This window comes from Sphingomonas rubra, from assembly GCF_900115745.1.
In the GTDB taxonomy this organism is placed as follows: domain Bacteria; phylum Pseudomonadota; class Alphaproteobacteria; order Sphingomonadales; family Sphingomonadaceae; genus Sphingomonas; species Sphingomonas rubra.
The window spans coordinates 7,501-62,772 of the sequence record NZ_FOXP01000003.1; the positions used below are offsets into that span (position 1 = coordinate 7,501).

Sequence of the window (55,272 nt, forward strand, 5' to 3'; positions counted from 1 at the left end):
CCGCGCTCCTGCCGCTCGACGCGCTGGTCGCCCTGCTGCTCGCCGGCATGGATCGGCTCGCCCTCGTCGCCGTAATCCTCGTCGCCGGCATCGTCGAAGTCCTGCTGCTGACGACGCGGCTGCTGCTCCTCGAAGCGGCCGCGCTGGTCGGCGAGCACGCGGAAATAATGATCGGCGAACTGGAGATAGTATTCGGTGTTGACGCGGTCGCCCTGGCGCTGCGCGTCGGACGCGAGATTCTTGTACTTCTCCAGCAGCTGGCTGGCGTTGCCGCGCGAGCGGCTGTCGATCCGGTTGCCGTTGTCGCCGCGTCCCTGGCCACCCTGGCGCGGCCCGTTGCCGCCGCCACCATTGTTGTTGCGACCGCGACGCCGTCCGGCCTGCCGATTGTTGATCAAGCTGTTCGTCCTTTAGCCAAACGCACATGGGCTCCCGGGTACACCCCGCGCGACGTCTCGCGCCGTTTGCCAGAACCGCCGGATCGCAGCGATGTCGTGACTGTGGGTGTGGGTGGCCGCCCGGCTGCTCGCCGGATGCCAGGCCCCGGCCATCGTCATAGCGACCGGCAAGGCAGCCCGACAAGCGAAATATGACGCGCGCGCGCCGCTCGTCAAGTCGCCAGCAGGACACGCGGCCGTCCGCCGAGGTCGCGGTGCTCGGCCACGGCGAAGCCCTGTTCGGCGAGCAAGGCGCCGACCGCCCGTCCCTGCGTCCAGCCGATCTCCAGCAGCACCGCGCCGCCGGGCGCGAGCAGGCGACGCAGGTCGGGGATCAGCCGGCGATAATCCGCCAACCCGTCGCCGCCGGCATAGAGGGCGGAGGGCGGCTCGTGCGCCGACACCTCCCGCGGCAGCGCCTCGTCGGTGGCGATGTAGGGCGGATTGGCAACGATGCAGTCGAAACGGCCGGCGAGCGCGGTAGCCCAGTTGCCCCGGACGAAGACGGCGCGAGAACCGAACGGCGCCGCGTTGGCCGTCGCCCAGCCGAGCGCCTCGGCCGATCGGTCGACACCCAGTCCTCTCGTTTCCGGCCATTCCGCGAGCAAAGCGAGCAGCAAGGTACCCGGGCCGGTGCCGAGGTCGAGCAGCGTCGCGGGGTGGCGATCGGCGAAATGGGCGAGCGCGGCCTCGACCAGCGTCTCGCTGTCCGCGCGCGGCACCAAGGCGCCGGGCCCGACCTGGAGGTCGAGCGTCCAGAACCCCCGCGTGCCGGTGATGTAGGCGACCGGTTCGTGGCGGGCACGGCGCTCGACCAGCGCGGCGAAGGTGGCAGGGATGGTCCAGCGCTCGGGATCGAGCAACAGCGCCTGCCGCTCGATCCCGAGCGCGTGGGCGAGCAAGAGTTCGGCGTCGAGCCGCGGCGTGGCGGAAAAGGCGAACCGGGCTGCGGCAACCGACAGGGCGTGGTGGACGGCGATCATCTCGTAGCCAGGGTCCGTGGCAGGCATCAGCGGCCCACCAATAGCGTCATGCCGGGCTCGTCCCGGCATCCAGAACCAAGCACCGCTGCGTTCGTGATCCTGGTTGCCGGGACGAGCCCGGCATGACGGTCGTAAAGATCGTCCGCCTCGATCAACCTTCCAGGCTCGCCAGCCGCTCCGCCTCGTCCTCGGCGATCAACGCGCCGGTCAGCTCGCCCATCTCGCCCTCCAATATTTCCGGCAGGCGGTGGAGCGTCAGGTTGATCCGGTGATCGGTTACCCGTCCCTGCGGGAAGTTGTACGTCCGGATGCGCTCGGACCGGTCGCCCGAGCCGACCATCGCCTTGCGCGTGCCCGACCGTTCGGAGGCGAGCCGCTCGCGTTCGGCCTCGTAGAGGCGGGTCCGCAGCACCTTCAGCGCCTTGGCCTTGTTCTTGTGCTGCGACTTCTCGTCCTGCTGGATGACGACCAGGCCGGTCGGCAGATGGGTGATGCGCACCGCCGAATCCGTGGTGTTGACCGACTGCCCCCCCGGCCCCGACGAGCGGTACACGTCGATCCGCAGGTCACGTGCCTCGTCGATCTTGACGTCGACCTCCTCCGCCTCGGGCAGCACCGCGACGGTGGCGGCGGAGGTGTGGATGCGGCCGCCCGCCTCGGTCGCGGGCACGCGCTGCACGCGGTGGACGCCGCTCTCGAACTTCAACTTGGCAAACACGCCCTGGCCCGTGACGGAGGCGACCACCTCCTTGAACCCGCCCGCGTCCGACGAGGAGGAGGAGATCAGCTCGACCCGCCAGCCCTGCCCTTCGGCGAACCGCTGGTACATGCGGAACAGGTCGCCCGCGAACAGCGCCGCCTCGTCACCGCCGGTGCCGGCGCGGATCTCCAGCATCGCCGCGCGCTCGTCGGCGGCGTCGCGCGGCAGCAGGGCGAGCGCCAGCCGGTGGTGCGCGGCGTCGAGCGCGGCCTTGTTGGCGTGCAGCTCCTCGGCCGCCATCGCGCGCAGTTCCTCGTCGCCGTCCTCGGCCATGAAGGCGAGGCTCTCGGCCTCCTGGCGCAAGCGGCGGACCTCACTCGCGGCGGCGGCGACGGGTTCCAGCTCGGCATATTCCTTCGACACCGCGACGAACCGGTCGCCGGGCAGGTCACCGGTCGCCATCAACGCGGACAGCTCGTCACGCCGCGCCTCGATCGCGCGGATGCGGTCGGGGGAGATGGGGGTCATGAGAAATCGAACGCCGCTAGGGCACGGCGCATCTCGTTCTCCCGCTCGGGGGGCCAATTGAGGTTGCGGAACGTCGTCGTCGGCTCCCCACCACGCCGGCTGAACGACATGATCGCGCCCGGACGCATCTTCATTGCCCGATCATACCGCTTCTTGGGATTACCGGTCACGAACGCCTCCGCCGCGATATGCGCGCGTCGAAGGGCAACAACGTGTGCCCGGACCTGGGCGTCGAACTCGGCGTCCTCGGCCACGATCGCGATGAGCGGCGTCGCCACTGGCGGCTCGGCGCTCAGCATCGCCAGCCGCTCGACCCCCGCCGCCCAGCCGACGCCCGCTGTCGCCGGCCCGCCCAGGCTCTCGATCAGCCCGTCGTACCGCCCACCGGCCAGCACGGTCCCCTGCGCGCCGAGCCGGTCGGTGACGAACTCGAACGCGGTGTGGCGGTAGTAATCCAGTCCGCGGACCAGCCGCGGGTTGCGCGTCCACGCCACGCCCGCCGCGTCGAGCCCGGCGGTTACCGCGTCGAAGAACGCCCGCGCCTCCGGCGTCAGGAACGCGTCAATATCGGGTGCCGAGTCCGCCGCCGGGCGGTCGCGCGGGTCCTTCGAATCGAGAATGCGCAGCGGGTTTTTCGCCAACCGGTTCAGGCTGTCCTCCGACAGCTCGCCGCGAAAGCCATCGAAATGGTCGACCAGCGCCTGCCGCCACGCGTCGCGCGTCGCCTGATCGCCCAGCGTGTTGAGCTGCAAGGTGACCCCCTCGATCCCCAATTCGCGCAGCAACTGGTCCGCCAGCACCAGCAGCTCGACATCAGCGGCGGGCTCGGGCGCGCCGATCACCTCGGCGTCGATCTGGTGGAACTGGCGATACCGCCCCTTCTGCGGCCGCTCGTAACGGAACACCGGGCCGGAAGTGGCGAGCTTCAGCGGCGCATATTGCTGCCACCCCTCGGTTAGGAACGCGCGCGCCAGGCCGGCGGTGAACTCCGGCCGCAGCGTCAGGCTGTCGCCGCCGCGATCGGGGAACGTGTACATCTCCTTCGACACCACGTCGGTGGTCTCACCGATCGAGCGGGCGAACACCTCGGTCGCCTCGAACACCGGGATGTCGACCCGCTGGAAGCAGTAGAGCGCCCGCACCCGCTCGAACGTGGCGAGGACGTACGCGAAGCGGCGCTGCTCGTCGCCGAAGATGTCCTGCGTGCCGCGCACGCGATGGGGGGTCTGGATACGGGCCATTTCGGGCGGACATCTAGGCGAGCCGACGCCGCCGCGCTAGCACCCCGCCACATGGACGAGCGACGCTGGTGGGGATTGGGAAGCAAGGTCGCGCCGCCGCGCTTCGTGCTGTTCGTGGCGGTGCTCGCCGCCGGCCTGCCGGTGCTGATCGCGCTGCTCGGTCGCGAACGCGGGATCATGGCGGCGTTCGACGTCGCCGCGCTCGTCTTCCTCGTGGCGGTGTCGACGCTGTTCGGCCACGGCGACGCGGCACGGATGCGCGCCGCGGCGCGCGACAACGACGCCTACCGGGCGACGCTGCTCGGCTTCACCGCGACGACGACGCTGGTCATCCTGGTCGCGGTGGCGGGCGAGCTGCAGGGGCGCCACGACGCCTGGTCGCTGGCGCTGGTGGTGGCGACGCTGGTGCTCGCCTGGCTGTTCTCCAACACCGTCTGGGCGCTCCACTACGCGCACGTCTTCTACCTGGCGGACGGCGAGGGAAAGGATGCGGGCGGGCTCGACTTTCCCGGCTGCCGCACGCCCGATTACTGGGACTTCCTGTATTTCAGCCTGACGCTCGGCATGACCTTCCAGACCTCCGACGTGACGATCACCGCGCGCGGACTCCGCCGCGTGGTACTGGGCCACAGCCTCGCGGCCTTCGTGTTCAACCTCGGCGTGCTCGCCTTCACCGTCAACGTCATCGGCGGTGGGTGAGCGGAAGGACGTGGCGCCGACCAGCCAAAGGACTGGACGGCTGTCGTTTCGTCTCGCTACACCCCGCCCTTTCCTAGCCGAAGGACGTCCATGCGCCGCCTGCTTCTCGTCAGTTCGCTCCTCGCCTCTTCCGCCGTCGTGGCGCAGGTGCCCGCCGGCAACTCCGCGCCGCAGCCGGTGCCGATCGTCGACACCATCCCCCCGGCGGTCGACCGGCCCTATCCCGGCGTCATCAAGCTCGACGTCGACGCCACGGATACCGAGCGCGGGATCTTCCTGGTCAAGGAGACGATCCCCGTCGCGAAGACCGGCGACGTGGCGCTGCTCTTCCCCAAATGGCTGCCGGGCACCCACGCGCCGCGCGGCGAGATCGAGAAGGTGGCGGGGCTCGTCGTTCGCGCGAACGGCCGCGTGCTGCCGTGGACGCGCGACACCCTGGACGTCTACGCCTTCCACGTCGACGTGCCCGCGGGCGCCAAGCAGCTGGACGTCGAGTTCCAGTTCCTGTCGGCGACCAGGCCCGATCAGGGTCGCGTGGTCGCCACGCCCCGGATGATCTCGCTCCAGCCCAACTCGGTCAGCCTGTATCCGGCGGGCTATTTCACCCGGCAGATCCCGATCCAGATGAACGTCAAGTTCCCCGCCGGCTGGACCGCGGCGGGCGCGGTGCCGGCGCGCGCGACGCAGGGGGCGGGCGGCGCGACCTACGCCTATCAGCAGACCAATTACGAGGTGCTGGTCGACTCGCCGATCCTCGCCGGCCGCTACGGCAAGACGTGGCCGCTGTCCTCGCGCGTCGACCTCGCCGTCTTCGCCGACGATCCCAAGGAATTGGCCGCGACACCGGAGCAGATCGCCGCGCACCAGCGGCTGGTCGAGCAGGCGGTGAAGACCTTCGGCGCGCAGCATTACGACCATTACGTGTTCCTGCTGTCGATCACCGACGACCTCGGCGGGATCGGGCTGGAGCATCACCGCTCGTCGGAGAACGGGGTCGATCCTGGCTATTTCATCGATTGGGAAAACTCGGTTACCCGGCGCAACCTGCTGCCGCACGAATTCAGCCACTCCTGGGACGGCAAGTTCCGCCGCGGCGCGGAGCTGTGGACGCCCGATTATCGCATGCCGATGCGCGACCACTCGCTTTGGGTGTACGAGGGGCAGACGCAGTTCTGGGGCTACGTCCTCCAGGCGCGCTCGGGACTGGTGTCGAAGCAGGACACGCTCGACGCCTATGCCGCGATCCTGGCGGTGTACGACACGTCGCAGGGGCGCCAGTGGCGGCCGCTGATCGACACCACCAACGATCCGATCATCTCCGCCCGCCGCCCCAAGGGCTGGCCGAGCTGGCAGCGGTCGGAGGACTATTACAACCAGGGCCTGATGGTGTGGATGGAGGTCGACGCGATGCTGCGCCAGAAATCGGGCGGCACCAAGTCGATCGACGATTTCGCGAAGGCGTTCTTCGGCATCCGCGACGGCGACTGGGGCGAGGTGACCTACACCTTCGCCGACGTGGCGCAGACGCTGAACGCGATCGTGCCCTACGACTGGGCTGGCTTCCTCACCCAGCGGCTGACCGAGACGGGCAAGCCGGCGCCGATCAACGGCTTCGCGATGAACGGGTATAAGCTGGTCTACACCGACACGCCGACGAGCTATTTCACCAAGGCCGAGAAGAGCCGCGGCACCGACGCGAGCTACTCGGTCGGGCTGGTCGTCAACAAGGACGGCGTGGTGACCTCGTCGATCTGGGGCAGCCCGGCGTTCGCGGCGAAGATCGACGTCGGCACGACGATCGTCGGCGTCGGCGGCGAGGCTTATTCGGGCGACCGGCTGAAGGCGGCGATCGCCGCGGCGAAGGGCACCAAGGAGCCGATCAGGCTGCTGGTGAAGAACGCCGACCGGCTGCGCGACATCGCGATCGACTATCACGACGGCCCCCGCTATCCGCGCCTCCAGAAAACGGGGCAGGGCGACACCGGGCTCGACCGGTTGCTGACCGCCCGCTGACACCAACTAGGGAAGCATCATGCGCATCGACCTGATCCCGACGGGCAAGAACCCGCCGGAAGACCTCAACGTCATCATCGAGGTGCCGACCGGCGGCGAGCCGGTGAAGTACGAGTTCGACAAGGCGTCCGGCGCGCTGTTCGTCGATCGCATCCTCCACACGCCGATGCGGTATCCGGCGAATTACGGTTTCGTGCCGCACACCTTGTCGCCCGACGGCGACCCGCTCGACGCGCTGGTGATCGCGCGTTCGCCCTTTATCCCCGGCTGCGTCGTCCGCGCCCGGCCGATCGCGGTGCTGAACCTGGAAGACGAGGCCGGCGGCGACGAGAAGCTGGTCTGCGTGCCGGTGAACGACGTGTTCCCTTACTATTCGAACGTCGGCGGCCGCGACGACGTGCCGGAGATCGTCTTCGAGCAGATCGAGCACTTCTTCACCCACTACAAGGATCTGGAGAAGAAGAAGTGGGTCCGCGTCGGCAAATGGGGCGACGCCGCCGAGGCGCGGACCATCACGCTGGAGGCGATCGAGCGCTACGAGCAGGCCAAGAAGCAGGGCGAGGAGCCGCACGAGCAGGACGACGTCGCCGGCCGCGAGTGATGCCTCGGCGGCGGCGGGGCTCCCTCGCCGCCGCATGCCGCAACCGCCTTCGCGAGCGGACGCCGGCTCATCGTCCCGCCAGCCGCGTCAGCGCGGCGCCGTCGATCCGCTGCACCGTCCAGTCTTCCATGCCGACCGCGCCCATCGCGCGGTAGAAGGCGATCGCATCGGCGTTCCAGTCGAGCACCGACCATTCGAACCGGGCACAGCCGCGCTCCACCGCGAGCGCGGCGAGATGGCGGAGCAGCGCCTTGCCGATCCCCCGCCCTCGTGCCGCCGGGGTGACGTAGAGGTCTTCCAGGTACAGCCCGCGCCGTCCCGTCCAAGTCGAGAAATTGTGAAAGAACAGCGCGAAGCCGACGGCCGCACCGTCCGCTTCCGCGATCACCGCCTCGGCGGCGGGCCGCTCGCCGAACAGCGCGGCGGCGAGCATCGGCTCCGTCGCCTTCACCGCATCGGGCTCGCGCTCGAAAGCGGCGAGTTCGCGGACGAGGGCGAGGATGACGGGAACGTCGGCGGGCGTGGCGGCGCGGATCATGGCGCCGCCTGTAGCTCGGCCGTGGCAGCGATGTCGCGCTTCCTGGCGGCGAGAAGGCACGCGACGACGATGATCGCGGCGCCGACCAGCGTCCAGATCGTCACCCGCTCACCGAAGACCAGCCAGCCGAGCACCGCCGCGTAGAGGAACGACGTATACTCCGTGGTCGCGAGGAAGCCGGTGTCGCCATGCGCGTAGGCCCAGGCGAGAAGCGCGAGCGACCCGGTGGCGAGGCACGCGGCGACGACGATCCGCGGCCACAACGCCGCCTCCGGCAGCACCGCCAGCCAGGGCGCGGCAAGCGCGAGCAGCAGCGTGACGATGCCCGACTGGAAAAAGGCGATCTCTCCCGGTCCCGCCGCCTGCGCCTGCATCCGCGCCAGCACGAGATTGACCGCGTAGAGCAGCGCCGAGGCGAGGATCGCGGCCGCGCCGTCCATCCGCGCGCCGCCGAGATCCGCGCGGTCGCCGAGCAGCACGACCAGCACGCCGCCGAGCGCCGCGAACGAGCCGAGCACGACGCGCCCGCCGACCCGCTCGCCGAGCAACACCGCGCCGAGCAGCAGCGCGATCAGCGGCGCGATGTAGGAGAGCGTGATCGCCTGCGCCATCGGCACCCGCGCCAGCCCCCAGAAGAACAGCAGCGCCATCGCCGCGGTGACGCTGCCCCGCGCGAGATGGAGTCGGAACGTCCGTCCCCGCGGCCACCCCCCGCCGCTCCGCCGCCACAGCAGCGCGCCGAGCCCGGTCGAGATCGCGGTGCGCCAGAACAGCGCGTTGTAGACGCCGATCGCCAGCACCAGCGACTTCATGAACGCGTCCATGACCGAGAACAGCCCGATGCCGATCGCGGCCACGCCGAACGCGAGCGCGGGGGTGACCGGGCGGGTCAACGGATCAGGCGGATGTCATAACCCAGCGCCTCGCCCGCCGTCGCCATCCGGCGATCGCCGGTCAGGATCGGCAACGACCGTGAGCGGCCGAGCACGAGGCAGGCGCGATCGCCAAGCGAGATGCCCGAAGATCGTGTCGGTGCGCGCAGCTCGGCCGTCGCGCGAGCCGCAGTCAGATCAAAGGAAGCGATGTCGATCTCGAAACTCGCGATCGCACCCAGAATGTTGCTGATGTCAGCGCCTTGCTCCAGCCCTCGTGAGCAGCTTTCCGAAACATTGACGGCCGACATCACGCTACGACGCAGCTGCGGGATGACGATCTCTGCTCCAGGCTCGTCCAACAGCACGGCGAGCAACGCCGCCGCATCGATGACCACTGTCACTCCGCCGGCCAGTCGATACGGCGGTCGGCCAGGAACTGATCGACGCTGTAGTCGGGGCCGACTGCTGCACGAAAGGATCGTTGCGCGTCGCGCACGACCTGCTCGAACGTCCGGATGGTGAAGCCGCCATCACCATCACGTTTGAAGACGAGCGAGTCGCCATCCTTGATGCCGAACTCACGGCGTAGGTCGGCGGGAATGACGACCTTGCCGCCCGCGATCACCTTGGCATGATAAGTCATGAACGATCCTCCAGGTACCGAAGGATAACACGGGACCTACTCTGCCGCCACAGCCTCCGGCTCCGCCTTTGCCTCGATCTCCGCCGCCTTGGCTTCGACCAGGCGGACGATGTGGTCGATCATGCCCTCGTCCTGGACGTGGTGGTCGGTGACGCCGGAGAGGTAGACCATGTGGCGGCCGTTGCCGCCGCCGGTGATGCCGATATCGGTCTCGCGCGCTTCGCCGGGGCCGTTGACGACGCAGCCGAGCACCGACAGCGACATCGGCGTGCGGATATGCTGCAACCGCTCCTCCAGCGTCTGCACCGTGCGGATCACGTCGAAGCCCTGGCGCGCGCAGCTGGGGCAGCTGACCACGCGGACGCCGCGGTTGCGGATGCCGAGCGCCTTCAGCATCTCGAAGCCGACGCGGACCTCCTCCTCGGGCTCGGCCGACAGCGACACGCGGATCGTGTCGCCGATGCCGAACCACAGCAGGCTGCCGATGCCGATCGCCGACTTGACGGTGCCGCCGACGAAGCCGCCCGCCTCGGTGATGCCGAGATGAAGCGGACAGTCGACCTGCTCGGCGAGCTGCTGGTAGGCGGCGACCGCAAGGAACAGGTCGGATGCCTTCACCGCCACCTTGTACTCGTGGAAGTCGTGGTCCTGGAGCAGCTTGATATGGTCGAGCGCCGATTCGACCAGCGCGTCGGGGCACGGCTCGCCGTACTTCTCCAGCAGGTGCCGCTCCAGGCTGCCGCCGTTGACGCCGATGCGGATCGCGCAGCCGTTCGCCTTCGCGGCGCGGACGACCTCCGCCACGCGCTCGGACGAGCCGATGTTGCCGGGGTTGATGCGCAGGCACGCCGCGCCCGCGTCCGCCGCTTCCAGCGCGCGCTTGTAGTGGAAATGGATGTCGGCGACGATCGGCACGCGGGCGGCGCGGACGATCTGCTTTAACGCGGTCGTCGACGCCACGTCGGGGCAGGAGACGCGAACGATGTCCGCCCCCGCTTCCTCGCAGCGGCGGATCTGGTCGACCGTCGCGCGCACGTCGTCGGTAGGCGTGTTGGTCATTGTCTGCACGGTGACGGGCGCATCGCCGCCGACGGGAACGGAGCCGACCATGATCTGGCGGCAGGGGCGGCGCGCGATGTCGCGCCAGGGCCGGATGGACATGGCGCCCCCATACTCCTTTGTGGTGACAACAGGAAGTCGCTGGCGGCAGCGCACGCCCGCGGCTAGGGGCGCGGACATGAGCGACAGGACATGGACGCTGACCGTCCACGGCGGATCGGGACGGTTCGAACGCGGCATCATCCCGGCCGAGGCCGATGCGGGCGCACGGGCCGGGCTCGGCCGGGCGCTCGATGCGGGCAGCGCGGTGCTCGCCGCGGGCGGCACGGCGGTGGACGCGGTGCAGGCGGCGATCGAGGTGCTGGAGGACGATCCCCACTTCAACGCCGGCCGCGGCGCCGCGCTGTCGGGCGAGGGCCGGATCGAACTCGACGCCGCGATCATGGACGGGCGCGCCCGCGAGGCCGGATCGGTGGCGCAGGTGACGACGCCCAGACACCCGATCGCGCTCGCCCGCGCGGTGATGGACGAGGGCACCCACGTGATGCTCGCCGGCCCCGGTGCCGAGGCGTTCGCGGCGGCGCGCGGGGTCGAGGCGGCGGACGCGGGCTGGTTCGAGCTGCCCGAGCGGCGCCGCCAACTGGAGGAGCTGCTCGCGCGCGGGAACGACGCGTTCGACGTCGACATGAAGTACGGCACGGTCGGTGCGGTCGCGCGCGACGCCAACGGGCACGTCGCCGCGGCGACCTCGACCGGCGGCGTGACGGGCAAGCGCTGGGGGCGGATCGGCGATTCGCCGCTGATCGGCGCGGGCACCTGGGCCGACGACGCCTGTGCCGTCTCGGCGACGGGGGCCGGCGAGTATTTCGTCCGCGTCGGCGCGGGCCGGACGATCGCGGCGCGGGTGAAGATGCTCGGCGAATCGATCGGCACGGCGACCGACGCGGTGCTCGGCGAGATCGTCGCGCTCGGCGGCACCGGCGGGCTGATCGTGGTCGCGCCATCGGGCGAGACGGCGTGGCGCTTCTCCACCCCCGGCATGTACCGCGCGACCGCGTCGGCGGAAGGCGCGCGCGTGGTGGCGATCTACGGAGACGAGGAATGACACTGATCGCCCGCATCGGCGCGCTCGCCGCCGCGGCGCTGCTCGCGCAGCCCGCCTCGGCCTATTGGGAATACGGCCACCAGACGGTGGCGGCGATCGCCCTGGCCAATGTCAGGCCCGCCACCCGCGCCGCGATCGCGCGGGTGCTGAAGGCACAGGGCCGGCTGGGCACCCCCGAGTGCCCGGCGCGGACGATCGAGGAGGCGAGCGTCTGGCCCGACTGCGTCAAGCCGCTCAAGGATGCCGACGGCAAGTCGCGCTTCGGCTACGCGTACAGCTGGCATTATCAGAACGTGAACATCTGCACCCGCTTCGACCTGGAGCCCGCGTGCAAGGACGGCAACTGCGTCTCGGCGCAGATCGACCGGCAGGAGGCGATCCTCGCCGACCGCCGCGCCTCGCCGAAGGACCGGGTGATGGCACTCGCCTTCCTGGTCCACTTCGTCGGCGACCTTCACCAGCCGCTGCACGCGGGCGACAAGGCGGACAAGGGCGGCAACGACGCGCACGCGGATTACGGCATCTACTCGACGCCGCGGCTCAACCTGCACAGCATCTGGGACGGCCTCCTCGCCGAGCGCGCGATCTCGACGCCGCCGCCGCTGGTGCGGCGCTACCCGGCGGCCGAGCGGCGACGGTTGGCGGCAGGCACCGTCACCGACTGGAGCCGGGAAAGCTGGGCCGACGCGCGCGTCGCCTACGAGGCGGCGTACGGGCGCGATCCGTGCGGCGACGTGCCCGCGCGCGGAGCCTATGACGAGGCGACGATCGCGCGGCTGGTGCCGCTGGCGCGCGACGAGGTGGTGAAGGGTGGGCTGAGGTTGGCGCGGCTGCTCGACGAGGCGCTGGGGTAAACCATTACCGTTCGTGTCGAGCGACGTCGAGCGACCTTGCCATGAGCGACGCACGGGGTGTCTCGCCTTCGCTCGACACGAACGAAGGATGGGCGGAAAGATGGACGGCTTTCCCTAACCCTGCTCGATCCGCACCAGAACCTTGCCCTCGACCACCTGCCCGCCCGCAACCGCGGCGAGGTCGGCGACGTTGCCGTCGAACGGCGCGGTCATCACGTGCTCCATCTTCATCGCCTCCAGCACCAGCAGCCGGTCGCCCTTGGTCACCGCCTGCCCCTCCGCGACCTCGACCGAGAGGACGCGGCCGGGCATCGGCGACAGGATCGCGCCGTCCGCCGCGCCGCCGCCGCCCATGCCGTCGACGCGCCACGGCGTCATCCGCCAGACCTGCCCGCCCTCGGCGACGAGGACCGCGTCCTCGACCTGCTCGACGTCACTATCGGCTTCGGACAGGTCGACCTCGACCGGCTGGCCGTCGAGGAGGAAGCGAGCGGCCGTGCGCGGGGCTGCGTTGAGGCGGAAGCCGCCGGTCGAGCCGGCGAGCGCCGCGCCTGCATCGGCGAGCGCCTCGTCGCTGGGCAGCGCGGGGGGCATCAGCGCGTCGCCCTCGCGCGCGATCAGGCCGGTGTCGACCTCGCCCGCCACGAACGCGGGGTGGTCGAGCGCCTCGACCAGGAAACCGGCGTTGGTGCGGACGGGCCAGACGATCGCCTCGTCGAGCGCGTCGGCGAGCTGCTCGCGCGCGTTCTCGCGGGTGTCGCCATGGGCGATCAGCTTGGCGATCATCGGGTCGTAGAAGGGGGTGACCTCGCCGCCCTGGAGGACGCCGGTGTCGATGCGGACGGAGGTTCCGAGGTCGAACGCCTCGAGACGACCGATCGAGGGGAGGAAGCCCTTGGTCGGGTCCTCGGCGTAGAGCCGCGCCTCGATCGCCCAGCCGTCGATCACGAGCTGGTCCTGGCGGAGCGGCAGCGGCTCGCCTGAGGCGACGCGGAGCTGCCACTCCACCAAGTCCTGGCCGGTGATCGCCTCGGTGACGGGATGCTCGACCTGAAGGCGGGTGTTCATTTCCATGAACCAGATGCGGTCGGCGCGGAGGCCCTCGCTGGCGTCGGCGATGAACTCGATCGTGCCCGCGCCGACATAGTCGACCGCCTGCGCGGCCTTCACCGCGGCGGCGCAGACCGCGGCCCGCGTGCCCTCGTCCATGCCGGGCGCGGGCGCCTCCTCGATCACCTTCTGGTGGCGGCGCTGGAGCGAGCAGTCGCGCTCGAACAGGTGGACGACCTGGCCGTGCGTGTCGCCGAACACCTGCACCTCGATGTGGCGGGGCGAGAGGATGTACTTCTCGATCAGCACGCGGTCGTCGCCGAACGACGACGCGGCCTCGCGGCGGCACGAACCGAGCGCGTCGGCGAAATCCTCCGCGCGCTCGACCCGGCGCATGCCCTTGCCGCCGCCGCCCGCGACCGCCTTGATGAGGACGGGGTAGCCGATCGCGTCGGCCTCGCGCTGGAGGCGTTCGGGCGACTGGTCGTCGCCGAGATAACCGGGGGTGACGGGGACGCCGGCGGCGATCATCCGCGCCTTGGCCGCATCCTTCAGCCCCATCGCGCGGATCGACGCGGGCGCGGGGCCGACCCAGACGAGGCCGGCGGCGATCACGGCCTCGGCGAAGTCGGCGTTCTCCGACAGAAAGCCGTAACCGGGGTGGATCGCCTCGGCGCCGGTTTCCCGTGCAATCGCGATGATCCGCTCGCCGACCAGGTAGCTCTCACGCGCCGGCGACGGGCCGATGGGGACGGCCTGGTCGGCGAGGCGGACGTGCAGCGCGCTTGCGTCGGCGTCGGAGTAGACCGCGACGGTACGGATGCTGAGGCCGCGCGCGGTGCGGATGATGCGACAGGCGATCTCGCCACGATTGGCGATGAGGAGGGACTGGATCATGAGGGTTCCTGTTCCTCCCCGGAACGGGGAGGGGGACCGTCCGGCGTAGCCGGATGGTGGAGGGGCAGTCGCGCGCGAGCCGTCGCGACGATGTGGGTGACGACGGCGTCTAGGTCGCGGAAGACATCGGCAGCGGGGAGGCGGAGCGTCTCGATGCCGTGCAAGCGCAGCAGTGCGTCGCGCTTCTCGTCATACGCGGGTTGGTCGCCGCGGTCGTGTGCCTCGCCATCGACTTCGATGCAGAGCCGCGCAGGCGCACAGTAGAAGTCGAGCACGACGAAGCTGGCGGGGTGCTGCTTGCGAAACTTGAGGTCGCCAGGGCGGTCGCGGAGGGCGAGCCAGAGGCGGAGCTCCGCGGGGGACAGCTCTTTACGAAGTCGGCGCGCGCGGTGCACGGTTGCGCTGGGCGCTCTCAACAATGGGGCTGGCGCGCGTGGCTGCCCCTCCACCACCCGGCTTTGCCGGGCGGTCCCCCTCCCCGTTCCGGGGAGGTATGGTAGTTGCTCCTGCATCACATCCGGAACACGCCGAAGCGGGGTTCGGGGATGGGCGCGTTGAGACACGCTTCCAGCGCCAGGCCGAGCACGTCGCGGGTCTGCGCCGGGTCGACGATGCCGTCGTCCCACAGGCGCGCGGTGGCGTACCAGGGATTGCCCTCGTCCTCGTATTTCTGGCGGACGGGGGCCTTGAAGGCTTCGGCCTGTTCCGGCGTCCAGGTCGCGGCGTCGCGGTGGACGGTCGCCAGCACGCTCGCCGCCTGCTCGCCGCCCATCACGCTGATCCGGCTGTTGGGCCAGGTGAAGAGGAAGCGGGGCGCATAGGCGCGGCCGCACATGCCGTAATTGCCCGCGCCGAAGCTGCCGCCGATCAGGACCGTGATCTTGGGCACGCTCGCGGTCGCGACCGCGGTCACCAGCTTGGCGCCGTGCTTGGCGATCCCCTCCGCCTCGTAGCGGCCGCCGACCATGAAGCCGGAGATGTTCTGGAGGAACAGCAGCGGGATTTTCCGCTGGCAGGCGAGCTCGATGAAGTGCGCGCCCTTCTGCGCCGATTCGGAAAAGAGAACTCCGTTGTTGGCGAGGATCGCCACCGGCAGACCGTGGATGTGCGCGAAGCCGCAGACCAGGCTGGCGCCGTAGAGCGACTTGAACTCGTGGAACTCGGACCCGTCGACGAGCCGGGCGATCACCTCGTGTACGTCGTAGGGGGCGCGGACGTCCTGCGGGATCACGCCGTAGAGTTGTTCCGGCGCGTGTTTCGGCGGTTTGGGCGCGGCGCGGTTGACGTCGGCGCCTCGCTCCGGCGGCAGGGTCGAGACGATGTCGCGGACGATCGTCAGCGCGTGCTCGTCACTCTCGGCGACGTGATCGACCACGCCCGAGCGGCGGCCGTGCGTCTCCGCGCCGCCCAGTTCCTCGGCCGTGATCTCCTCGCCCGTGGCCGCCTTCACCAGCGGCGGGCCGGCGAGGAAGATGGTGCCCTGCCCGCGGACGATCACCGTCTCGTCGGACATTGCCGGCACGTAGGCGCCGCCGGCGGTGCAGCTGCCCATCACGCAGGCGATCTGCGGAATGCCCTGGCTCGACATCTGCGCCTGGTTGAAGAAGATGCGGCCGAAATGCATGGCGTCGGGGAAGACCTCGGCCTGGTGCGGCAGGTTGGCGCCGCCCGAATCGACGAGGTAGACGCACGGCAGCCGGTTCGCTTCCGCGATCTCCTGCGCGCGCAGATGCTTCTTGACGGTGAGCGGATAGTAGGTGCCGCCCTTCACCGTCGCGTCGTTGCAGACGATCATCACCTGACGCCCGGCGACGCGGCCGATACCGGTAATGAGGCCGGCGCCGGGCACCTCGTTGTCGTACAAGCCGCCCGCGGCGAGCTGGCCGATCTCGAGAAAGTCGCTGCCGGGGTCGAGGAGGCGTTCGACCCGTTCGCGCGGGAGGAGCTTGCCGCGGGCGGTGTGGCGCTCGCGCGACTTCTCCGACCCGCCGAGCGCGGCCTGCGCGACGTCGGCGCGGAGGCGGTCGACGAGGGCGGCGTTGTGCGCGGCGTTGGCGCGGAAGGTGTCGCCGTCTGGCGACAGCTTGGTGTCGAGGACGGGCGCGCTCACTATTGCGCCACCGGGGGGTTGTGGCCGATCAGTTCGCGGCCGATCAGCATGCGGCGGATCTCGTTGGTGCCGGCGCCGATGTCGAGCAGCTTGGCGTCGCGCCAGAAGCGCTCCACCGGCCAGTCCTTGGTGTAGCCCGCGCCGCCGAGCGCCTGGATCGCCTCGCCCGCGACTTTCACCGCACTCTCGCTCGCCAGCAGGATCGCGCCCGCCGCGTCGAAGCGGGTCGTCTTGCCCGCGTCGCAGCTCTTCGCCACCGCGTAGACGTAGGCGCGCGCGGAATTAAGCGCGACGTACATGTCGGCGACCTTGGCCTGGATCAGCTGGAAGTTGCCGATCGCCTGGCCGAACTGCTTGCGCTCGCGCACGTAGGGGATCACCACGTCGAGGCATGCCTGCATGATGCCGAGCTGAATGCCCGCGAGCACCGCGCGCTCATAGTCGAGCCCCGACATCAGCACGCCGACACCACCGCCCAGCGGCCCCATGACTTGGGCGTCGGGCAGGAAGCAGTCGTCGAACACCAGCTCGGCGGTCGGCGAGCCGCGCATGCCGACCTTGTCGATCTTCTGGCCGATTGAGAATCCCGGCGTGCCCGCCTCGACGATGAAGGCGGTGATGCCGCGCGATCCCTCGCCCGTCTTGGCGTAGACGACGAGCGTGTCGGCATAGGCGGCGTTGGTGATCCAGAATTTGGTGCCGTTGAGCTTGTACCCGCCGTCGACGGCCTCCGCGCGCAGCTTCATCGACACGACGTCGGAGCCGGCGCCCGCCTCCGACATGGCGAGGCTGCCGACGTGCTCGCCCGAGATGAGCTTGGGCAGGTACTTGGCCTTCTGCTCGTCATTGGCCCAGCGGCGGATCTGGTTGACGCACAGGTTCGAGTGCGCGCCGTAGCTGAGGCCGATCGAGGCCGACGCGCGGCTCACCTCCTCGCAGGCGATGACGTGTTCGAGGTAGCCGAGGCCGAGGCCGCCGTCCTCCTCGGGCACGGTGATGCCGTGCAGGCCGAGCTCGCCCATCGCCGGCCACAGCTCGTCGCGGGGGAACCAGTCGTCGGCGTCGACCCTCGCCGCCAGCGGCGCGATCTTGTCCGCCGCGAAGCGCCGCGTCGCGTCGCGGATCATCTCCGCCGACTCGCCCAGGGCAAAGTCGAATTCGGGGGCCATCAGTCTCTCCGTATCGTTCGTTACCAGCCCGCTAGCACAAGCGGGATCAGCGGCGCGAGATCGAATACGGCCGAGCCGCTGCCGCTTTTCCCCAGGCGCGGTTCGGCCGCGATCGCATGGTGAAGCGGAGCTCGCCGCCGGCTGTAATCTCGTCATGGCGGAGATAGCTGCGCGCCAGCGGCTCGCCGTTGAGTGTCACCCGGCCGACATAGGGGTTCGCGTCGGACAGCCCGTCGGCGACGACGGTGAAGCGCTTGCCGCCAGGGAGCGCGAGGGTGGCGCGCTCCACGAACGGCCGCCCGATCACATATTCGAGGCTGCCGGGCGTCACCGGGTAGAAGCCGAGCGCGGTGAAGACGAGCCAGGCGGACATCTGGCCCAGATCGTCGTTGCCCGACAAACCGTCGGGGGCCGGCTTGTACTGCGTATCGACGATCTGCTTCAGGCGAGCCTGCGTCCGCCACGGCGCGCCGGCATGGTTGTAGAGATAGGCGACGTGGTGGCTCGGCTCGTTGCCGTGGATGTACTGGCCGATCAGCCCGGCGATGTCCTCGGCATGGCTGTAGTCGAGCTGGGAATTGTCATAGTCGAACATCGCGTCCAGCTTGGCGATCGCCTTGCCGTCCCCGCCCATCGCGCGGAACAGCGCCGCCTGGTCCTGCGGCACGAACCAGCTATACTGCCAGGCGTTACCCTCGGTGTAGTCGGAACCGTAGTTGATCGCGGTCGGATCGAACGGCGTGCGGAAGGCGCCGTCGCTCTTGCGGGCGCGGACGAAGCCGGTCTTCGGATCGAAGCTGTTGCGCCAATAGGCGGCGCGCTTGTCGAAGGTCGCGGCGACGTCGCGGCGGCCGAGCTTCTCGGCCATGCGCGCGATCATCCAGTCGTCATAGGCGTACTCGACCGTCTTTGACGCCGCCTCGGGCTCGCGGTCGATGGGCACGTAGCCGCGCTTCATATAGTCGCCGAGACCGCCATAGGGTGCGTAGGTGGCGCTGGCGACCATCGCGGCCAGCGCCTCGTCCGCGTCGAAGCCGCCGATGCCCTTCAGATACGCGTCGGCGATGACGGGGACGGCGTGGTAGCCGATCATCGTCCAGGTCTCCCGCCCCTGGAACTGCCAGACGGGAAGGATGCCGTCCGGACTGGCCCGGCGGCTGGCGAGCAGCGAGCGGACGATGTCGCTGGTGGTCGCCGCCGGCTGAACGAGCGTGAGCAGCGGATGCTCGGCGCGGAACGTGTCCCACAGCGAGAAGGTCGAGCGGAAGGTGAAGCCCGCCGCGCGGTGGACGGCGTTGTCCGGACCGCGAAAACGTCCGTCGGCGTCGCCCGCCACCGACGGGGCGAGCAGCGAATGGTAGAGCGCGGTGTAGACGGTCCGGCGCATCGGCGCGGGCGCGGCGACGTCGAGCCTGCCCAGCGCCTGCTCCCAGGCGACGCGCGTCCTGGCGGCGACCGCGTCGAACCCGCCGGGCTCGGCATCCAGGTTGGTCATCGCACCCGCCTCGTCGACCGACGAGATGGCAACACGGACCTCCAGCGGCCCCTCCAGCCGGCCGAAGTCGAATCGGCCGACCAGCGCGCGTCCCTGCCGCTCCGCCACCGCGTCGCTGCCGCGGCCGGGGCCCTGGAAGCCCTTGTAGGCGACGTCCTTCTCGGTCGAGACGAAGGCGTGGTCCTTCAGCGGCGCGGAAAAGCGCATGGCGAAGAACAGCTGCCGGTCGGGCGCCCAGCCGCGCGTCCGGCGACTGCCGGTGACGGTGCCGTCGGGGCGGAGGCGGAGCGACGACCAGAGCGTCTTGCCGGGATAGTTGTAGAGCGAACGGCGCAGGTCGAGGACGAGGTGCGCCGCCTTGCCCCTGGCGAACGTGTAGCGATGGACACCGACGCGCGTCCCGGCGGTCATCTCGGCGCGCACGCCCGCGTCCCGCAGCGTGACGGCGTAGTAGCCGGGTCGCGCGACCTCGCCGTCGTGCGAGAAGCGCGAGCGATAGCCGCTGCCGGGAACCCTGGCGTCGCCGGGCTCGAGCGGCACCGCCTCGCCCGAAACCGGCATGACCAGGAAATCACCCAGGTCGGAATGCCCCGCGCCCGAGAAATGGGTATGCGAGAAGCCCGCGATCGTCGGGTCGTCGTAGCGGTAGCCGGCGGCGTGCGCGTAGCATTCGCGGATTTGGCACTCGGCATCGGTATCGGGCGACAGTTGCACCATGCCGAACGGCGCGACGGCGCCGGGGAAGGTGTGCCCCTCGCCGCCGGTGCCGATGAACGGGTCGACCGCCTCGTACGGCGTCGGCGAAGGCGCGGGCGTCTGCTGCGCGGGCGACGCGGCGAGGAGCGGCAGGGCGAGAAGCGCGAGCGCGCGGCGGGAGGAGGCCATGCCGCATCCTAGGCACGGGCGGCCGGGCCGCAACCTCGGAACCTTCGCGCGCCGCCCACCGTCTGATCGCGATGCGGATCAGCGAGCGAACGGTCGTCTTCCTCCGTCACGCGCTCGGCGGCAGCGCCCGGTCGTTCGACCTGGTTCGGGAACGCCTGCCCGAGGTGGAGACGATCGCGGTGGACCTGCCCGGCTTCGGCCAGGCGGTCGGCGTCGAGGGCTATTCGGTCGCCGCGATGGTTGACCACGTCGCGGGCGTCGTCGCGGCACGCGCGCCGGCGCGGTGGATGGTGGTCGGCCACTCGATGGGCGGCAAGGTCGCGACGCTGCTCGCACGCACGGCGGTGACCGACCCGGCGCTGGCGAGCCTGGCGGGCGTCGTCCTCCTCGCGGCCTCGCCGCCCTCGCCCGAGCCGATCGAGGAGGGCCGGCGCGACCGGATGATCGGCTGGGTGGCCGACGGGCCGATCGCCGACGCGGACGCGCGGCGCTACGTCGACGCGAACAGCGCCGCGCGGCTGCCGGTGCCGGTGTTCGCCACCGCGGTGGCCGAGGCGCGCCGGTCGAGCCGCCGCGCCTGGCGGGCGTGGCTGGAGCATGGCAGCCGCGAGGATATGCGCGAGGCGGCCGGCGTGCTCCCTTACCCCGCGCTGATCGTCGCGGGAGCGAAGGACGGCGACCTGGGCGAGGCGGCGCAGCGGCGCCTCAACGTGCCGCACTATGTCGATGCGACCGTTGAGGTGGTGCCCGGCGCCGCGCACCTGCCGCCGCTGGAGGCCCCGGACGCGGTGGCGGCGCTGATCGCGCGGCACGTCGAGGCGTGCCGCGCGATGTAGAGGGGCTTCAGTACGCCATCGCGCACCCGTCCGCCCGCATCTCGCTGGCGGCGGCGTAGACGCGGGTGGCGCCGTCCATGCGGTGCTCGACGCACTGGTAGCGGCCGAAACCGCCGTCGGGGTCGCCGATCCGCCAGCCGATCTCGGCCAGCTTCGCGCGCGTCGCGTCCGGCACGCCGCTCTCCAGCCGCAGCAGCCCCGTGGGGCCGAGGTTGGGCGCGTCCTCCCCCATCGACTGCGACGAGCCCTCATGATGCCAGCGCGGCGCATCGCCCGCCGACTGGATCTCCAGGCCGTAATCGACGCGGTCGGTGACGATCTGCACCTGCCCCTGCGGCTGCATGTCGCCGCCCATCACGCCGAAGCTCATCCAGGGCCGGCCGTTCCTAGTCGCGAAGCCGGGGATGATCGTCTGGAAAGGGCGCTTGCCGGGCGCGTAGATGTTGGGGTGACCGTCCTTCAGCGAGAAGAGCTGGCCGCGGTCCTGGAACATGAAACCGAGCCCGTCCGCCACCAACCCGGAACCCATGCCGCGGAAGTTGGACTGGATCATCGACACCATCATGCCGTCCTGGTCGGCGCAGCTGAAATAGGTGGTGTCGCCGCGGCTCGGCGCCTGGCCCGGGCTGACCTGCGTCATCAACCGGTCGGGGCGGATCAGCTTCGCCCGCTCGGCGGCATATTCCTTCGAGATCAGCCACTCGACGGGCACGCGCGCGAACTTGGGATCGGCATAGTAGCGGGCGCGGTCCTCATAGGCGAGGCGCTTGGCCTCGGCCTGGAGGTGGATCGACAGCGGCGACAGGAAGCCGGCACCCGACAGGTCGAAGCGTTCGAGGATGTTGAGCATCTGCAAGGTCGCCAACCCTTGCGTATTGGCGGCGAGCGCGTGGACGGTGGTGCCGCGGTAATCGGTACGGTTGGGCTCGATCCACTCCGCCCGGTGCGCGGCAAGGTCCTCGTAGCGCAGCCAGCCGCCGATCCGCTTGAAATAGCGGTCCATCACCCGCGCAAGGTCACCTTCGTAGAACGCCTTGGCGCCTCCGTTCGCGATCGCGCGGTAGGTGCGCGCGAGATCGGGATTGCGGAATACCTGCCCCGCCGCCGGCCCCTTGCCGTCCGCCAGGCCGTAGGTGCGGAGCGCGTTCGCGACCTCCTCGATGCCGTTGTTCGGGCGCCGGAAGGCGGCGAGCGAGCGGCGGATATAGTAGGCGATGATGTCGGGCACCGGCGCGCCTGTTTCCGCGTGGCGGATCGCGGGCTCGAACAGCGCCTTCCACGGCAGCTTGCCGTAGCGCGCGTGCATCGCACCCCACGACGCCACGGCGCCCGGTACCGAGACGGTGACGGCGCCGAGCGCGGGTAACGCGCCGTTCTTGGCGCGGGCGCGCACGGCGGCGAGATCGAGACCGCGCGGGGACGCGCCCGACGACGCCATGCCAACGACCTTGGCGGCCTTCGGGTCCCAGATCATCGCGTAGGCGTCGCCGCCGATGCCGCTCGATGTCGGCTCCAGCAGGCCGAGACACGCGTTGATCGCGATCGCCGCATCGACCGCCGAGCCGCCGGCGCGCAGGATGTCGATCCCCGCCTGCGTGGCGAGCGGGTGGGCGCTGCCGGCGGCACCCGACAGGCCGTAGACGGCGGTGCGCGACGCGAAACTGGCACCGACCGGGCGGTCGCCGGCATGCACGTCGGGGCGGACGAAGCGATCCTCGCCGGCGGCCCAGCGTTGCGGCAGGGGCTTGGCGGCGGCGCTCGCGGGCTGCGGCGCGCCGCCCTGCCCCTCGGCAGGCGCGCCCTGCTGACCGACCTTGCCGGTCTGTGCCAGCGCGGCGGGTGCGAGCGTCGCGGCAGGGATGGCGGCGATGAAGTCACGACGGCGCATGGCGGTTTGTCCCGAAAAGCTAAGCGGCGCACACCTTTGCCGGGTATGCGCCGCTCGGCAAGTCGGAGTAACGGCATTCCTCCCCTGTAAGGGGAGGGGGACCAGCGAAGCTGGTGGAGGGGTGTTGCCGCTGATCGTCGTTCGGACCCAAGCCGTCGGTGACACCCTTCCGTCATGCCTGCGGCATGCCACCTCCCCTTGCAGGGGAGGATGGGCGGGTGCCTCACCCCTTCGCCGTGCCCGGCTCGGCCATGTTGCGGTGCATCGCCGCCAGCACCTTCGCCGGCAGCACGTTGGCGAGCATCCCCTGCACCTTCACCGACAGGCCTGAGAAGATCGACTCGTCGCCGCGGTTCATCGCGTCCCAGCCGTCCTTGGCGACGAGCGCCGGGTCGCGGCGGCTGTCGCTCTCGGGATCGCCGACCGAGGTGTCGAGCATGTCGCCGCGCGCGAAGAACTCCGTATCCACGGGCCCTGGCTTCAGCGTCGTGATGGTGACGCCCTTCGTCTCCTTGATCTCGTCGCGGATCGCGTCGGTGAAGTAATCGACGAACGACTTGGTGGAATTGTACACCGCCTGGAACGAGCCCGGCAGGTATCCGGCGATCGAGCCGGTCACCAGCACCTTGCCCTCGCCCCGCGCCACCATCTCCTTCAACACCTTCTGGAGGAGGTAGATCGTGCCGGTGATGTTGGTGTCGATCACGCGGCGCCAGTCCTCGACGCGCTGGTCGAGAAAGGCGTGGCCGAGGCCCTTGCCGGCGTTGGCGCAGAGCACGTCGACCGGGCGGCCGTTCGTCGCCGCGAGCAGCGTGTCGACGCCTTCCAGCGTGGCGAGATCCGCCTCCACCGACGTGACCTGCGTACCGAACTGCTTGAAGTCCTGGGCGGCGGCATCGATCAGCGGCTCGTTGGCGACGACGATGACGTCGTAGCCGTCCTTGGCGGCGAGCGTGGCGAGCTCGAATCCGATCCCGGTCGAGGCGCCGGTGACGATCGCGAGTTTGTTGGGCATTATTCTCTCCTAGATTAGGCGATCTCACCCCCAACCCGTTCGTGCTGAGGAGGCGCTGAGCGAAGTCGAAGCGCCATCTCGAAGCACATACCCTTCGAGACGAGGCTTCGACTTCGCTCAGCCTCTCCTCAGGGCGAACGGGGGTGGTGGAGACGGATCATCAGCGATCCAGGCCGGGCTTCAGCACGACCTTGGTGCATTCGTTCTGGTTGTTCTTGAACAGGTCGTACCCCTTGGGCGCTTCGCTGAGCGGCAGGCGGTGCGAGATCATGAACTCGGTATCGATCTTGTCTTCCATGATCGCGTTGAGCAGCGCGGGCATATAGTGCTGGACGTGCGTCTGACCGGTCTTGAGCGTCAGTCCCTTCTCCATGAACGCGCCGAGCGGGAATTTGTCGACGAAGCCGCCGTACACCGCCGGCATCGACACGCGCCCGCCCTTGCGGCAGGCGATGATCGCCTGGCGGATCGAGTGCGGGCGATCGGTGCCGAGGAACAGCGACGCCTTCACCTGGTCGACGACGTTGTCGACGAACAGGCCGTGCGCCTCCAGGCCCACCGCGTCGATCACCGCGTCGGGACCGATCCCACCGGTCATCTCCATCAGCGCCTCGTAGGTCGCGGTCTCCTCGAAGTTGATCGTCTCGGCGCCGAACTTCTTCGCCAGCTCCAGCCGGTGCGGGAAATGGTCGATCGCAATGACGCGCTCGGCCCCTTGCAGGAACGCCGACTGGACCGCGAACAGCCCGACCGGGCCGCAGCCCCAGACCGCCACCGTATCGCCAGGCTCGATCTGCGCGTACTCCGCTGCCTGCCAGCCGGTCGGCAGGATGTCGGAGAGGAACAACACCTTGTCGTCCTCCACGCCGTCGGGGATGACGATCGGGCCGACGTCGCTGAACGGCACACGGACGTACTCCGCCTGTCCGCCAGCATAGCCGCCGGTCAGGTGGGAATAGCCGAACAGCCCCGCCATCTCGGTGCCGTACAGCTCCATGCCCAGGTCCTGATTGTCGGCGGGCAGGCCGTTGGGGCAGGCCGAATACTGGTGCTTGTTGCAATGGTAGCAACTGCCGCACGAGATGGTGAACGGCACCACCACGCGCTGGCCCTTCTTGAGCGTCGATTTCGGCCCGACCTCGACCACCTCGCCCATGAACTCATGGCCCAGGATGTCGCCCTTCTGGAGCGTCGGGATGTACGCGTCGTAGAGGTGGAGGTCCGAGCCGCAGATCGCGGTCGAGGTCACCTTGATGATGCAGTCGCGCGGGTTGACGATCTCGGGATCGGGCACGTTGTCGATGCGGACGTCGTGCTTGCCGTGCCAGGCCAGTGCCTTCACAGTCCCATCTCCTCGAATTGCTTGGGATTCATCGCGGGCGTCGCGACTTCGCCGGTTTCCATCAGCTGCTTGAAGCGGCGCAGGTCGCGGCGCGCCTGGATTTTGGGCTCGCGCTGGAACAGCTTGGCGAAGAACTGGCCGATGACGCCGCCGGGCGGGTCGTAGACGATGGTCAGTGTCACGATGGTGCCGCGCGGGCCGGCGTCCCTGAATTCGATCCGGCCGGAATTGGCGACGTCGGCCCCCTCCTCGCTGGTCCAGGCGATCGAGCGGTCGCGCTGCTCCTCGGTGATGCGCGCGTCCCATTCCACCGTGCGGCCGGCCGGTGCCTTGACGACCCAGTGCGAGCGGGTCGAGTCGAGCACGTCGATCCGGTCGACATTCTCCATGAAGCCCGGCAGATTGTTGAAGTCGCGGAAATGGGCGAACACGTCGGCGACCGGCCTGGCGATCGTCACCGTGTTGGCGACCACGGTATCACCCTTGCCGTCGGGGAGCTGCGCGGCCGCCTCCGCACCGACGCCGCGGCGTTTCGAAGTGTCGAGCGGCGCGTCGTCGCTCTGCGGGTTGTCGAAGGGCATTCGATCCTCCTGGCTGTCGCAGCGGAAAGCGCGTGCCGATATGCAACGGTTCCAAACATATTAACGTGGATCATCGTCTTTCCAGACGGTTGCGTCTCGGGGCGCGAGCCGGGAGCCGGGAGCGCTCGGCTTCGTTGACCCCGCCATGATCGGAATACTCGCCGACGCCGCCGACCCGCGCGCCACCGCCGCCGCCGCGTTCGCCCACGCGGTGGAGGCGGCGGACGGGCCGGTGGTCGTGCTGTCGCACTTCGATGCCGACGGGCTCGCCGCCGCGGCGATCCTCGTCCGGGCGCTGCGCGCAGCCGGTCGCGACGCGCGCCCCAGCATCGTCGGCAAGGGCGAGACGCCGTGGGACGAGGCGGTACGCGCGCGGCTCGCCGCCGAGGCACCGGCACTGCTGATCGTCGCCGACCTCGGCACGCGGGGCGAGCCGGTGCTGCCGGGCGTGGCCACCGTCGTGATCGACCACCATCTGCCGACCGGCCTGCCGGATGGCGCGGTGACGATCAGCGGCAACGGCCTCGATCCCGAGCCGACCAGCGCGCTCCTCGCCTGGTGGGCGGCGACGGGGCTCGGGGACCAGGACGACCTGCTGTGGCTCGCCGCGCTCGGATTGATCGGCGACATGGCGGACGAGGGCTGGCCCGAGCTCGTCGCGGCGCAGGGCCGCTGGGGCAAGACGGCGCTGAAGGATGCGACGGTGCTGGTCAACGCGCCGCGCCGCACCGCCGCCGCCGACGCCTCGCCCGCGCTCCGCCTGCTGCTGGAAAGCGACGGGCCCAAGGCGATCACCAAAAGCGAGGGCGCCGACGCGCAGGCGCTGCGCGACGCGCGTGCCGAGGTGAAGGAGGCGATGGACATGGCCAAGCGGGTGGCACCGCGCGTCGTCGGCGACGTGGCGCTGATCGCCTTTTCCACGGGCGCGCAGGTCCACCCGCTCGTCGCGCAACAGTGGCGCGGGCGGCTGAAGGACAAGGTCGTGATCGCCGCCAACAAGGGCTATCGTGACGGCTGGGTCCATTTCGCCGCACGCTCCGCCACCGGGCGCGACCTGATCGCCTTCCTCGCCGAGCATCGGCCCGCCGGCGCCGACGGGCGCTACGGCAACGGCCACGCGCAGGCGACCGGCGGCGCGCTGCGCCTGGCCGACTGGAACAGCTTCGTCGCCGGCCTCGGCTTTCCCGAACAACAGGTAGCTTTATGACCGACATCTCGCGCCCGCTTCGCCTGGGCTTTCCCGTCAAGGTGATGGGCCGCCCCGACCTGAAGTCGCAGGACACGCGCCGCTGGCAGAAGAACCCGCACCTCAAATGCTCGCTGGAGTTGCTCGACCGGGTGCTCGACTATCTGAAGTCGGAGCGGCTCGACATGTATCGGCTGTCGTCGGACATCGCGCCTTACGCCACGCATCCCGACATGCCCCAGTTCCACTCCATGGTGGCGGACAGCGATGCGGAACTGCGCGCGTTCGGCGCGAAGGCGAAGGAGTACGACATTCGCCTGTCGTTCCACCCGTCGCAGTACGTGCTGCTCAACGCCCCCAATCCGGAATTGACCAAGAAGAGCATCTGGGACCTGTCGAGCCAGGCGGAGATGCTCGACCGGATGGAGCTGGGTCCGGAAGCGGTGATGATTACGCACGTCGGCGGCGTGTACGACGATCATGAGGCGAGCCGCGCGCGCTGGATCGAGGGGTGGGAACAATGCCCCGAGCATGTCCGGCGCCGATTGGTGCTGGAGAATGACGACATCCGCTTCTCGGCGGCGGACGTGCTGTGGATTCATGAGCGCACGGGGGTACGCTGCGTCTTCGATTACCAGCATATGTGGTGCCTGAACCCCGAGCGGCTGGACATGCGCGACGTGCTGGAACGCTTCCTCGCCACTTGGCCCGAAGGCGTGCGGCCGAAGATCCATTTCTCCTCCCCCCGCACGGAGCTGCGCGAGATCAAGCAGAAGATCACGCCCAAGCAGCGCGAGGCGGCCAAGGCGGGCAAGGGCCGCGCCCGAAAGGGCGAGCTGTTGAAGGCGCCGGTCAAGGCCACCGCGCGCGTCAAGACGGTGCTGCGCCCGCCGATCTGGACCGGTCACGCCGACTTCACCAACCCGTTCGAGTTTGCGACCTTCATGCGGATGGCCGAGGGCCTCGAGTTCGACGTGATGATGGAAGGCAAGTCGAAGGACCTGAGCCTGCTGCGCCTGCGCCCCGACCTGCTCCGCTTCGCGCCCGACGTGGCGGCTCGGTTCGGGATCACCAGCGCGGATGCCGACGCGCTCGCCGCCGACGAGGCGCGGCTCGATGCCGGCGCCGACGCGGAGGACGAGGCCGACGTGGACGAGGGGCTGGTCGCGGCGGAGTAGCGGCGGCGCCCGCGTGCGCACCAGAAAGGACCCGGTACGTCGCCGTACCGGGCCAGGTATGTCCGCAGGAGGAACATCGGTGGGGCGCGGGGTCGTACCCCCGCACCCGATCAGTTGTAGGCGCGCTCGCCGTGGTCGGAGAGGTCGAGGCCCTCGTATTCGGCTTCCCGGCTCGGCCGCAGACCGGTGACCGCCTTGGCGACGAACATGGCGACGGCGGTGCCGATACCCGACCAGACGATGGTCGTGCCGACCGCGCCGAGCTGGACGAGGAGCTTGGCGCCCATCTCGTAATCCGCGGCGCCCGGTCCGCCGAGCGAGGGCGCGTAGACCACCGCCGTGCCGATCGCGCCGACCATGCCGCCGACGCCGTGGATGCCGAACGCGTCGAGCGAGTCGTCGTAGCCGAGCTTGGGCTTCACCACCGACACCGCGAAGAAGCAGACGATCGAGGCGACGATGCCGAGCACGATCGCGCCGAACGGGCCGGAATTGCCCGCCGCCGGCGTCACCGCGACCAGCCCGGCGACGATGCCCGAGCAGAAGCCGAGCGCCGATCCCTTGTGCCCGCGCACCCGCTCCACGACCATCCAGGCGAGGCCGCCGGCCGCCGTGGCGACGAAGGTGTTGATCATGGCGAGACCGGCCGATCCGTTCGCCTCCAGCGCGGAACCCGCGTTGAAGCCGAACCAGCCGACCCAGAGCAGGCCGGTGCCGACGCCGGTCAGCGTCAGCGAGTGCGGCGGCATCGGCTCGCGCGGGTAGCCGAGGCGCGGCCCCAGGATCAGCGCGGCGACCAGCGCGGCGACGCCGGCGTTGACGTGGACCACCGTGCCGCCCGCGAAGTCGAGCGCGCCGAGCTTGAAGAACAGACCCGACGACGCCCACACCATGTGCGCGATGGGGAAATAGACGATCGTCAGCCACACGGCGGCGAAGACCATGACGGCGGAGAAGGTGATCCGCTCGACCACCGATCCCAGCACCAGCGCGACGGTGATCGCCGCGAACGTCATCTGGAAGCTGACGAAGACATATTCGGGGATCTCGACGCCGGCGGTGAAGGTCGCCGCCTGGCTGGCGGGCGTCACCCCGGCGAGGAACGCCTTGTCGAGGCTGCCGACGAACTGCGACAGGAAACCCGACGACACGTCCGGCCCGAAGGCGAGCGTGTAGCCCCACATCACCCAGATCAGCATGGCAAGCGCCGCCGCCGCACCGATCTGCGTCATCGTCGCCAGCATGTTCTTGCCGCGGACGAGGCCGCCGTAGAACAGCGCTAGGCCGGGCAGGATCATCAGGAGGACGAGGACGGTGGACGTCATCATCCAGGCGGTGTCGCCCTTGTCGACGGTGGCCGCGACGGGTGCGGTGGCGGGCGCCTGCAGCGCCGCGGCGTCCTGTGCCCAGGCAGGCGCGGCCGCCAGCAGGCCGGCCAGGCCGAGGCCGGCCGCGATCTTGATCGCGTTGTTCATCGGATTTCCCATCGTCAGAGTGCCGCCTCGTCGGTCTCGCCGGTGCGGATGCGCACCGCCTCGCCGACGTCGAGCACGAAGATCTTGCCGTCGCCGATCGCGCCGGTGTTGGCCGCTTGCTGGATCGCCTCCACGACCCGGGGGGCGAGCGCGGTGGCGCAGGCGACCTCCACCTTGATCTTGGGCACCATGTTGGTGCTGTACTCGGCGCCGCGGTAGATCTCGGTCTGGCCCTTCTGCCGGCCGAACCCCTTGACCTCGGTGACCGTCATGCCCGTGACGCCGAGCGTGGTGAGCGCTTCGCGTACCTCGTCGAGCTTGAACGGCTTGATGACCGCGATGACCAGCTTCATCCCGCACCCTCTTGGCTGTTGATGCCAAACGGGCTTCGCAATCGGCGTGCCAGTCGCGGTTCAGGGAACGATGCACACGTGGATGGCTCGGCGAGCGCGTCCTAACCGGGCAGCTGCGGATGCCCTGCCCGTTTTTCAGGCAGCGACGATCGTCCTGGCCTCGGCGATATCGTCCTCGTCGACCATGACGCGGACCGGGATCAGCAGCCAACTGCCGTCGGCGATGCTGCTGCCCGCGTCGAAGGCGACGGCGGGAATGCCCTCCGCCTCCAGCCGGCCGACGACGATGTGCGCCTCGTTGCGCGAATATCGGGCCAGTTCGACGAGTGCCATGGGGACCAAGCGCTCGGGAAACGCGTTTGCTCCGCCATGATGGTGCTGGTGATGGGCGTGTCGGGGTCGGGCAAGAGCAGCGTCGGCCTCGCGCTGGCCAAGCGTCAGGGCGCGCCATTCCTAGAAAGCGATTCCCTCCACCCAACCACCAACGTCGCCAAGATGGCGGCGGGCGTGCCGCTCGACGACGATGACCGCGCGCCGTGGCTCGACGCGATCGCGACGTGGATGGCGGCGCGGCCGCACGGCGTGGTCGCCTGCTCGGCGTTGAAGCGCGCCTATCGCGACCGGCTGCGCGCGGCGGCTCCAGCGCTGCGGATCGTCGCGCTGCTGCCGCCCGAGCGGGTGCTGGCCGAGCGGCTCGGGCAACGGCGGGGCCATTTCATGCCGGGATCGCTGCTCGCCAGCCAGTTGGCCACGCTGGAGGTGCTGGGGATCGATGAGCGGGCGTTGGTTCTGTCGGGTGACAAGCCGGTCGCCGCCACGATCGCAATTGTCGCGCAATGGTTGACGCTTGACCCGCGACATGATGCGCATAATCTATCCGCATGAAGCATGATCCGATCCGTTCCGGCAAGCGCAAGCCGGTCAACCTGTCGATCGATACGGGCATAGTCGATTACGCCCGCTTGCACGGCATCAACCTGTCGCAGGTGAGTGAAGCCGCGCTGCATACCGCCGCCAAGGCTGAAGCCGCGCGACAGTGGCAAGAAGAAAACCGGGAAGCTTTGCGAAGCTGGGATCGTTGGGTCGAGGAGAACGGCCTGCCTCTCGAGAAGTACCGTGCCTGGTAATGGCGCAGTTCGACGTTTGCACATTGCCTGACGGAGAATGGGTTGTCGTCGTTCAGGCCGATGTTGTGGCGCTCGTCGAAACGACGGTGATCGTTCCGCTACTTCCCTCCGATCAACAACCCGCCTCCGTCCGCCGCCTACACCCGCGACTCGAAATAGCGAGCGAGGAGCGCATTCTCGCGACCCACTTGATTTCCGCGGTAAGACGGCGCGCCCTGTCGGCACCTTTCGCCTCGCTCGCCGCATACGAGTACGAGATCAAGGGCGCGCTCGACCTGCTCGTCAGCGGTATCTGACGATCAGGCGGCGGTGCCGCCCACCGTCAGCCCGTCGACCAGCAGCGTCGGCTGACCCACGCCCGCGGGGACGCCCTGCCCGCCCTTGCCGCACATGCCGATGCCTTCGTCCAGCGCGAAGTCGTGGCCTATGCCGCGCACCTTGGTCAGCACCGTCGGGCCGTCGCCGATCAGTGTCGCGCCCTTGATCGGCGCGCCCAGGCGGCCGTCTTCGATCCGGTAGGCCTCGGTGCAGGAGAAGACGAATTTGCCCGATACGATATCGACCGAGCCGCCGCCGAACGACTTGGCGAAGATGCCGTTCTTGACGCGGGCGAGCAGCTCAGCCGGATCGTCGCGGCCGGCACGCATGAAGGTGTTGGTCATCCGCGGCATGGGGGCATGAGCGTAGCTCTCACGGCGGCCGTTGCCGGTCGCCGCCACGCCCATCAGGCGCGCATTGAGGCGGTCCTGCATATAGCCCTTGAGGATGCCGTCCTCGATCAGGATGGTCTCGCGCGTTGGCGTGCCCTCGTCGTCGATCGACAAGGAGCCGCGCCGGTCGGGCAGCGAGCCGTCGTCGACGATGGTGATGCCGGGCGCGGCCACCCGGTCGCCGATCCGGCCGGAGAAGGCGCTGGTACCCTTGCGGTTGAAATCACCCTCCAGCCCGTGGCCGATCGCCTCGTGGAGGAGGATGCCGGGCCAGCCGGGGCCGAGCAGCACCGTCATCTCGCCGGCGGGCGCGGCCACCGCCTCCAAATTGACGAGCGCCTGCGCCAGCGCCTCGTCGATGCCGCGCTGCCACGTGGCGGGTTCGAACAGGCGGTCGTAGAGGTAGCGGCCGCCGATACCGAAGCTGCCGGTCTCGCGCCGGCCGTTCTGCTCGACGACGATCTGTACGCCGAAGCGGACCAGCGGGCGCACGTCGGTGGCGACGAAGCCGTCGGGGCGGACGATCTCCACCACCGTCCAGCTGCCCGAGAGGTTCACCGACACCTGCACGACGCGCGGGTCGCGGGCACGGGCGGCGGAGTCGACCTGCTGGCATAGCGCCACCTTGTCGGCGAAGGGGATCAGGTCGAGCGGATCGGCGTTGGTGTAGAGGTGGCGGTTGTTGCCGCGCGGGGGCGGTGCCTTGGCGGAGGCGCTGGGATCGATCAGCGCCATCGTCTCGCCGGCGCGGCGGATGGCGGCCTCGGTCAGGTCGCTGGCGTGCGCGAAAGCGGTGGTTTCACCCGACACGGCGCGCAGGCCGAAACCGGCGCCGGTGTCGTAGCTGGCGGTCTTCAGCCGGCCGTCATCGAAACCGAACGCCTCCGATCGGCGGTACTGGAGGAAGAGCTCGCCGTCGTCGGCGCGGCCGAGCGCGTCGGCGGTTAGGCGTTGCGCCGCCTCCGGGGTGAGATCGCGGTAGAGGAACTGGCGCGGGTCTTGGGTCATGGAGAGGATATAGGAGTTGCGGGGCGGGGTGGCGAGGAGGGACGGTATCCTATGGCGTCCTTCCACCCCGGCGAAGGCCGGGGCCCAGTTACGGAACGGCGTTGAGAAGCGTTGCGACTATCATGCACGCTCACCCAACTGGGCCCCGGCCTCCGCCGGGGCGGTGAGGAGGAGGAGGAGGAGGTCGGGTGGCGTCACGGCGGAGCCGTGACGTCGAACGGGCGGTGTCCGCCCGTCGGCCGATCGGCGGCCCGTTTTCCGGGCGTTCGGCTTAGTGACTCGCGCCTTCGCTGAAATCCTTCAGGGTCGTTTGATCCGCACCGTCGGCCGGGCCGCCGATCAGCACGAACCGCCGGTCGCAATAGCCGCAGTCCACGTATCCATGCTCGTCGATCTGCAACCACACGCGCGGGTGGCCGAGCGCGGCGCCGCCGGGGATGTCGGCCGCGCCGTCGCAGGCGATGCGGGGTTGCGCGGTGCGGGTGACTTCGAGCGGCGGGTGCATGGCCATGTGAATAGCAAGGAGCATTGTGGCGAGGCAAGCCGGAGCCTATCGCGAACCCATGACCGAAGCAGCCATCTCCATCCAGGGCCTGTGCAAGACCTACGCCGTGAAGGGCGGGACGGCCAAGCGCGCACTCGACGGCGTGACGTTCGACGTGCCGCGCGGCCAGATCTTCGGGCTGCTCGGCCCCAACGGCGCGGGCAAGTCGACGCTCATCAACATCCTGGCGGGGCTGGTGAACAAGACCAGCGGCACGGCGTCGATCTGGGGCTTCGACATCGACCAGCATCCGAGGAACGCCAAGGCGTCGATCGGCATCGTCAACCAGGAGATCCTGTTCGATCCCTTCTTTACCCCCGTCGAGACGCTGGAGATCCAGGCCGGGCTCTACGGCGTGCCGAAGAAGCAGCGCCGATCGCTCGAACTGCTGCGCGCGGTGCACCTGGAGGACAAGGCCAACGCCTATGCCCGAACGCTGTCGGGCGGGATGAAACGGCGGCTGATGGTGGCCAAGGCGATGGTCCACTCGCCGCCGGTGCTGGTGCTCGACGAGCCGACCGCCGGCGTCGACATCCAGTTGCGCCAGCAATTGTGGGAATATGTCCGCGCGCTCAACGAAGGCGGCGTAACGGTGGTGCTGACGACGCATTACCTGGAGGAGGCGGAGCAATTGTGCGACCGCATCGCCATCATCAACCACGGCCGGGTCGTCGCCAACGAGCCGACGCGCGAACTGGTCGGCCGCGCGCAGGAGAAGGTGGTCGCGGTCACCGTCGACCGCGACCTGACCGCCGCGCCGACCGCGCCCTGCTTCGAGAAGATCGTGCTGAAAGGCGGCCGGGTGCTGGAGATCACCTATTCCAAGGACCGGGTGAATGCGGGCCAGGTGCTGGCGGCGGTGCAGGAGCAGGGGCTGGGGATCGTCGATGTCTCGACCCGCGAGGCGGATTTGGAGGACGTGTTCCTGAGCCTGACGCGGGGGTCGGCGGGGAATTAGCTGATGGTCCGGCGGCGGAGGTTCAGGCTAACTTCAGTCAGGAAATTGCGTGAGCCGCGCGAAAGTTCACGGTTGCTTGACTCATTGACCCCAGGAACGAAACGCAACGCGTCGATCGTTTCCGATTGTGCGGCAATGAGAAAGAGCGCGGGTGATCTCGTCGCGACCTTATACCAGAACGAGCGCTTGTAGGACAGCGGAGACGATCGCTGATAAACCGATATTGGCATCAGCGGCCGCATCTATAAGGTGCCTTCGGAGCAAGCGCCTGTCACCAGGGGCATCATGAGGGAAGCGGCCATGGTACGAACTCGGCTTGGTATGGCGCTGGGCTGTGCGACCTTGGCGACCGGTCAACCCACGCTCGCGCAGTTTACTTCCCCCAAACCCGAAGTGTTTGCCCGCGCGGAAGACCAGCACCGCGCACGCCTGCTCACGACGGCATGCGCCGAGACCGACGTGGGGCAAGGTTGTTATCGGTACAATGGTCGGTTGATACGAGAAGGACCCTGTAGCTATCGTACCGCTACTGGCGCGATCGGATCGCTACCTACCGAACAATGCTACAAGATGGAGCCGGCACGCCGCTACCGTGGCGTTTGGATCGACGCGTTCGAAGGACAGCAGTTCATACCGGAGGGAACGAAGGCGCCTGAGTGGCCGCGTGGTAGCCCGAAAAGTCCCGAATGGAGAAAGGAAGCTGATCGGGCCATTGCCGCTAGAATCTGGTTGGACGTCGATCGGACCAAGCTTGGCCACAAATGGCAGCAGGGTGTGAGAACAGCGTTCATCGAGTTCATCGGGCGGAAGACGAAGTATCCTGGCAATTACGGTCACATGGGAATGTCGGGGCAGGAGATCATTGTGGATCGAGTGATCTCACTGCAGGATTGTCCAGCCACAGGCCCTTGTGGATGAAAGCGAATAAGCCACAATCGACCAGGGAACGCCTCTGTCCCAGTGGAGATCGCTGTGGCAGAGCATCGCCATGTCACCCGCTGCTCCTTCCTGTCTCCGCTCCCGATCGCCGCTACAGGATCGTTTCGGCTGCCGGTCGGTAGCCGCGTGAGCACGTCCGACGTCCTCATCATCGGCTCCGGCGCGGCGGGCCTCACCGCCGCCGTGAACCTCGCCGACCGGTTCCGCGTCACCGTGCTCGCCAAGGGCGCGCTGGACGAGGGGTCGACCGCCTGGGCGCAGGGCGGGATCGCGGCGGTGCTGGAGCCGGGCGACACGTTCGACCATCACGTCGAGGACACGATGGTGGCGGGCGCGGGGCTGAACGACCGCGGTATGGTCGAGTTCGTGGTCGAGCGCGCGCCCGCGGCGATCGCGCGGTTGCAGGCGCTGGGGGTGCCCTTCGCCGAGGAAGCGGGGGCGCTGCACCTGACGCGCGAGGGCGGGCATTCGCACCGGCGGATCGTGCACGTCGCCGACGCCACCGGCTGGGCGGTGCAGGAAGCGTTGCAGCGCGCGGCGGAGGCGCATCCCAACATCACGCTGGTGCCCGACCAGGTGGCGATCGACCTCGCCACGGGGCGGCACGAGGAGCGTTACTCGGGCGCGGGGCACGTGTGGGGGGTGTACGCGCTCGACCGGCGCACGGGACGCGTCGGCGTGCATACCGCGCGGGCGACCGTGCTGGCGACGGGGGGTGCGGGGCGGACCTACCTGTTCTCCACCGCGCCGCGGGGTGCGACGGGAGACGGGATCGCGATGGCGTGGCGGGCGGGGGCGCGCGTGTCGAACATGGAATTCATGCAGTTCCACCCGACCTGCCTGTACCATCTGGAGGTCAAGAACTTCCTCATCACCGAGGCCGTGCGCGGCGAGGGCGGACGGCTGCTCAATCCCCGGACGGGAAGCCGCTTCATGCCCGATCTCGATCCCCGTGCCGAGCTGGCGCCGCGCGACGTGGTGGCGCGGGCGATCGACGCGGAGATCAAGCGCGACGGGCTCGATTACGTCCACCTCGACATCAGCCACCAGCCCGCCGACTTCGTGCGCGCGCATTTCCCCACGATCCACGAGAAGCTGCTGGGGCTGGGGATCGACATGACGCGCGAGCCGATCCCGGTGGTGCCCGCGCAGCATTACACCTGCGGCGGCATCGTCGTGGATCGCGACGGTCGCACCGACCTGCCCGGCCTCTACGCGGCGGGCGAGTGCACGCAATCGGGGCTGCACGGCGCCAACCGGCTGGCGTCCAACTCGCTGCTGGAATGTTTCGTGTTCGGAGAGGCGGCGGCCACGCATATCGCAGAATGCTGGAACGAGCTGCCCCCGCCCCCGCCGATCCGCGCCTGGGACGAGAGCCGCGTCGCCGATTCGGACGAGGAAGTGGTCATCAAGCAGAACTGGACGGAGATCCGCCGGTTCATGTGGAATTACGTCGGCATCGTCCGCACCACCAAGCGGCTCCAGCGCGCGGCGCGGCGTATCCAGCTGTTGAACGAGGAAGTGGCCGATTATTACGGCCATTTCCGCGTCACCCCCGATCTAATCGAGCTGCGCAACCTGCTCCAGACCGCGGACCTGATCGTGCGGTCGGCGCTGCACCGGCACGAGAGCCGCGGGCTGCACTATACGCTGGACTGGCCGGAGACGCGGCCGGACGCGGCCGACACGGTGCTGGTTCCCTGACCGACGCGACGGCGCGACTCCGGTCGGCGCGCGTCAGCCGCGGTTCGCCGCAATGCCGCGGGATGTGCCGTTCCGTCGACCACGGTGCCGGTTAAGGATCGTGCGGCAAGTTCGGGGCGTTCGGAAATCCATGGCACATCGCGGGCTTGACGGCCTTCTTCTCGGTTCCCTCGCGCTGCTTGCCGCCTGCGGGTCGGGATCGCGCCCCGGCAGCAGCGCCCGCGCGCCCGAGGTGGAGCCGCAGGCGGTGGTGTCGATCCCCGTGCCGGCGGTGATCCGCCCCGCCAACCCGGCGCCCGCGCAGCTGCAGGCCACCGTGTCGCAGCTGCTCGGCAATTTCGGCGGCAAGGCCGGCGCCGCGGTCCGCGCGGTCGACGAGGGATGGACGGTGGAGGCGGGCGGGCGCCAGCGGCTGCCGCAGCAGTCGGTGTCGAAGCTGTGGGTGGCGATGACGCTGCTCGACCTGCGCGACCAGGGGCGCGCGCGGCTGGACGAGCCGATCACGGTGCTGCCCGCCGACCTGACGCTGTTTCACCAGCCGATCGCCTATCTGGTCGCCAAGTCGGGCCGGTTCGACACCACCGTCGGCGGCCTGCTGACCCGCGCGCTGACGCAGAGCGACAACACCGCCAACGACCGGCTGCTGACCTATGTCGGGGGTCCAGAGGCGGTGCGGCGGATGATCCTGGCCAAGCGGCTGGGCGACATCCGCTTCGGTCCGGGCGAACGGGCGTTGCAGGCGGGAACGGCCGGGCTGACGTGGCAGCCCGCCTTCTCGCTCGGCGGTGCGTTCGAGGCGGCGCGGTCGCGGCTGTCGGCGGAGGCGCGGGCCGCCGCGCTCGACCGCTACACCGCCGATCCGCCCGACGGCGCCGCCCCGCTCGCCATCGCCGACGCGCTGGCGCGGCTGGCGCGCGGCGAATTGCTGTCGGAGACGTCGACGCGCATCCTGCTCGACACGATGGGCGCGAGCGTCACCGGGCGGGCGCGGTTGCGCGCGGCGCTGCCGGTGGGGTGGAAGATCAGCCACAAGACGGGAACGGGACAGGATTTGGGACGGCGCAATGCCGGGTTCAACGATGTCGGCCTGCTCACCGCGCCCGACGGTCGCCGCTACGCGCTGGCGGTGATGATCGGCGACACGACACGGCCGATCCGCGAGCGGCAGCAGCTGATCCAGGCGGTCGCGGCCGCGGTGGCGGCGCATGCCGGTGGGTCGGGTGGGTTGGGGATGAACGCGGCGATTTATTGAGGCGCGCTTGGGTGCCCCCTAGAGTCGCATGACAACGGATTAACCTACCACCGTTCGCCCCGAGCGACGTCGAAGGGCAGGTTGCGGGAGCATCGCCTCGGGTATGTGCTTCGACTTCGCTCAGCACGAACGGGTCGAGCTGATGTCGTCATGCTCTAAATGCCCGGACCTACCTCCACCGTCATGTCGGGCTGGTCCCGGCATCCAGGGCCGCGAGGTGCGCGTTCTTGGCTCTGGACACCGGGAGGAGCCCGGTGTGACGAGCGGATGGATTCGAACTGCGGCGCCTCAGGCCGGCAGCTGCTGCGAGATGCAGTGGAAGCTGCCGCCGCCGGTCAGGATGTGGTCGGCCCGCAGGCCCACCGCCTCGCGGCCCGGGAACAGCGTCTGGATCGCCGCGACCGCCGCCTCGTCCTGCTCGCTGCCGTAGAGCGGCACGACCACCGCAGCGTTGCCGATGTAGAAGTTCATGTAGCTCGCCGGCACGACCTCGTCATCGCGTAAGACCCGACCAGGCGAAGGGATCGTCACCACATCGAGCCCGGCCCCCTCCAGGTCGCGGCGGGCGTGCTGGTAGACCTGCCAGTTGGGATCGTTCTCCGCCGCCTGCGGGATGGCGACGCGGCCGGGCGCCACGAAGCGGGCGAGGTTGTCGACATGGCCGTCGGTATGGTCGTTGAGGAGCCCCTCCCCCAGCCAGACCACGCGGGTCAGGCCCAGGTCAGCGGCGAGTCGCGCTTCGATCTCGGTGCGCGACAGGTGCGGATTGCGGTTGGGGTTGAGCAGACACTGCGTCGTGGTGACGACGGTGCCGGTGCCGTCGCCGTCGATCGCGCCGCCTTCCAACACCCAATCATGGTTCGCCAGCGAGAGACCGCGCGACGCGGCGAGGCGCGGGGCCAGGTCGTCGTCGCCCGGAAGATCGTACTTGCCGCCCCAGCCGTTGAAGCGGAACGCCGCGGCGCCCCCGTCGCCGGTCACGATCGGGCCGGTGTCGCGCAGCCAGATGTCGCCGAACGGCTGCACCTCGATCGCGGCGAAGGGGGCACGGGTGCGGGCGTCGTCGGCCGCCTCGCCGTCCGCGCAGACCAGGATCACCCGCTCGCCGCGCCCATCCGCGTGGACGGCGCGGGCGAAGGCCGCCACCTCGTCGCGCGCGGGCTCCAGATCGTCCTCCCACAGTTCGGGATGTGAGGGGTAACCGATCCACACCGCCTCGTGCGGCGCCCATTCGGGAAGCGGCGCGCGGGTCACTTCGAAGCCCTTGCGCGGCTGGTGTCGCGCGCGGCGCGGAACTCGTCGCCCGGGTTCCAGTTCGGCCAGGCGGTCGTCGTCGCCAGCTCGCGGCCGACGCGGTAATAGGCGTTCAGGTCACGCTGCACGCCCGGCCAGCTCCACGCCGGGGTGATCTCGTCCTTGGGGCCGTGATAGCGGTTGCGCTCGTAATCCTTCGCCGCCGCCTCGCCCGCGGCGCGGCCGCCGGTCACGAGGTCGTCGCCGCCCTCGAAATACAGCATCGGCACGCCGCGCTTGGCGAGTTCGAAATGGTCGGAGCGGTAGTAGAAGCCTTTCTCCGGCGTCGGCTCGTCGGTGATGACGCGATTGTCCGGCTTCAGCGCGCGGGCGAGATAGGCATCGAGTTCGGACTTGCCGCGCCCGACCACGACGACATTGCGCGCGGGCCCCGCGACCGACATGGCGTCGATGTTGATCCCGCCGACCGTCTGCGCGAGCGGCACGACCGGGTGCGCGGCGTAATAGGCCGCGCCGAGCAGGCCCGATTCCTCGGCGGTCAGCGCCACGTACAATTGGCTGCGCGGCGTCGCCCCCGCCTTCACGTTCGCCTCGGCCAAGGCGACCAGCGCGGCGGTGCCGGTGGCGTTGTCGACCGCGCCGTTGCAGATGTCGTCGCCGTCGGGCGCCGCCTCGCACCGGCCGAGATGGTCCCAGTGCGCGGTGGCGAGGACGTATTCGTTGGGGCGCGACGTGCCAGGGAGCAGCGCCACGACGTTCTTCGACAGGTGGCGGCGGGTGGCGACGTCGAAGCCGACGCTCATCGCCACGCCCAGCGGCACCGCCTTGAAGCCCGGCCGCTTGGCGGCGGCGGTGAGCGTGGCGAGATCCTTGCCGGCCGATCGCATCAGCCCCGCCGCCTTGGCGCCCTCGATCCAGCCGATGGCCATGCTCTGGTCGGCATTGTCGTTCGGCGACGCGGCGACCTGCTGCGCGCCGGTCCAGCTCGACTGGACGACGTTCCAGCCATAGGCGGCGGGGACGGTGTCGTGGACGATGATCGCCGCGGCGGCACCCTGGCGCGCGGCCTCCTCGAACTTGTAGGTCCAGCGACCGTAATAGGTCATCGCGCGGCCGTTGAACGGGCCGGTCAGGCCCTTGGTCTCATAGTCCGGGTCGTTGACGAGGATGACGACGGTCTTGCCCTTCACGTCCAGCCCCGCGTAATCGTTCCACTTCTTCTCCGGCGCGACGATGCCGTAGCCGACGAACACGACCGGGCTGTTCTTCACGTCGACCTTCTTGATGCCGGTGCGGTACGTGCCGACCACCATTTCCGGCCCGTAGGCGGCGGTGACGGGCGCGGTGCCGCCGGTGAAGCGCATCGGCGTCGTGTTGCTGGTGGTGATCTCGACCAGCGGCACGTCCTGGAACCAGCTGCCCTTGTTGCCGGGCTTGAGGCCGACGCGGGTGAACTCGTCGACGAGCAGCTTCAACGTCTTCTCCTCGCCCGCCGTACCCGGCGCGCGGCCTTCGAAGGCGTCGGAGGAGAGTTGCTCGACGACGCGCTTCATGGTGGCGACGGACGGCTCAACCGGCGCGGCGAGGGCGGGGGCGGCGAGAAGGGCGAGCGGCAGGAGGGAGAGGATACGCATGGGGGCGTGATGGCGTGCGCGTGAGGCGGGCGCAACCCCGCCGTCACCCCGGGCTTGTCCCGGGGTCCAGGGCCAAGTGGCGGCACCGCTCGTGACTCTGGATGCCGGGACGAGCCCGGCATGACGAGGGGGCAAACCAGAAAGGCGGCTCCTCGCGGAACCGCCCCTTCTCTGTCTCGGGCTCGTCATGGGAGTGAATCCCATGACGTCGATCGAGGCTGTAGCCTCGTCGGCCGAGCCCGAATCTCTGCTCGGTCTACTCGCTTAGCGCGAGTAGAACTCGACGACGAGATTCGGCTCCATCTTCACCGGATACGGCACCTCGTCGAGCGTCGGCACGCGCACGAAGGTGACCTTGGCGTTGCCGTCCTGCGCGACGTAATCGGGCACCTCGCGCTCGGCCAGGCCCTGCGCTTCGAGCACCAGCGCCATCTCCTTGGCCTTGGAGCCCAACGTGATCTCGTTGCCGACGTAGCAGCGACGCGACGCGATGTTGCACTTCACGCCGTTGACGCGGATGTGGCCGTGGCTGACCAGCTGGCGCGCGGCGAAAATCGTCGGCGCGAACTTGGCGCGGTAGACGATCATGTCCAGCCGCTGCTCGAGCAGGCCGATCAGGTTCTGGCCGGTGTCGCCCTTCATGCGGGCAGCCTCGATATACGCCGCCTTGAACTGCTTCTCGGTGACGTCGCCGTAATAGCCCTTCAGCTTCTGCTTGGCGCGCAGCTGCACGCCGAAGTCCGAAACCTTGCCCTTGCGGCGCTGGCCGTGCTGGCCGGGGCCGTACTCGCGCTTGTTGACCGGGCTCTTCGGGCGGCCCCAGATGTTCTCGCCCATGCGGCGATCGAGTTTGTACTTGGCGCTTGCACGCTTCGACATGCTGTATTCCTTGGCAATAACGAACGACGGTATTCCCGGTATCGCGCTACGTCTCATCGGATGAGGGCAGGCCCGCCGCTTCACCGGGGTGCGGGGGCGATTGCGAAGGCGCGGCGGTTAGCGGCCGGGGGCCGATGAGTCAAGCTGGACAGCCGCCCCCCCGCCCGGCAAGGCGCCCGGCATGACCATCCTGCCCGGCCCCGACTGCACGACCATGACCGAGGTGCGCGCCGGCGTCGACCAGGTCGACCGCGAACTGGTGGCGCTGCTCGCCCGGCGCTTCGCCTATATGGACGCCGCCGCGCGCATCAAGCCGGAGCGCGGCCACGTCCGCGACGAGGCGCGCAAGGCCGCCGTCATCGCCAACGCGCGGGCGGAGGCGACGCGGCTCGGCGTGCCGGAGGCGGTGGTCGGCGATTTATGGGAGCGGCTCGTCGAAGCCTCGATCGCCTACGAACTCGCCGCCTTCGACCGGCGCTGAGGCCACGTTGCGGCGCATCTTGGCGCCGTCGAGCGCGGAGAGCACGCCGCGCACCGTGCGCACCTCCTGGGCGGACCAGCCCGGCTTGGTGAGCAATGTGCGAAGCGTGCGGCGCGTGACGTGGACGCGGTGCGGCGGGAAGAAGAAGTTCGCCGCCTCCAGCATGTCGTCGAGCTGGCCGATCAATCCGTCGAGTTCGCCCTGTGGTGCCGGCGGCTCGATCGCGGTCTCCGACGGCTGGACCAGATCACCGACGCCCTTCGACCATTCATAGGCAACCAGGATCACCGCCTGCGCCAGGTTGAGGCTGCCGAACTCCGGATTGATCGGCACGGTGACGATGGTGCGCGCGAGCGCCACGTCGTCGGTCTCCAACCCCGACCGCTCCGGCCCGAACAGGATCGCGGCCCGGCCCGGCCCGGCATGGATCGCGCGCGCCGCGGCCTCGGGCGCCACCACTGGCTTGGTCACGCCGCGCTTGCGGACGGTGGTGGCGTAGACGTGGCTGCAATCGGCGGTCGCCTCGGCGACGGTGTCGAACAGCTGCGCGCGTTCGAGCACCACGTCGGCGCCCGAGGCGGCAGGGCCGGCCTGCGGATTGGGCCAGCCGTCGCGCGGGGCGACGAGGCGCAGGTCGAGCAGGCCGAAATTGAGCATGGCGCGGGCGGCCTTGCCGATATTCTCGCCGAGTTGGGGGCGGACGAGGACGATGACGGGGGGTGGGGTGGCTTCCACCGTCCTTCGAGACGGGCCTTCGCCTGCGCTCAGTCCCTCCTCAGGACGAACGGCAATGGGTAACCGTTCGTCCTGAGGAGCCGCTGAGCTTGACGAAGCGGCGTCTCGAAGGACCGCCCGGCTGGCGAGCTTGCTCAACGCCGCCCAATCGCCCCTCGCCAGCGCTTCCTTCTTCGCGCGTGACCAGCCTTTCACCTGCGTTTCCGCCGCCAATGCCTCTTGCCGCGTACCGAAATCCTGCGACCACATCAGCTCCACGGGGCGGCGATCGTGGGTGTAACCCTCGATCTCACCCGCCTGATGCTGACCTACGCGGCGTTCGAGGTCGTCGGTATGGCCGGTGTAATAACTGCCGTCCGAGCAGCGGAGGATGTAGGTCCAGAAGGTCATACGTGGGGGCCTATCTCTCGATACGGCGTCGCGACAAGCCCCACCCATTCGGTACGTGCCGAGCGACGTCGAAGCACTTTGGGGCGAAGAGGCCTTCCACTTCGCTCAGGCCTAACGGAGGGATAGGTGGCAAGAGCGAGAGCCTACCCCCGCCCCGCCTCCTCCACCTGCCCCGCGAACGCCTCGAAGTCCCTCGCCTCGCTGAAGTCGCGGTACACGCTGGCGAAGCGGATATAGGCGACCGAGTCGAGCGCCTTCAGCCCCTCCATCACCATCTCGCCGATGCGGGCGGTGGTCACCTCGCCCTCGCCCAGCGTCTCCAGCTGGCGCTGGATGCCGGAGACGAGCTTCTCGATCCGGGCTGGCTCGATCGGCCGCTTGCGCGCGGCAATGGCGAGCGAGCGCATCAGCTTGTCGCGGTCGAACGGCTCGCGCCGGTTCTCACTCTTTAGGACGGTGAGTTCGCGCAACTGGATGCGCTCGAACGTCGTGAAGCGCGCGGCGCAGCCCTCGCACTGGCGCCGGCGGCGGATCGCCGCCCCGTCTTCGGTGGGGCGGCTGTCCTTTACCTGGCTGTCTTCATGGCCGCAGAACGGGCAGCGCATGCCTCAGTCGTTGCGTTTCGCATAGGCGATGCCCGCGCCGACCAGCGCGCCCAGTACCGGGCCGACAAAGGGCACGGGGATCGCGACGACCGCGCCGATCGCGCCGTATTTGGCCATCTTCTTGCCCAGGCCGGGGGTTGCCTTGACGGTGTTCTGGACCTCTTCGATCTTCGACATCGGCTTATCCTTGATAGATGGGGAAGCGGGCGCATAGGGCGCGCACGCGGGTCCGAACGTTTGCCTCCACCTCCGGGTCCCCGTGCTCGCCCTTCTTCGCCAGACCGTCGAGCACGTCGGCGACCATGTGGCCGATCTCGCGGAACTCGGCCGGGCCGAAACCGCGCGTGGTGCCGGCGGGGCTGCCGACGCGGATGCCGCTGGTCTTCACCGGCGGCAGCGGATCGTTGGGGATGCCGTTCTTGTTGCAGGTGATACCCGCGCGCTCCAGCGCCTCGTCGGCGTCGCGGCCGGTGATGCCGAGCGGGGTAAGGTCGATCAGCGCCAGATGCGTGTCGGTGCCGCCGGAGACGACGTTCGAGCCGCGCTCCTTCAGCGTCGCGGCCAGCACCTTGGCGTTCTCGACCACGGCGGCGATATAGCCCTTATAGTCCGGCCGCAGCGCCTCGCCGAACGCCACCGCCTTGGCGGCGATCACGTGCATCAGCGGCCCGCCCTGGAGGCCGGGAAAGACGGCCGAATTGATCTTCTTGGCGATGGCCTCGTCGTCGGTCATCACCATGCCGCCGCGCGGCCCGCGCAGCGTCTTGTGCGTCGTCGTGGTGACGACGTGCGCGTGGCCGAACGGCGTCGGATGCAGTCCGGCGGCGACGATGCCCGCGAAATGCGCCATGTCGACCATGAAATAGGCGCCCACCGCGTCCGCGATCTGGCGGAAGCGGGCGAAATCGATCTGCCGCGGATAGGCGGAGCCGCCCGCGATGATGAGCTTGGGGCTGTGCTCGCGGGCGAGCGCTTCGACCTGGTCGTAGTCGATCAGGTGCGTCACCGGGTCGACGCCGTACTGCACCGCGTTGAACCACTTGCCCGACATCGCCGCGCGCGCGCCGTGCGTCAGGTGGCCGCCGGCGTCGAGGCTCATGCCCAGGATCGTCTCGCCCGGCTTGACCAGCGCCAGCATCACCGCGCCGTTCGCCTGCGCGCCGGAGTGCGGCTGGACATTGACGAAGCTGCAGCCGAAAATCTGCTTGGCACGCTCGATCGCCAGCATCTCGACCTCATCCGACGGCGCGCAGCCCTGGTAGTAGCGCTTGCCCGGATAGCCTTCGGCATATTTGTTGGTGAAGACCGAGCCCTGCGCCTCCAGCACGGCGCGCGAGACGATGTTCTCGCTGGCGATCAGCTCGATCTGCGTCTGCTCGCGCGTCAGCTCGTGCTCGACGCCGGCGAACACCGCGGGGTCCGCCTCGGCGAGGCCGCGCGTGAAGAAACCATCCGGCTGCTGTTCGCCCAGATGCTGCGGCTGCGTGCTCATGCGGTGAACTCCTTGGCGAGTTTGTCGACGCGGTGCTGGTGGCGACCGCCCTCGAATTCGGTGAACAGGAACGCCTCGACGCAGGCGATCGCCATCGTCTCCCCGATCAGCCGCGCGCCCATGGCGATGGCGTTGGCGTCGTTGTGCGTCCGCGCCAGCCTGGCCGACAGCGGCTCGGCCACCAGCGCGCACCGGCACAGCGGATGGCGGTTGGCGGCGATGGCGATGCCGATGCCCGATCCGCACAGCGCGATCCCGCGCTCCGCCCGGCCGTCCGCCAGCGCCTCGGCGATCGCGTAGCCGTAATCGGGATAATCGACCGACGCGTCGTCGTGCGTGCCCAGGTCGAGCACCTCGTGGCCCGCCTGCCGCAGCCAATCGGCGATCGTCGCCTTCAGCGACACGGCGGCGTGGTCGGCGGCGATGGCGATGCGCAAGGGCTGTTCCGGTGCTGATCCAGGGATGCGCGCGCCATAGCCGCGCCGCGGCGCGAACGCCAGCACTTGCCCCATCACCGCGACCCGCTAGGCTGCGGGTCCGTGAAGCAGGCCCATTCCACCGCCGATGCCGCCCGCGCGCATCTGGCCCGAACGCTGGTCGCGGTGGGCGGCGAGGATCGCGCCGCGTTCCACGAACTCTATCAACTGACGAGTGCGAAGCTTTTCGGCATCACGCTTCGTATCTGCGGCGATCGCCAAGCCGCGGAGGACGTGCTGCACGAGGTGTACCTGATCGTATGGCGCCGCGCGGGCGCGTGGGAGCCGGGGCGGGCCAGCCCCATCACCTGGCTCGCCACCATCGCGCGCAACCGCGCGATCGACTGGCGCCGCGCGGTCCGGCCGACCGCGGGACTGGACGCCGCCGACGCGGTCGCCGATCCCGACATTGGCGCCGAGGCGAGGCTGGTCGCGGCGGGCGAGCGGCACACGCTGATCGACTGCATCGGCGAGTTGGAGGAGCGGCAGCGCGGCGCCATCCGCCGTGCCTTCTTCGACGGATTGACCTACGCCGACGTCGCCGCCGCGGCGGGCGTACCGCTCAGCACCACCAAGAGCTGGGTACGCCGCGGCCTCGGCAAGCTGAAGGAGTGCCTCGATCGTGCCGGATGAGGATCGCCCCGCAGACGAGCCCGTCGACGACGTCGCCGCCGCCGAACTGGCGCTGGGGCTGCTCGACGGCGAGGAACGCGCCGCGGCGCTGCGCCGCGTCCTCGCCGAGCCCGCCTTTGCCGCCGAGGTGGAGCGCTGGCGGCTGTATTTCGCGCAGCTGTTCGACAAGTGGCCGGAGGCGCAACCGCCCGCCGACCTGATCGACCGGATTGACGCGTCGCTGAGCGGCCCCCTACCCATGCGCCGCCGCCAGCTGCCTTGGCCGCTGCTCGCCACGGTGTCGACGGCGGTGGCCGCGGCGCTGCTGGTGGTGGTCGCGCTGCGCCCGGATGTGCCCACCCCGCCACCGCCGCCAATCGCGCGGCAGGCTCCCGCGCAGCCGCTGCTGGTCGCCGCGATCGGCGGCGAGGCGGCGATCTTCGAGCCCGGATCGGGTCGCCTCCGTGTCGGCGGCGCGCCCGACGTGCCGGCAGGGCGCGTCGCGCAACTCTGGGTAATCGGCGCGGACCAGACGCCCTACTCGCTTGGCCTGCTCGACCGCGGCAACACCGCGCGCCTGCTCCCCCCCGCCGACCGCGCCCGCCTGATCGCCGGCGCGACGCTCGCCGTGTCCGTCGAACCGGCGGGTGGGTCGCCCAAGCCGACACCGACCGGACCCGTGGTGGCGACCGGCGCGTTGCGCGCGGTGTGAACGACCGGCTCTCCCTCACCGCCCGCCTGCTCGGCTTCGCCGGGCTCCTGCCGCAACTCGCCTTCGTGGGGCTGCAGCTCGTCCGACCCGATCCAGGCTGGTCGCTGCTCGCCTTCGCCTATGCCGCGCTGATCCTGAGCTTCCTGGGCGGCATCTGGTGGGGCGTGGCGGCGGCGCGGCGCGCACCCGACGCGGCGCTGATCGCCGTCTCGGTCGTGCCGACGCTGGTGGCCATGGCGGTGCTGTTCGCGGCGCTCCACCTGCTGAGCCTGCGCTGGCCACTGGTCCTGCTCGGCAGCGCGATCATGCTGACGCTGCTGGTCGACCGCAGCCTGACGACTCGCGGCGACGTGCCCGTCGACTGGATGCGGTTGCGCGTGCCGCTGTCGCTTGGACTCGGTGCGCTAACGATCCTGGGCGCGGTGTTGTGACGGTCGCGCGCGCCATGCTAGCCTGACGCCATGAACAAGCCGGCCCGCATCGATCTGGCAGACGCCCGCGAGATCGCCCCTTCGTCGAAGGCGCGCTTCACGACGGCAGAGTTTCTCCACATGGTGGAAAGCGGTGCGTTCGACGACATGAAAGTCGAACTGGTCGGGGGAGAATTGGAGCGCATGCCACCGCCGGGATCGACCCATGCCAGCCGACAGGTGAAGATCATCGTCCTGCTGAGTGCCGTTGTTTCATCGGGGCGCTTGCTCGGCGAGGTGGGGCTGGACTTGGGAGACGACACGCTGCTGGGCTGCGATCTGGCGGTGCTCCATGCGCCGGTCGAGGGTAACCGTATGGTCCTCCCCTCGGAGGTCGTCCTCGTCGTCGAGGTCGCCGAAACCACCGCGTCGCGCGATCGCGGTATGAAGCGGCTGGCTTATGCACGGGCGGACATCCCGACCTACTGGGTGGTCGACGGCAAGCTCGGCCTGACCCACGTCTACAGCGAGCCGCGCGATGGTGATTACGCGGAGATCGCGACCGTCCGGTTCGGCGAGTCGCTGGCGGTGCCCGGCACGGCTGCGACGATCACCATCGATTGACGCCTCAGGCTGCCTTGCGCAGCTCCAGCCGGCCCCAGATCTCGACCAGCGCGCCGGTCAACTCGCGCATCATCGCCTCGTCGTGCGCCGGGCCGGGGGTAAAGCGCAGCCGCTCGGTACCACGCGGCACCGTGGGATAGTTGATCGGCTGCACGTACACGCCGTACTCGGCGAGCAGGATGTCGCTGATCTTCTTGGCCTTTACCGGATCGCCGACGATCACCGGCACGATGTGCGTGTCGCCCGGCATCACCGGCAGGCCGGCTTCCGTCAGCATCGCCTTCAGCGTGGCGGCAGCGGCCTGCTGGCCCTCACGCTCGGCCGAGGACGATTTCAGGTGGCGGACGCTCGCCAACACGCCCGCGACCAGCACCGGCGACAGGCTGGTCGTGAAGATGAAGCCCGGCGCGTAGGAGCGGATCACGTCGATGATCGTGCGGTCGGCCGCGATATAGCCGCCCATCACGCCGAACGCCTTGCCCAGCGTCCCCTCGATGATCGTCAGCCGGTGCGCCACCTCGTCCCGCTCGGAGATGCCGCCGCCGCGCGCGCCGTACATCCCGACCGCGTGGACCTCGTCGCAATAGGTGAGCGCGTTGTAGCGGTCGGCCAGGTCGCAGATCGCCGCGATCGGCGCGACATCGCCTTCCATCGAGTAGACGCTCTCGAACGCGATCAGCTTGGGGACCGCGGGATCGTCGGCGGCGAGGAGCTCCTCAAGGTGCGCCAGGTCGTTGTGGCGGAACACGCGCTTCTCGCAGCCGGCGTTGCGGATGCCGGCGATCATCGAGGCATGGTTGAGCTCGTCCGAGTAGATGATGCAGCCCGGCAGGATCTTCGCCATGGTGGCGAGCGTCGCCTCGTTCGACACGTAGCCGGAGGTGAACAACAGCGCCGCCTCCTTGCCGTGCAGGTCGGCGAGCTCGGCCTCCAGGTCGACATGGTAATGCGTGTTGCCGCCGATGTTGCGCGTGCCGCCGGAGCCGGCGCCGACATCGTGCAGCGCCTCCTCCATCGCCGCGATCACCTTGGGATGCTGGCCCATGGCAAGATAGTCGTTGGAGCACCAGACGGTGATCGGCTTGGGCCCGTTATGCCCGGCGAAGCAGCGCGCGTTGGGAAACGCGCCCTTGTTGCGCAGGATGTCGATGAAGACGCGGTAGCGCCCCTCGGCGTGGAGCCGGTCGATCGCCTGGGTGAAGACGCGCGCGTAATCGACGCGGGGGCCCGCAGGCCGGCCGGTCAGATGGGAGCCCGTCAGGAGCGTGACGTCGGTGGTCATGGTCCCGTCGCTTACCCGCGCGGAGCCCGCTTTTCCAGCGGGTTGATGTGGCCACACTGATCGGATCGCGCCACCGTCACAGCCGCTCGACCCGTCCGAGGCCGTAGCGGGCGAGCGCCGGGGCGAGCGCCGGGTCGGGCGTGCCGGTGAACACCGCCACGTCGTCGCTCGCCCGATCCGGCCAGCGCTGCCCCTGGGTCAGGTGCGCCACACGCCGGGCGATGCCGGGCCCGCCGTCGACGAAGGCGAGCGGCCGCGGCGCCACCGCGGCGAGCCGGTCGGCGACCAGCGGGAAATGTGTGCAGGCGTTGACCACCACGTCCATCCGCTCGGCCCCCGGTTGGTCGAGCAGCCCCGCCATCACCGCGGCGAAGCGCGCGTCAGGCAGCGTGTCGCCGCGCAGATGCGCCTCGGCCAACTCGACCAATTCGGCCGAGCCGTGACGCAGCACCAGGCAGTCGGCGGCGAAGCGGCCGGCGAGATCGTCGACATAGGCCTGGCGCACCGTGGCGCGGGTGCCGAGCACGCCGATGACGCGCGTCCTGCTCATCGCCGCCGCCGGCTTGATCGCGGGCACGGTGCCGACCACGGGCAGGTCGAGCGCGGCGCGCACCGCCGGCAGCGCGATGGTGGAGGCGGTATTGCAGGCGATCACTACCAGTCGCGGACGATACCGCTCGACCAGCCGGCCGAGCAATGCCGGCACGCGCCCCGCGATCTCCGCCTCGGTGCGGGTGCCATAGGGAAAACCGGCCGAGTCGGCGGCGTAGACGATCGGCGCGCTGGGCAGCAGCGCGCGGACCGGCGCCAAGATCGACAGACCGCCTATCCCTGAATCGAACAACAGGATGTGGGCGGCATCGGTCATCGCGTCGCCTTAGCCGCCCGGCGGGGCGATCGTCACGCCTGATCCAGATCGATGGACAATCGATCCGTTCCGGCTATGATCCGCAGCGACACGGGGAAGAATGCACACGGAAATTCTCTGGATCGCGCCCACGGCGGCGCTGCTGATCGGCTATCTGCTCGGGTCGATTCCGTTCGGCGTCATCCTGACGCGGGTGGCCGGTGCCGGCGACCTGCGCACGATCGGATCGGGCAATATCGGCGCCACCAACGTGCTGCGCACCGGTCGCAAGGGGCTGGCCGCGGCGACGCTGCTGCTCGATCTGCTGAAAGGGCTCGCCGCTGTGCTGGTCGTCGCGCACCTGTTCCCGGGGGACGAGGCGCTCGCCGCGGCCGGCGCGTTCATCGGCCACTGCTATCCCGTGTGGCTGCGTTTCCGCGGCGGCAAGGGGGTCGCCACGCTGATGGGGATCGTGCTGGCGCTGCACTGGCCGGCCGGCCTGGTCTACGCCGCGGTGTGGCTGGGGCTGCTCGCCGCGGTGCGCATCTCCGCGGTGGCGGGCATGGCCGCGGCGGCCAGCGCCCCCCTCGCTGCGGCGCTGATGGGGCAGTTCGATCTGGTGCTGCTGCTGCTGGCGCTCGCGCTAATCGTGTTGTGGAAGCACGGCGACAATATCGAGCGGCTGCTGGCAGGAACCGAGCCGCGCATCGGACGCGCAAAAGGTTGAGCGATCACGGGTCGAATGACGAGCGCGCGCGGAGGCCGGCGGACGCGCTCGCGCGCCTCCGGCTGATCCGCACCGCCGGCGTCGGCCCGGTCGCCTACGCGCAGCTGCTCGCCCGTTTCGGTAACGCCGAGGCGGCGCTCGACGCGCTGCCGCGGCTCGCCCGGCGGGGTGGCGGCGGACCGCCGCGGGTCGCCGAGGAAGCGCTGGTGCGCCGCGAGGCGGAGCGGGTCGGCGCGCTGGGCGCGCGCTACCTGTTCCTCGGCACGCCCGAATACCCGCCGCTGCTGGCCGAGATCGACGACGCGCCGCCGGTGCTGGTGGTGCGCGGGGACGAGGCACTCGCGGCGCGGCCGTGCGTGGCGATCGTCGGCGCGCGCAACGCCTCCGCCGCCGCCTGCCGCTTCGCGCGCGGGCTGGCGCACGAGATCGCCGGCGAGGGAGTGTCGGTCGTCTCCGGCCTGGCGCGCGGCATCGACACCGCGGCGCACGTCGGCGCACTCGGCATCGATGGAGCGGGCGGCACCGTGGCGGTGATCGCCGGCGGCATCGACGTGGCCTATCCGCCGGAGAATGGCGCATTGCAGGAGCAGGTGGCGGAACAAGGCCTGCTGATCGCCGAGCAACCACCCGGCACGGAACCCCGCGCGCGCCACTTCCCCTATCGCAACCGCATCATCTCCGGCGTGTCGTCGGGAACGCTGGTGGTGGAGGCGGTGATGAAGTCCGGCTCGCTCATCACTGCGCGGCTGGCGGGCGAGCAGGGGCGCGAGGTCATGGCGGTGCCCGGCAGCCCGCTCGATCCGCGCAGCGCCGGCTGCAACGGCCTGATCCGCGACGGCGCCACGCTGGTCCAGTCCTCCGCCGACGTGCTGGAGCTGATCCGTCCCTTCGCCGGACCCGGATCGGTCGGCGTCCGCGCGCCCCTCGGCCGCTACGACGGCCCACCGCCGGAGGACGCGAGCGACGCCGACCGCCGCGCGGTGACGGCGTTGCTCGGCCCCGTGCCGGTGTCGGTGGACGAATTGATCCGTCAGGCGGGCCGGCCGCCCGCGGTGGTGCAGACGGTGCTGCTGGAACTCGAACTCGCCGGCCGCGTCGAGCGGCACGCCGGCGGGCGCGTCAGCCTCGCGGCTTGACGAGGCGGCCCCGGCCTCCCCACCCTCGCGCGTACACGTAAGGACCACCAGTAGCGCCCATGCAGCTCGTCATCGTCGAATCACCCGCCAAGGCCAAGACCATCGAGAAGTATCTCGGGTCGGATTACCGCGTCCTCGCCTCCTACGGTCACGTCCGCGACCTGCCGCCCAAGGACGGGTCGGTGAACCCCGACGAGGGGTTCGCGATGGAGTGGGAGAATTACGCGGACAAGGCCAAGCAGCTGAAGGCCATCGCGGATCTCGCCAAGACCGCCGACCGCCTGATCCTGGCGACCGACCCCGATCGCGAGGGCGAGGCGATCTCGTGGCACGTGCAGGAGGTGCTGCGCGGTCGCCGCGCGCTGCCGAAAGACGTGCAGCGGGTGACGTTCAACGCGATCACCAAGCAGGCGGTGACGAGCGCGATGCAGGCGCCGCGCGAGCTGGATACCGACCTGATCGACGCGTACCGGGCGCGGCGCGCGCTCGATTACCTCGTCGGCTTCACCCTGTCGCCGGTACTGTGGCGCAAGCTGCCCGGCGCCAAATCGGCCGGGCGCGTCCAGTCGGTGGCACTGCGCCTGATCGTCGAGCGCGAGCGCGAGATCGAGGCGTTCCGCGCGCAGGAATATTGGTCGGTGACGGCCGCGATGGAGCATGACGGCACGCTGTTCGCCGCGCGCCTCGTCCAATGGGAGGGCAGGAAGCTCGACCGCCTGTCGATCGGCAACGAGGGCGACGCGCTGCGCGCCAAGGCCGATGTCGAGGCGGGTCGCTTCTCGGTCCAGTCGGTCGAGACCAAGCCCGGCACGCGCAACCCGCCGCCGCCCTTCACCACCTCGACCCTCCAGCAGGAGGCGGCGCGCAAGCTCGGCTTCTCGGCCGACCATACGATGCGGATCGCGCAGGGCCTCTACGAGGATGGCGCGATCACCTATATGCGGACCGACGGCGTGCAGATGGACGGTTCCGCCATCTCGGCCGCGCGCAAGGCGATCGCCGATCGCTACGATGCACATTACGTGCCGGACAAGCCGCGCCAGTACCAGACCAAGGCCAAGAACGCGCAGGAAGCGCACGAGGCGATCCGGCCGACGGATTTCTCGAAGGACAAGGTCGGCGGGGGCGATCACGCGCGCCTGTACGACCTCGTCTTCAAGCGCGCGCTCGCGAGCCAGATGGCCTCGGCGCGGTTCGAGCGAACGACGGTGGAGATGGCCGACGGCACTGGCCGCCACCTGCTGCGCGCGACCGGCCAGGTGGTGCTCTTCCCCGGCTATCTCGCGCTCTACGAGGAAGGCCAGGACGATTCGGCCGACGAAGAGAGCCGCCGCCTGCCGAGGATGCGCGAGGGCGATGCGCCGGCGAAGAAGCAGGTCGACGCCGAGCAGCATTTCACCCAGCCGCCGCCGCGCTTCTCGGAAGCCAGCCTCGTCAAGCGAATGGAGGAACTCGGCATCGGCCGCCCCTCCACCTACGCGTCGATCATCAAGACGCTGAAGGACCGCGCCTACGTGCGGCTGGAGAAGAACCGCTTCTTCGCCGAGGAGAGCGGGCGGCTGGTGACGGCGTTCCTAGAGCGGTTCTTCCTGAAATATGTCGGCTTCGACTACACCGCCGACCTGGAGGAGGAGCTGGACGACGTTTCCGGCGGGCGGGCGCAGTGGCAGGCGGTGCTCGACGCCTTCTGGCGCGAGTTCAAGCCGCTGACCTCCGAGGTGATGGAGCAGCAGCCCTCGGCGATCACCGCCGAGCTCGATATATTCCTCGCACCGTACCTTTTCCCGGAGCGGGCCGACGGCGCCGACCCGCGGCTCTGCCCCAATTGCGGCGAGGGCAAGCTGGCGCTGCGCGGCGGCCGGTTCGGCGCGTTCGTCGCCTGCTCCAACTATCCCGAGTGCAAGTTCACCCGCCGCTTCGCGCAAGGCGGCGAGAATGCGGAAGGGGATAGCGGCCCGGAAACGCTCGGCCAGGACCCGGAGACCGGGCTGCCGGTGGAGCGCAAGTCGGGGCGGTTCGGCCCGTACATCCAGCTCGGCGAGGGCAAGGAGGCGAAGCGCGCGTCGATCCCCAAGGATCTGCCCGGCGACCTCGACCTCGAATGGGCGCTGAAGCTGCTCAGCCTGCCGCGCACGATCGGCGCGCATCCGGAGACGGGCGAGCCGATCACCGCTTCGATCGGTCGCTACGGCCCATATCTCGCGCATTCGGGCAAATATGCGCGGTTGCAATCGACTGCCGACGTGTTCGAGACGGGGATGAACGCTGCGGTGGTCAAGCTCGCCGAGGCGGCGGCAGGTGGCGGGCGCCCGCAGCGCGGTGCCGCCCGCGCGCCCTTGAAGGAACTCGGCAAGCATCCGCGTACCGAGCTGGACATCAAGCTGATGGAAGGCCGCTACGGCCCCTACGTCACCGACGGCGAGACCAACGCGACGCTGCCCAAATCGATCACGCCCGACGAGCTGACGCTGGAGGAGGCCGCCTCGCTCCTCGACGCGCGCGCGGCGGCGGCGCCCAAGCCGAAGAAGAAGGCTGCTAAGAAGGCGCCGGCGAAGAAGGCCGCCGCCAAGCCCGCCGCGAAGAAGGCACCGGCCAAGAAGACGGCGGCGAAGAAGGACTAACCCGCGCCGTCATCCCGGGCTCGTCCCGGGGTCCAGGGCCCCGCAGCGTACCGTCCGTAACCCTGGATGCCGGGACGAGCCCGGCATGACGAAGATGGTCAGCTCGCCGCCCGCTCGAAATCGTTGGCCGAGTGCCGTTCGGCCAGCTGCTCCTTGGGCGCGCCTGTCACGCGATTGACCCGCCGCCCCCGCTTCACCGCCGGCCGCTCGGCGATCTCCTCGGCCCAGCGCATGACGTTGGCATAGCTCGCCGAGTCGAGGAACGTCGCCGCCTCGTACACCTGGTTCAGCGCGAGCTGCCCGTACCAGGGCCAGATCGCCATGTCGGCGATGGTGTAGTCCGCGCCCGCGATGTAGCGGTGCTCGCCCAGCTGCCG

57 protein-coding genes (2 of these 57 cut by a window edge) are annotated in these 55,272 nt (G+C 69.7%); 22 read left to right on the top strand and 35 right to left on the bottom strand.

What is annotated here, in order from left to right:
* The 4 genes from BM145_RS04460 to hisS all read right to left on the bottom strand — a co-directional run.
* Positions 1-398: the start of a DUF4167 domain-containing protein gene (locus BM145_RS04460; protein WP_093331837.1), read on the bottom strand. The gene continues 508 nt to the left of window position 1, outside the view; only the first 398 of its 906 coding nucleotides appear in the window; its start codon is at positions 396-398; its stop codon lies beyond the left edge, outside the window.
* A 212-nt stretch (positions 399-610) separates the two neighbouring features.
* Positions 611-1,447: a peptide chain release factor N(5)-glutamine methyltransferase gene (gene prmC, locus BM145_RS04465; RefSeq protein ID WP_245739069.1), complete on the bottom strand. Its 837-nt coding sequence runs from the start codon at positions 1,445-1,447 to the stop codon at positions 611-613.
* 124 nt (positions 1,448-1,571) lie between these two features.
* Positions 1,572-2,648, bottom strand: coding sequence for a peptide chain release factor 1 (prfA, locus tag BM145_RS04470; RefSeq protein ID WP_093331840.1), 1,077 nt, complete (start codon positions 2,646-2,648; stop codon positions 1,572-1,574).
* Positions 2,645-3,889 (bottom strand): histidine--tRNA ligase, encoded by a 1,245-nt coding sequence (gene hisS / locus BM145_RS04475; RefSeq protein ID WP_093331844.1) that lies wholly within the window; start codon positions 3,887-3,889, stop codon positions 2,645-2,647. The genes prfA and hisS overlap by 4 nt, the downstream gene beginning before the upstream one ends.
* Positions 3,890-3,940: 51 nt before the next feature.
* On the opposite strand from hisS, the gene BM145_RS04480 reads away from it, so the two are divergent.
* From BM145_RS04480 to ppa, 3 genes are all read left to right on the top strand, one after another.
* On the top strand, positions 3,941-4,588 hold the full coding sequence (locus BM145_RS04480; protein ID WP_093331846.1) for a DUF1345 domain-containing protein: 648 nt from the start codon (positions 3,941-3,943) through the stop codon (positions 4,586-4,588).
* Between the two features lie 90 nt (positions 4,589-4,678).
* Complete coding sequence (locus BM145_RS04485) at positions 4,679-6,601, top strand: M61 family metallopeptidase (RefSeq protein WP_093331849.1); 1,923 nt, start codon at positions 4,679-4,681, stop codon at positions 6,599-6,601.
* A 19-nt stretch (positions 6,602-6,620) separates the two neighbouring features.
* Positions 6,621-7,202 (top strand): inorganic diphosphatase, encoded by a 582-nt coding sequence (gene ppa, locus BM145_RS04490; protein ID WP_093331851.1) that lies wholly within the window; start codon positions 6,621-6,623, stop codon positions 7,200-7,202.
* A gap of 67 nt (positions 7,203-7,269) precedes the next feature.
* Here the strand turns inward: ppa and BM145_RS04495 are convergent, their stop codons facing one another.
* From BM145_RS04495 to ispG, 5 genes are read right to left on the bottom strand one after another with little or no spacing between them, the layout of a single operon-like run.
* Complete coding sequence (locus BM145_RS04495; RefSeq protein ID WP_093331854.1) at positions 7,270-7,740, bottom strand: GNAT family N-acetyltransferase; 471 nt, start codon at positions 7,738-7,740, stop codon at positions 7,270-7,272.
* Entirely contained in the window at positions 7,737-8,633 is an 897-nt protein-coding gene (locus tag BM145_RS04500) for a DMT family transporter (RefSeq protein ID WP_093331857.1), read from the bottom strand. Before BM145_RS04500 ends, BM145_RS04495 begins: the two co-directional genes overlap by 4 nt.
* Positions 8,630-9,010, bottom strand: coding sequence for a PIN domain-containing protein (locus BM145_RS04505; protein ID WP_093331859.1), 381 nt, complete (start codon positions 9,008-9,010; stop codon positions 8,630-8,632). The genes BM145_RS04500 and BM145_RS04505 overlap by 4 nt, the downstream gene beginning before the upstream one ends.
* Positions 9,011-9,012: 2 nt before the next feature.
* Positions 9,013-9,258: an AbrB/MazE/SpoVT family DNA-binding domain-containing protein gene (locus BM145_RS04510; protein WP_093331862.1), complete on the bottom strand. Its 246-nt coding sequence runs from the start codon at positions 9,256-9,258 to the stop codon at positions 9,013-9,015.
* Positions 9,259-9,294: 36 nt separating this feature from the next.
* Positions 9,295-10,419: a flavodoxin-dependent (E)-4-hydroxy-3-methylbut-2-enyl-diphosphate synthase gene (gene ispG, locus BM145_RS04515; RefSeq protein ID WP_093331864.1), complete on the bottom strand. Its 1,125-nt coding sequence runs from the start codon at positions 10,417-10,419 to the stop codon at positions 9,295-9,297.
* A gap of 76 nt (positions 10,420-10,495) precedes the next feature.
* On the opposite strand from ispG, the gene BM145_RS04520 reads away from it, so the two are divergent.
* The gene (locus BM145_RS04520; protein WP_093331867.1) at positions 10,496-11,422 is read left to right on the top strand and encodes an isoaspartyl peptidase/L-asparaginase family protein; all 927 of its coding nucleotides are present in this window, start codon (positions 10,496-10,498) and stop codon (positions 11,420-11,422) included.
* The gene (locus tag BM145_RS04525; protein ID WP_093331870.1) at positions 11,419-12,276 is read left to right on the top strand and encodes a S1/P1 nuclease; all 858 of its coding nucleotides are present in this window, start codon (positions 11,419-11,421) and stop codon (positions 12,274-12,276) included. The genes BM145_RS04520 and BM145_RS04525 overlap by 4 nt, the downstream gene beginning before the upstream one ends.
* A 114-nt stretch (positions 12,277-12,390) precedes the next feature.
* On the opposite strand, the gene BM145_RS04530 is transcribed toward BM145_RS04525, so the two are convergent.
* The 5 genes from BM145_RS04530 to BM145_RS04550 all read right to left on the bottom strand — a co-directional run bounded on the left by BM145_RS04530 (position 12,391) and on the right by BM145_RS04550 (position 19,882).
* Positions 12,391-14,223, bottom strand: a complete 1,833-nt coding sequence (locus BM145_RS04530; RefSeq protein WP_093331872.1) for an acetyl/propionyl/methylcrotonyl-CoA carboxylase subunit alpha — start codon at positions 14,221-14,223, stop codon at positions 12,391-12,393.
* On the bottom strand, positions 14,220-14,618 hold the full coding sequence (locus tag BM145_RS04535; RefSeq protein ID WP_245739070.1) for an endonuclease domain-containing protein: 399 nt from the start codon (positions 14,616-14,618) through the stop codon (positions 14,220-14,222). Before BM145_RS04535 ends, BM145_RS04530 begins: the two co-directional genes overlap by 4 nt.
* Before the next feature lie 116 nt (positions 14,619-14,734).
* Positions 14,735-16,333, bottom strand: coding sequence for a carboxyl transferase domain-containing protein (locus BM145_RS04540; RefSeq protein WP_093331877.1), 1,599 nt, complete (start codon positions 16,331-16,333; stop codon positions 14,735-14,737).
* Positions 16,333-17,502, bottom strand: coding sequence for an acyl-CoA dehydrogenase family protein (locus tag BM145_RS04545; protein ID WP_093331880.1), 1,170 nt, complete (start codon positions 17,500-17,502; stop codon positions 16,333-16,335). Before BM145_RS04545 ends, BM145_RS04540 begins: the two co-directional genes overlap by 1 nt.
* A gap of 46 nt (positions 17,503-17,548) precedes the next feature.
* The gene (locus BM145_RS04550; RefSeq protein WP_093331882.1) at positions 17,549-19,882 is read right to left on the bottom strand and encodes a GH92 family glycosyl hydrolase; all 2,334 of its coding nucleotides are present in this window, start codon (positions 19,880-19,882) and stop codon (positions 17,549-17,551) included.
* A gap of 71 nt (positions 19,883-19,953) precedes the next feature.
* Here BM145_RS04550 and BM145_RS04555 point away from each other — a divergent pair, with 71 nt between their 5' ends.
* Positions 19,954-20,718 carry an alpha/beta fold hydrolase gene (locus BM145_RS04555; RefSeq protein WP_093331885.1) on the top strand — a complete coding sequence of 255 codons (765 nt, stop codon included), beginning with the start codon at positions 19,954-19,956 and terminating at the stop codon, positions 20,716-20,718.
* Between the two features lie 7 nt (positions 20,719-20,725).
* Here the strand turns inward: BM145_RS04555 and BM145_RS04560 are convergent, their stop codons facing one another.
* From BM145_RS04560 to BM145_RS04575, 4 genes are all read right to left on the bottom strand, one after another.
* A complete protein-coding gene (locus BM145_RS04560; protein ID WP_093331888.1) occupies positions 20,726-22,606 on the bottom strand; it encodes a gamma-glutamyltransferase family protein in 1,881 nt (626 codons plus the stop codon).
* Between the two features lie 223 nt (positions 22,607-22,829).
* Entirely contained in the window at positions 22,830-23,621 is a 792-nt protein-coding gene (locus BM145_RS04565; protein WP_093331890.1) for an SDR family NAD(P)-dependent oxidoreductase, read from the bottom strand.
* Between the two features lie 160 nt (positions 23,622-23,781).
* Positions 23,782-24,963 carry a zinc-dependent alcohol dehydrogenase gene (locus BM145_RS04570; RefSeq protein ID WP_093331893.1) on the bottom strand — a complete coding sequence of 394 codons (1,182 nt, stop codon included), beginning with the start codon at positions 24,961-24,963 and terminating at the stop codon, positions 23,782-23,784.
* Positions 24,960-25,544 (bottom strand): SRPBCC family protein, encoded by a 585-nt coding sequence (locus BM145_RS04575; protein ID WP_093331896.1) that lies wholly within the window; start codon positions 25,542-25,544, stop codon positions 24,960-24,962. The genes BM145_RS04570 and BM145_RS04575 overlap by 4 nt, the downstream gene beginning before the upstream one ends.
* A 145-nt stretch (positions 25,545-25,689) precedes the next feature.
* Here BM145_RS04575 and BM145_RS04580 point away from each other — a divergent pair, with 145 nt between their 5' ends.
* Positions 25,690-26,751, top strand: coding sequence for a DHH family phosphoesterase (locus BM145_RS04580; protein ID WP_093331898.1), 1,062 nt, complete (start codon positions 25,690-25,692; stop codon positions 26,749-26,751).
* On the top strand, positions 26,748-27,908 hold the full coding sequence (uvsE, locus tag BM145_RS04585; protein ID WP_093331900.1) for a UV DNA damage repair endonuclease UvsE: 1,161 nt from the start codon (positions 26,748-26,750) through the stop codon (positions 27,906-27,908). The genes BM145_RS04580 and uvsE overlap by 4 nt, the downstream gene beginning before the upstream one ends.
* Positions 27,909-28,018: 110 nt before the next feature.
* Here the strand turns inward: uvsE and BM145_RS04590 are convergent, their stop codons facing one another.
* The 3 genes from BM145_RS04590 to BM145_RS04600 form a co-directional block, all read right to left on the bottom strand.
* A complete protein-coding gene (locus tag BM145_RS04590; RefSeq protein WP_093332393.1) occupies positions 28,019-29,383 on the bottom strand; it encodes an ammonium transporter in 1,365 nt (454 codons plus the stop codon).
* A 14-nt stretch (positions 29,384-29,397) separates the two neighbouring features.
* A complete protein-coding gene (locus BM145_RS04595; RefSeq protein ID WP_093331903.1) occupies positions 29,398-29,736 on the bottom strand; it encodes a P-II family nitrogen regulator in 339 nt (112 codons plus the stop codon).
* Positions 29,737-29,871: 135 nt separating this feature from the next.
* Positions 29,872-30,069, bottom strand: coding sequence for a putative signal transducing protein (locus BM145_RS04600; RefSeq protein WP_093331905.1), 198 nt, complete (start codon positions 30,067-30,069; stop codon positions 29,872-29,874).
* Between the two features lie 36 nt (positions 30,070-30,105).
* On the opposite strand from BM145_RS04600, the gene BM145_RS04605 reads away from it, so the two are divergent.
* From BM145_RS04605 to BM145_RS04615, 3 genes are read left to right on the top strand one after another with little or no spacing between them, the layout of a single operon-like run.
* Positions 30,106-30,621, top strand: a complete 516-nt coding sequence (locus BM145_RS04605) for a gluconokinase (protein ID WP_093331908.1) — start codon at positions 30,106-30,108, stop codon at positions 30,619-30,621.
* Entirely contained in the window at positions 30,618-30,863 is a 246-nt protein-coding gene (locus BM145_RS04610; protein ID WP_093331910.1) for a type II toxin-antitoxin system CcdA family antitoxin, read from the top strand. Before BM145_RS04605 ends, BM145_RS04610 begins: the two co-directional genes overlap by 4 nt.
* Entirely contained in the window at positions 30,863-31,159 is a 297-nt protein-coding gene (locus BM145_RS04615) for a CcdB family protein (RefSeq protein ID WP_093331913.1), read from the top strand. Before BM145_RS04610 ends, BM145_RS04615 begins: the two co-directional genes overlap by 1 nt.
* Positions 31,160-31,162: 3 nt before the next feature.
* Here the strand turns inward: BM145_RS04615 and tldD are convergent, their stop codons facing one another.
* Both tldD and BM145_RS04625 read right to left on the bottom strand, forming a co-directional pair.
* On the bottom strand, positions 31,163-32,581 hold the full coding sequence (gene tldD / locus BM145_RS04620; RefSeq protein WP_093331916.1) for a metalloprotease TldD: 1,419 nt from the start codon (positions 32,579-32,581) through the stop codon (positions 31,163-31,165).
* Between the two features lie 271 nt (positions 32,582-32,852).
* Entirely contained in the window at positions 32,853-33,086 is a 234-nt protein-coding gene (locus BM145_RS04625; protein WP_093332396.1) for a zinc-finger domain-containing protein, read from the bottom strand.
* Between the two features lie 58 nt (positions 33,087-33,144).
* On the opposite strand from BM145_RS04625, the gene BM145_RS04630 reads away from it, so the two are divergent.
* The gene (locus BM145_RS04630) at positions 33,145-34,083 is read left to right on the top strand and encodes an ABC transporter ATP-binding protein (RefSeq protein ID WP_093331918.1); all 939 of its coding nucleotides are present in this window, start codon (positions 33,145-33,147) and stop codon (positions 34,081-34,083) included.
* Here BM145_RS04630 and BM145_RS15590 read toward each other — a convergent pair.
* Positions 34,080-34,325, bottom strand: a complete 246-nt coding sequence (locus tag BM145_RS15590; protein WP_143090104.1) for a hypothetical protein — start codon at positions 34,323-34,325, stop codon at positions 34,080-34,082. The two genes, BM145_RS04630 and BM145_RS15590, sit on opposite strands and share 4 nt — an antisense overlap.
* Positions 34,326-35,148: 823 nt before the next feature.
* On the opposite strand from BM145_RS15590, the gene nadB reads away from it, so the two are divergent.
* Together nadB and BM145_RS04640 are read left to right on the top strand one after the other, a co-directional pair.
* Positions 35,149-36,726, top strand: a complete 1,578-nt coding sequence (gene nadB / locus BM145_RS04635; RefSeq protein WP_093331920.1) for an L-aspartate oxidase — start codon at positions 35,149-35,151, stop codon at positions 36,724-36,726.
* Positions 36,727-36,856: 130 nt separating this feature from the next.
* Complete coding sequence (locus BM145_RS04640) at positions 36,857-37,978, top strand: serine hydrolase (protein WP_093331922.1); 1,122 nt, start codon at positions 36,857-36,859, stop codon at positions 37,976-37,978.
* 288 nt (positions 37,979-38,266) lie between these two features.
* Here the strand turns inward: BM145_RS04640 and BM145_RS04645 are convergent, their stop codons facing one another.
* The 3 genes from BM145_RS04645 to rpsD form a co-directional block, all read right to left on the bottom strand.
* Complete coding sequence (locus BM145_RS04645; protein ID WP_093331925.1) at positions 38,267-39,232, bottom strand: agmatine deiminase family protein; 966 nt, start codon at positions 39,230-39,232, stop codon at positions 38,267-38,269.
* Positions 39,229-40,866, bottom strand: coding sequence for a M28 family peptidase (locus BM145_RS04650; protein ID WP_093331927.1), 1,638 nt, complete (start codon positions 40,864-40,866; stop codon positions 39,229-39,231). Before BM145_RS04650 ends, BM145_RS04645 begins: the two co-directional genes overlap by 4 nt.
* A gap of 264 nt (positions 40,867-41,130) precedes the next feature.
* On the bottom strand, positions 41,131-41,745 hold the full coding sequence (gene rpsD / locus BM145_RS04655; RefSeq protein WP_093331930.1) for a 30S ribosomal protein S4: 615 nt from the start codon (positions 41,743-41,745) through the stop codon (positions 41,131-41,133).
* Between the two features lie 181 nt (positions 41,746-41,926).
* On the opposite strand from rpsD, the gene BM145_RS04660 reads away from it, so the two are divergent.
* Positions 41,927-42,226: a chorismate mutase gene (locus BM145_RS04660; RefSeq protein ID WP_093331932.1), complete on the top strand. Its 300-nt coding sequence runs from the start codon at positions 41,927-41,929 to the stop codon at positions 42,224-42,226.
* Here BM145_RS04660 and BM145_RS04665 read toward each other — a convergent pair.
* The 5 genes from BM145_RS04665 to rpiB form a co-directional block, all read right to left on the bottom strand.
* Positions 42,164-43,351: a TrmH family RNA methyltransferase gene (locus tag BM145_RS04665; RefSeq protein ID WP_093331934.1), complete on the bottom strand. Its 1,188-nt coding sequence runs from the start codon at positions 43,349-43,351 to the stop codon at positions 42,164-42,166. The two genes, BM145_RS04660 and BM145_RS04665, sit on opposite strands and share 63 nt — an antisense overlap.
* 143 nt (positions 43,352-43,494) lie before the next feature.
* Positions 43,495-43,956, bottom strand: coding sequence for a transcriptional regulator NrdR (gene nrdR, locus BM145_RS04670; RefSeq protein ID WP_093331937.1), 462 nt, complete (start codon positions 43,954-43,956; stop codon positions 43,495-43,497).
* Between the two features lie 3 nt (positions 43,957-43,959).
* Positions 43,960-44,133, bottom strand: coding sequence for a small multi-drug export protein (locus BM145_RS15950; protein WP_177200082.1), 174 nt, complete (start codon positions 44,131-44,133; stop codon positions 43,960-43,962).
* Positions 44,134-44,137: 4 nt separating this feature from the next.
* Positions 44,138-45,448 (bottom strand): serine hydroxymethyltransferase, encoded by a 1,311-nt coding sequence (glyA, locus tag BM145_RS04675; protein WP_093331940.1) that lies wholly within the window; start codon positions 45,446-45,448, stop codon positions 44,138-44,140.
* Positions 45,445-45,885, bottom strand: a complete 441-nt coding sequence (gene rpiB / locus BM145_RS04680) for a ribose 5-phosphate isomerase B (RefSeq protein WP_177200098.1) — start codon at positions 45,883-45,885, stop codon at positions 45,445-45,447. Before rpiB ends, glyA begins: the two co-directional genes overlap by 4 nt.
* Before the next feature lie 102 nt (positions 45,886-45,987).
* Between rpiB and BM145_RS04685 the strand changes: the two genes are divergently transcribed.
* Genes BM145_RS04685 through BM145_RS04700 form a run of 4 tightly spaced genes read left to right on the top strand, consistent with a single transcriptional unit; the run spans position 45,988 to position 48,282 of the window.
* Positions 45,988-46,557: a sigma-70 family RNA polymerase sigma factor gene (locus BM145_RS04685; protein WP_093331946.1), complete on the top strand. Its 570-nt coding sequence runs from the start codon at positions 45,988-45,990 to the stop codon at positions 46,555-46,557.
* On the top strand, positions 46,547-47,248 hold the full coding sequence (locus BM145_RS04690; RefSeq protein WP_177200083.1) for an anti-sigma factor: 702 nt from the start codon (positions 46,547-46,549) through the stop codon (positions 47,246-47,248). The genes BM145_RS04685 and BM145_RS04690 overlap by 11 nt, the downstream gene beginning before the upstream one ends.
* A complete protein-coding gene (locus BM145_RS04695; protein WP_093331951.1) occupies positions 47,245-47,679 on the top strand; it encodes a DUF3429 domain-containing protein in 435 nt (144 codons plus the stop codon). The genes BM145_RS04690 and BM145_RS04695 overlap by 4 nt, the downstream gene beginning before the upstream one ends.
* A gap of 30 nt (positions 47,680-47,709) precedes the next feature.
* Positions 47,710-48,282: a Uma2 family endonuclease gene (locus BM145_RS04700; RefSeq protein ID WP_093331954.1), complete on the top strand. Its 573-nt coding sequence runs from the start codon at positions 47,710-47,712 to the stop codon at positions 48,280-48,282.
* Between the two features lie 4 nt (positions 48,283-48,286).
* Here BM145_RS04700 and hemA read toward each other — a convergent pair whose 3' ends face one another.
* On the bottom strand, positions 48,287-49,564 hold the full coding sequence (hemA, locus tag BM145_RS04705; RefSeq protein ID WP_245739072.1) for a 5-aminolevulinate synthase: 1,278 nt from the start codon (positions 49,562-49,564) through the stop codon (positions 48,287-48,289).
* Between the two features lie 76 nt (positions 49,565-49,640).
* Positions 49,641-50,432 carry a glutamate racemase gene (gene murI, locus BM145_RS04710; RefSeq protein ID WP_093331957.1) on the bottom strand — a complete coding sequence of 264 codons (792 nt, stop codon included), beginning with the start codon at positions 50,430-50,432 and terminating at the stop codon, positions 49,641-49,643.
* Between the two features lie 100 nt (positions 50,433-50,532).
* On the opposite strand from murI, the gene plsY reads away from it, so the two are divergent.
* From plsY to topA, 3 genes are read left to right on the top strand one after another with little or no spacing between them, the layout of a single operon-like run.
* Positions 50,533-51,138, top strand: a complete 606-nt coding sequence (gene plsY, locus BM145_RS04715; RefSeq protein ID WP_093331959.1) for a glycerol-3-phosphate 1-O-acyltransferase PlsY — start codon at positions 50,533-50,535, stop codon at positions 51,136-51,138.
* The gene (dprA, locus tag BM145_RS04720) at positions 51,135-52,274 is read left to right on the top strand and encodes a DNA-processing protein DprA (protein ID WP_093331962.1); all 1,140 of its coding nucleotides are present in this window, start codon (positions 51,135-51,137) and stop codon (positions 52,272-52,274) included. The genes plsY and dprA overlap by 4 nt, the downstream gene beginning before the upstream one ends.
* 59 nt (positions 52,275-52,333) lie before the next feature.
* A complete protein-coding gene (topA, locus tag BM145_RS04725) occupies positions 52,334-54,895 on the top strand; it encodes a type I DNA topoisomerase (protein WP_093331965.1) in 2,562 nt (853 codons plus the stop codon).
* Positions 54,896-54,993: 98 nt separating this feature from the next.
* Here topA and yghU read toward each other — a convergent pair whose 3' ends face one another.
* Positions 54,994-55,272 carry the end of a glutathione-dependent disulfide-bond oxidoreductase gene (gene yghU / locus BM145_RS04730; protein ID WP_093331967.1) on the bottom strand. It continues 573 nt past the right edge of the window, so only the last 279 of its 852 coding nucleotides appear in the window; the start codon falls outside the window, past its right edge — the gene reads right to left on this strand; it ends in the stop codon at positions 54,994-54,996.

Coding starts and splice junctions, on each gene's coding strand:
- murI (WP_093331957.1), bottom strand. CDS start 50,432: ATGACCGATGCCGCCCACATCCTGTTGTTCGATTCAGGGATAGGCGGT.
- plsY (WP_093331959.1), top strand. CDS start 50,533: ATGCACACGGAAATTCTCTGGATCGCGCCCACGGCGGCGCTGCTGATC.
- BM145_RS04660 (WP_093331932.1), top strand. CDS start 41,927: ATGACCATCCTGCCCGGCCCCGACTGCACGACCATGACCGAGGTGCGC.
- BM145_RS04650 (WP_093331927.1), bottom strand. CDS start 40,866: ATGCGTATCCTCTCCCTCCTGCCGCTCGCCCTTCTCGCCGCCCCCGCC.
- BM145_RS04590 (WP_093332393.1), bottom strand. CDS start 29,383: ATGAACAACGCGATCAAGATCGCGGCCGGCCTCGGCCTGGCCGGCCTG.
- BM145_RS04565 (WP_093331890.1), bottom strand. CDS start 23,621: ATGCCCAACAAACTCGCGATCGTCACCGGCGCCTCGACCGGGATCGGA.
- BM145_RS04600 (WP_093331905.1), bottom strand. CDS start 30,069: ATGGCACTCGTCGAACTGGCCCGATATTCGCGCAACGAGGCGCACATC.
- BM145_RS04495 (WP_093331854.1), bottom strand. CDS start 7,740: ATGATCCGCGCCGCCACGCCCGCCGACGTTCCCGTCATCCTCGCCCTC.
- prmC (WP_245739069.1), bottom strand. CDS start 1,447: ATGCCTGCCACGGACCCTGGCTACGAGATGATCGCCGTCCACCACGCC.
- BM145_RS04640 (WP_093331922.1), top strand. CDS start 36,857: ATGGCACATCGCGGGCTTGACGGCCTTCTTCTCGGTTCCCTCGCGCTG.
- BM145_RS04665 (WP_093331934.1), bottom strand. CDS start 43,351: ATGACCTTCTGGACCTACATCCTCCGCTGCTCGGACGGCAGTTATTAC.
- uvsE (WP_093331900.1), top strand. CDS start 26,748: ATGACCGACATCTCGCGCCCGCTTCGCCTGGGCTTTCCCGTCAAGGTG.
- BM145_RS04545 (WP_093331880.1), bottom strand. CDS start 17,502: ATGGCCCCCGAATTCGACTTTGCCCTGGGCGAGTCGGCGGAGATGATC.
- BM145_RS15950 (WP_177200082.1), bottom strand. CDS start 44,133: ATGTCGAAGATCGAAGAGGTCCAGAACACCGTCAAGGCAACCCCCGGC.
- ppa (WP_093331851.1), top strand. CDS start 6,621: ATGCGCATCGACCTGATCCCGACGGGCAAGAACCCGCCGGAAGACCTC.
- BM145_RS04530 (WP_093331872.1), bottom strand. CDS start 14,223: ATGATCCAGTCCCTCCTCATCGCCAATCGTGGCGAGATCGCCTGTCGC.
- rpsD (WP_093331930.1), bottom strand. CDS start 41,745: ATGTCGAAGCGTGCAAGCGCCAAGTACAAACTCGATCGCCGCATGGGC.
- tldD (WP_093331916.1), bottom strand. CDS start 32,581: ATGACCCAAGACCCGCGCCAGTTCCTCTACCGCGATCTCACCCCGGAG.
- prfA (WP_093331840.1), bottom strand. CDS start 2,648: ATGACCCCCATCTCCCCCGACCGCATCCGCGCGATCGAGGCGCGGCGT.
- BM145_RS04480 (WP_093331846.1), top strand. CDS start 3,941: ATGGACGAGCGACGCTGGTGGGGATTGGGAAGCAAGGTCGCGCCGCCG.
- BM145_RS04595 (WP_093331903.1), bottom strand. CDS start 29,736: ATGAAGCTGGTCATCGCGGTCATCAAGCCGTTCAAGCTCGACGAGGTA.
- BM145_RS04580 (WP_093331898.1), top strand. CDS start 25,690: ATGATCGGAATACTCGCCGACGCCGCCGACCCGCGCGCCACCGCCGCC.
- topA (WP_093331965.1), top strand. CDS start 52,334: ATGCAGCTCGTCATCGTCGAATCACCCGCCAAGGCCAAGACCATCGAG.
- BM145_RS04510 (WP_093331862.1), bottom strand. CDS start 9,258: ATGACTTATCATGCCAAGGTGATCGCGGGCGGCAAGGTCGTCATTCCC.
- BM145_RS04605 (WP_093331908.1), top strand. CDS start 30,106: ATGATGGTGCTGGTGATGGGCGTGTCGGGGTCGGGCAAGAGCAGCGTC.
- ispG (WP_093331864.1), bottom strand. CDS start 10,419: ATGTCCATCCGGCCCTGGCGCGACATCGCGCGCCGCCCCTGCCGCCAG.
- hemA (WP_245739072.1), bottom strand. CDS start 49,564: ATGACCACCGACGTCACGCTCCTGACGGGCTCCCATCTGACCGGCCGG.
- BM145_RS04700 (WP_093331954.1), top strand. CDS start 47,710: ATGAACAAGCCGGCCCGCATCGATCTGGCAGACGCCCGCGAGATCGCC.
- BM145_RS04625 (WP_093332396.1), bottom strand. CDS start 33,086: ATGCACCCGCCGCTCGAAGTCACCCGCACCGCGCAACCCCGCATCGCC.
- hisS (WP_093331844.1), bottom strand. CDS start 3,889: ATGGCCCGTATCCAGACCCCCCATCGCGTGCGCGGCACGCAGGACATC.
- BM145_RS04555 (WP_093331885.1), top strand. CDS start 19,954: ATGCGGATCAGCGAGCGAACGGTCGTCTTCCTCCGTCACGCGCTCGGC.
- BM145_RS04615 (WP_093331913.1), top strand. CDS start 30,863: ATGGCGCAGTTCGACGTTTGCACATTGCCTGACGGAGAATGGGTTGTC.
- BM145_RS04630 (WP_093331918.1), top strand. CDS start 33,145: ATGACCGAAGCAGCCATCTCCATCCAGGGCCTGTGCAAGACCTACGCC.
- BM145_RS04560 (WP_093331888.1), bottom strand. CDS start 22,606: ATGCGCCGTCGTGACTTCATCGCCGCCATCCCTGCCGCGACGCTCGCA.
- BM145_RS04485 (WP_093331849.1), top strand. CDS start 4,679: ATGCGCCGCCTGCTTCTCGTCAGTTCGCTCCTCGCCTCTTCCGCCGTC.
- BM145_RS04525 (WP_093331870.1), top strand. CDS start 11,419: ATGACACTGATCGCCCGCATCGGCGCGCTCGCCGCCGCGGCGCTGCTC.
- nrdR (WP_093331937.1), bottom strand. CDS start 43,956: ATGCGCTGCCCGTTCTGCGGCCATGAAGACAGCCAGGTAAAGGACAGC.
- BM145_RS04575 (WP_093331896.1), bottom strand. CDS start 25,544: ATGCCCTTCGACAACCCGCAGAGCGACGACGCGCCGCTCGACACTTCG.
- BM145_RS15590 (WP_143090104.1), bottom strand. CDS start 34,325: ATGCGGCCGCTGATGCCAATATCGGTTTATCAGCGATCGTCTCCGCTG.
- BM145_RS04520 (WP_093331867.1), top strand. CDS start 10,496: ATGAGCGACAGGACATGGACGCTGACCGTCCACGGCGGATCGGGACGG.
- glyA (WP_093331940.1), bottom strand. CDS start 45,448: ATGAGCACGCAGCCGCAGCATCTGGGCGAACAGCAGCCGGATGGTTTC.
- BM145_RS04610 (WP_093331910.1), top strand. CDS start 30,618: ATGAAGCATGATCCGATCCGTTCCGGCAAGCGCAAGCCGGTCAACCTG.
- BM145_RS04550 (WP_093331882.1), bottom strand. CDS start 19,882: ATGGCCTCCTCCCGCCGCGCGCTCGCGCTTCTCGCCCTGCCGCTCCTC.